Consider the following 57,671-nt stretch of genomic DNA (forward strand, 5'->3'; position numbering starts at 1 on the left):
TATAGTCCCATTTTAGCTTGCTCCCAATATAAAATTGAGACAAGCAGTAAATGTGACAATATTCATTAAGAATTCTCAAAGTCCAATTACAATGCCACTTTACCTATTGCATATATCAACACGCATTTAAAACATATCCTAATTTTAATTTTTTCATTGTTGGTTTTCAGAAAAATTTAAATGTTTTAGAAAATATTAATCACAAAAATAAGTATGAATTAAATAAAATAGGGGCATAATAAAATTAATCCTTATTTATATATAATAAAAATTTAGTCTCTTATAGTTAGTACTATTTACTTGTTAACTTTTTAAAATACTTATAAAAACAAGGGTATAAGAAAATAAAATATACTTTCTTATACCCTGTTTTTCATTATTAGCTCTGTTTTATATAAATGTACTACCAAAACATAACATTTATGTTTTTATTTCTTTCCAAATCTATCAAGTGCATTTTGTAAATTTTCAATTTGTAATTCAAATTGATCTTTTAAATCTGTCACCTCTGTTTTATCAATAATGTCCTCATCTTTTTTATCTTCAATTTTATCTTTAGCTTCATCAACATTATCTTTAAGTTCGTCTAATTTGTCTGTTATTTCATCGAATTTATCCTTTAAGTCTTCACTCTTTCCTTCTAGGTCAGCTTGATTTAATTTATCTGTTAATTCATCAGCTTTATCTGCGAATTCTTTCATAATTCTTTCTTTATCTTCATCAAACTCGTCCATTTTATCTGCTATTTCAGATGGAGTATCTCTTAATTTGTCTTTTAATTCTTGAATGTCATCTGAATCAAATATATCATCAACCTTTTCTGAAGATGGTGTTTCATCTTCTGATTGTTTTACAGTCAAAACATAATCATCCTGTAAATTACACCCTATTAGACTAAATCCCAAAATAAAAATTAAACCCATAGATATTATTAAATTTCTTTTTTTCATTTATTCACCTCAAACAAAAACTTATAATTTTCATATGTATTTTACTTATGTATCATATTTTAATACTTTTGTATCTTTTATTCAATGTTTTTAGACTAATCAGTACTAAAAAAATAAAAACAAGCACCTCAAAATGATTTCATAATCATTTAGAGATACTTTATTTTAACATATATTTATAAAGCTTCTATAATATTTTCATCTATAACTTCGTCTTCATTTTCAAATATTTCTTCATTAAATTCACCTTCTTGTTTTGCTACTATGGTTGTACAAATAGCATCACCTGTAATATTAACAGCAGTTCTAGTCATATCTAATATTCTATCTATGCCCATGATTAAAGCTATACCTTCTACAGGTAAATTTACTGAATTAAATACCATTGATAATGTAATAAGTCCAACACCCGGCACTCCTGCTGTTCCTATAGATGCTAATGTTGCAGTAAGTATTACTGTTATATAGTCATTTATACCAAGATTTATTCCAAATGCTTGTGCTACAAATACAACAGCAACTCCTTGCATTATTGCTGTTCCATCCATATTTATAGTTGCTCCTAACGGTATAGTAAAAGATGAAATTTTCTTAGATACACCAATCTTTTTACTCAGTGTATCTATTGATAAAGGAATAGTCGCATTTGATGTTGCCGTAGAAAATGCGAAACTCATTACTGGTGCAAATTTCTTAAGAAACTTTATAGGGCTAAGATTAGAAAATCCTTTTAGCATTATCATATATGTTCCTAAACATTGTAATGCTAAAGCTAAGAAAACAGCACTCATATACTTTAACATAGGCGTGAATGCATCCCATCCAATAGTTGCAAATGTAGTTGCTATCAAGCAAAAAACTCCTATAGGTGCAACTTCCATAACTATCATTGTCATTTTCATCATTATTTCATTACTTGCCTTAAAGAAATCAGCTACTATTTCTGTTTTTTTCCCTAAAGTAGCTAAAATAATTCCTACCATCATCGCAAAAAATATTATTTGAAGCATATTTCCTTCTGCTAATGCATTTATTGGATTTATTGGAATTATATCTAAAATCACATCAGAAAATGCTTTACTTTCAGCTATAGTTGGTTCAGTTATTTGAATACTAGACATATCAAGACCTATTCCAGGATTTATAAGTTTTCCAACACTAATAGCTATAGTTACAGCAATTGCTGTAGTAGCTATATAAAATGCCATTGTCTTTATACCAACTTTTCCAAGCTTCTTAGTATCACCTATTGCTAAACTACCACATACTAGTGAACAAAACACCAACGGTACTACAAGCATTTGCATTGCCCTTAAGAATCCTTTTCCTAATATCTTAAATACCCCATCAATTAAGATAACATCTCTAATCGTTCCTTTTGGAACAAAGTTATATAAAATTATACCACAGATTGCTCCAAGTATTAACGCAATAAATACCTTTGTAGTCAAACCTAATTTATTTTTCATAAAGTCCCCCCAATCATTTGAAAATGAATTATAAAATTATTTTCTTGCATTTGTTATATTTATATTATATTCTACAGTTCAAAGATTGTCCATATATTTGTGAGTTTATCTACTTATATCATATTAAATTTTTTAATAGTATATAATATTTTTTGTAATTTTATGAATAAACTACAATTCACTTATTCATTTTACATACTTTTGACACAATTGAATTTTATTATATAAAATAATTCACATTAAATCTAAAGTTTATATGCAGGATCTACATGTTCTAAAAGTTTAGATTTTTTTCTTTACATCTTATTTTTCCTCTTTAATTTAAAATTAAAGCTCTCCGAACTTATATTTGCTCAAATTTTATGTAACAAAAAAAGCATATTAGGTGGCAACCTAATATGCCTAAAATAAATTCTATAAATTTTTAATCATTCTTCTTTTTAGAAACATCTTTTAATGTATCTGCAATTGCAGCTATACTTCCAAGTGATGATAAAGTTTCATTTGGTAATATAAGCTTATTTGCTGGGTTTAACGCCATTTCTTTAAGAGCTTCAACTTGCTTTAAGGCAATAACTGTTTCATTAGTCCCAGATTCAATAATCGCAGTATTAACTTTTCTTATCGCTTCTGATTCTGCAATGGCTATTTGTTCAATTGCTTTAGCTTTACCTTCTGCTTCAAGTAATTGAGATTCTTTTAAACCTTCTGCTCTTCTAATATTAGCTTCCTTTTCTGCTTCAGCTTTAAGTATTTGAGATTGCTTTTCTCCTTCAGCTTTTTCTATTTGAGATTGTCTAAGCCCCTCTGCTTGAAGTATCATAGCTCTCTTATCTCTTTCAGCTCTCATTTGCTTTTCCATAGCTTGTTGAATTTCAGCAGGTGGTATAATATTCTTTATTTCAACGCTTAAAATCTTTATACCATATGCATCAGTAACTTCATCTATTATACTTAAAAGGTTTTGGTTTATTGAATCTCTACCACTTAGTATTTCATCCAAACTCATATTACCTAGAATATTTCTTATATTTGTTGTTGCTGAATAAACTATACCTGATTTATAATCCTCTATGTTGTATACTGCATCTTTAGCATTTAACATTTTAAAGAATATTACGTTATCAACTGAAATTTTTACATTGTCTTTAGTAATAACTGATTGTGGTGGTACATCTAAAATTTGTTGTTTTGTTGAAACTTTTCTTCTAACAAAATCAACAAAAGGTATTAAGAAATGCCATCCTGGTTCCAATACTCTACTGAATTGTCCAAATCTTTCTACAATACATAAATACCCTGTATTTACTACTTTTATTGACGAAAATATTGTAAATATTATAAATATTAATATTAGTGGTGTTCCTATAAGTCTAAACATTTTTGTTTTCCTCCTCTAACTTTTTAATTCTAAATTTTGCTCCATCAATGCTTGTAATAATGAACCTTTCGCCTGCCTGAATATTCTGCCCTTCATTAACTACAGTCCAATATATTCCATTGATTTTTAAGGTTGCTTTTTGGTCTATATTTTCTTCTGCTGTTATAACTTTGCCTATATATGTCTCTTCCATAAGCGGTATTCTATGTTCTGAGTTTTTATATTTCTTTCTTATCCATGGATATCCTATTGATATTGATATTATTCCTACTATTAAAAATATTATTACTTGCAACAAAAAAGTAGCTTTCAATCCAGCTGCAAAAATTGCTGTAAGTGCTCCTATGGAAAACCATACAAATAAAAAACTGCTGGTAAAAACATCAATCACAAATGCTGCAACCGCAATCACAATCCAGAAGATTATACTTCCCATCACCTTCACCCCTTTTCTTTTATTTCCTAAATTTCTTAATATTAGTATACCATTAATTAATATGCAACAATTAATTATTTAAGATAACTCTATTATACAGTATTAATTACTTTATTACAACATATTTCTTATCTTTTAAGCAATTATTTACCATCCCTTACTTTTCTTTAAAATACCATATATACTATTATCGAACATATTCCAATTGATTTTATATAATTTTCAGCATATTATGATTATATATACAAATGCTATTTGGTTATACTAAAAGCATATACTAAAAAAATTGGAGTTGATCTAATATGGATTTTATAAAAATTGCATCCGCATGTCCAAAAACTAAAGTTGGAGATATCAATTATAATATATCTAATATTTTGAAATGTATAGATGATGCTAAAAGTAATAATAGTAAATTTATAGTTTTTCCAGAACTTTGTGTAACTTCATATACATGTGGAGATTTATTCTTAAATGATACTTTATTAAACAAATCAATAACTGGAATAAATCAAATATTAAATGCTACAGAAAATTGTGATATGTTAATTGCGCTTGGAGCACCACTACTTATAAATAGTGTGCTTTATAATTGTGCCTATTTGCTTTTCAAAGGTAAAATATTAGGTATAGTTCCTAAATCATATATACCCAACTATAGTGAATTTTATGAAAAAAGATGGTTTACAGAAGGACTTTCTTTAGAAACGCAAGAAATAGATTTACCTATTCAAAAAAATGTACCTTTCGGAACAAATCTCATCTTTTCTTCTCAAATAGCTAATTTCGGAGTTGAAATATGTGAAGACTTATGGGTAACTATACCTCCTAGTTCATACCTCTCTTTATTAGGTGCACATATAATAGGAAATTTATCTGCTTCAAATGAATTAGTAAGCAAAAAAGATTATAGAAAAAGTCTTGTTTCAAATCAAAGTGCTAGATGTCTTTGTAGTTATGTATATTCTTCTGCCGGAGTGCATGAATCCTCTACAGATTTATTATTCAGTGGACATTTAATGATAAGTGAAAATGGTTCTATTTTAAAAGAAAATGAAAGATTCCAAAGAGAAAATGAAGTTATTTACTCTTGTGTAGATATTTTTAAACTTAAATCTGAAAGACTAAAAAACCTTAGCTTTAGAGATGCTACTAAATTCACAGGAAAAAAACCTCATATAATAAACTTTAAATTTGGCTGTACTAATATTAGTCACTTTGACAGATTTATAGATAAACATCCATTTGTACCATCATCTAAAATAGAGCGTGAAGAAAGATGTAAGGAAATATTTAATATCCAAAGTGCTGCTTTAGCTAAAAGATTTGAACATACAAGTTCTAAAAAAGCTGTAATTGGAATATCTGGAGGATTAGACTCTACCCTTGCACTTCTTGTTATAGTTAAAACATTCGAACTACTTAACTTAGATAAAAGTAATATAGTTACTATAACAATGCCTGGTTTTGGAACAACAGATAGAACTTATAACAATGCATTAACTTTATGCAAAGAATTAAATTGTGATTTAAGGGAAATAAATATAGTAGATGCTTCTCTTCAACATTTTAAAGACATAGGACATGATAAAAATATTCATGACGTTACTTATGAAAATGTTCAAGCAAGAGAAAGAACTCAAATTTTAATGGATTTAGCTAATAAAGAACAAGGTCTTTTAATAGGAACTGGTGATTTATCCGAGCTAGCCCTTGGATGGTGTACTTATAACGGTGATCACATGTCAATGTATTCAGTAAATCCATCTATACCAAAAACATTAGTTAGATATTTGGTTAGATATGTTGCTGAAAAGGAATCTAACGCAGAAGTTAGTAAAACACTTATTGATATCTTAGATACTCCTGTAAGTCCAGAATTACTTCCTAAAGATGCAAATGGAGAAATTTCGCAAAAGACTGAAGATATAGTAGGACCTTACGAACTTCATGATTTCTTCCTATATAACTTTATAAAGCATGGATCATCAAAAGATAGAATTTTATTTTTGGCTAAAGAAGCATTTAAAGATGATTATAGTGATGAAGAAATTGAAAAATGGCTTAATAAATTTATGTGGAGATTTTTCACTCAACAATTTAAAAGAAGCGCTTTACCAGATGGTCCAAAGGTGGGAAGTATCTCTTTAAGTCCTAGAGGAGATTGGAGAATGCCTTCAGATGCAGAACCTTGGAAATAATTATAAATTAATCAATATTTTTATAATTATGTTATTAATCTAGTAATAAATAGAGACTTTTTATGCTTAACTATAGAAATTTTGTTTTAGTAGTGTTAGAATAAAATGTATTAAATAAAGGCAATAAGCCTATAGATATGGAGGAATGTACAATGGGGAAAAAAGTTGATATGGATTGGGGTAAACTAGGATTTAGTTACATAAAAACAGATTATCGTTATATTTCAACTTGGAAAGATGGTAAATGGGATGATGGTAAGCTTGTAGAAGATAATATGCTTAAAATGAGTGAAGCTTCTACTGTTCTTCATTATGGTCAAAGTTCTTTTGAAGGATTAAAAGCTTATACAACAAAAGAAGGGAAAATACAATTATTCAGACCTAATAGAAATGCTGCTCGTATGAATGAAAGTTGTGATAAACTTCTTATGCCAAATATTCCTGAAGAAAAATTTATAGACGCATGTATGCAAGTTGTTAAAGCTAACGAACATTTTGTTCCACCATACGGTACTGGTGCAACTTTATATATTAGACCTGTTATAATGGGAGTTGGAGATAATATCGGCGTAAAGCCAGCATCTGAATATATTTTTACAGTATTTTGTATGCCAGTAGGACCTTACTTCTCTGGTGGATTAAAACCTTGTAACTTTATCGTTCAAGATGAATTTGATAGAGCCGCTCCACACGGTACTGGAAAACAAAAAGTTGGTGGTAATTATGCAGCCTCTCTTGAAGCTCATAAAAAAGCTACCGATGCTGGATATGCAGATTGTATTTATTTAGATCCTACTACCCACACAAAAATCGATGAAGTTGGGGCTGCAAACTTTATAGGAATAACTAAAAATAATGAATTTGTAACACCTAAATCTTCATCAATATTACCTAGTATAACAAAATATTCTTTACTTTATATAGCTGAACATTATTTAAATATGCCAGTATATGAAAGAGAAGTTTTTGTTGATCAATTAGATGAATTTGCAGAAGCTGGTGCTTGTGGTACTGCTGCTGTAATAACTCCAATTGGGGCTATAGATTATAACAGAAAGAGATTTGTGTTCCATAGCGAAACTGAAGTTGGACCTACAATAAAGAAATTATATGAAATACTTTCTGGAATCCAAACAGGTGATGTAGAAGCTCCTGAAGGATGGATATACGAAGTTAAATAGATTTTTAATTTATACTATATTTTAAACAAGTTTTAATATTATAGCATAAAACTTTTAAAGTAAAGAAGCTTACTTTAAAAAAAGTAAAATTAAAATAAAAAGCAAGGTATCCTAAAAAAATATTAATTAAAATATTTTTATCTACCTTGCTTTTTATACTATTTAATTTATACTTTCCAGTATTTATCATTTTAGTATTCCTAAGTTCAATTACTTAGTCCACTTTACTTATGCATATATCAATGCACTTTTAAAACACAGCCCATTATTTAAATATATCCACCATCAGCTCTTATAATTTGACCTGTTATATAAGAAGAATCATCACTACATAAAAATGAAACTATTTTTCCAATTTCATTTGCATTTCCAAATCTCATCATTGGAATTTCTTCCTCTAATGCTTTTTTATCATCACCTTGTAAAAAAGCATTCATTTGTGTATCTATAACTCCTGGTGCAACACAATTTACCCTTATATTAGATGCTGCTACTTCTTTTGCTAAGGATTTCGTAAATAGATTTATTCCACCTTTTGTAGTAGAATAAACCACTTCACACGAAGCTCCCACTTCCCCCCACATAGATGAAATATTTACGATTGATCCATATTGTCTTGATATCATATCTTTAATAACATGTTTCGTTAAATACATAGCTCCTATTAAATTTGTATTTAATAAATTATCAATATCTTCCTTAGTTAAATCCATAAATAATCCTATATTACTTTTTCCTGCATTATTAATTAATATATCTACTTTCCCAAACTTCTCTATAGTATGTTGTACTAACTTTTCACTTTCTTCATAAGAAGATATATCACACTTATATACTGCACCATATCCACTAACATCTTTTATTTCTTGCAGTGTTTCATTTGCACCATCATCATCTTTAGAATAATTTATAATAACGCTTGCGCCTTCTTTTGCCAATTCTACAGCAATTCCCCTTCCAATCCCTCTTGAAGAACCAGTCACGATTGCTATTTTCCCAACTAATTTTCCCACGTTTTTTCTCCTCATCTTATCTATTTTAATACTCAGTATATTATTTTTAAAATTATCAATTTATTCAATCGTATTTTAATTATAGCCCTATATTTTTAATATGTGTAATATAATCAGTAAGTAAAATAGTTTTGCAATTTTAATATTCTTAGATTTAATTACTATAATCTACTCAATTTTACTTATACATCTATTCACACCTTCCCAAAACATCTTCTAATATAAAGTCTATTTTAACACCTCATTAAAAACTCTTTTAACATTTTTGTAGAAGATTTTTTCTACATCATTTTCTGTAAATCCATTTTTCTTAAGCACATCATATAGCTTATAAAACTCTGAGCAATTTTGTATTTCAACCTCATTATCTATTCCATCAAAATCACTACCAAGAGCTATAACATCGATTCCTCCAATATTTCTTATATGCTTTATATGCGTTAGCATTTCTTCTATAGAAGATATTTCTTCATTGCCTAAAAAACTAGAGCAAAAATTTATTCCCATTACTCCACCTTTATCTGACAATAATTTTATCATTTCATCAGTAAGATTTCTAGGATGATTAGTTATTGCACGTGAATTAGAGTGTGATGCTATAAAAGGTTTCTTACATAATTTAACCAAATCATAAAATCCACCATCAGATAAATGCGATACATCTGGTATAATACCTAAAATCTCCATCTCTTGTAATATATCTTTACCTAAAGATGTTAATCCATTTTCTTTAAAAATATAGTTTGCATTTGGGTATCCAAGCTTATTTTCATAATTCCAAGTGATTGTAATTATTCTAATTCCCATTCTATAAACTTCTCTTAACTTTTCAACATCACCTTCTATTACTTCCCCTTCTTCTATAGATAAAAATGCTCCTATTTTATTTTTTCTATTACATTCATCTAACTCTTTTATATTAGTTACAATTTCTATTTTATTTGAATTGTTATCTAATTCAAGTTTAAAGTTATTATAAAGCTTTAAAAACTCTTCAAAAGGAGTTTTAGTAATGTCTTGATCTATAAAAAAAGCAAATACTTGTGCTAAAGCCTCTCCTTTTTTTAATTTATCTAAAGTAACCTTACAAACATCATTTTTTATGTTTAATTTATCATAGTATATTTTACTTGCAGTATCACAATGTAAATCAATAAAATTCATTTATTTTTCCTCCAAAATTTATTTCATTTTATAATCTTTTTGCATAATCTAAATATTTTTCAATTTTCTCTGGTCCCCCTATTATGCTTCTCTTTATATATAAACTATTTTTTTCATCAACTTCTACACTCCATTTTATCAAATATATTTGACCATCTACTATTTCAATTGTAGTTATTGTTGACGGAAATACACAACATCCATCATTAAAATAAAGACCCTTTCCCGCTTCTGGAAAAACATCATGATGGGTATGTCCACAAATAAGCATTCTTTTTTCTTTTCTTGCTGTTCTCTCTAAAATTTCATCAATTTTACTTCCTTTTCCATAGTTGTTAGCCGGACTCACTGGAGCCTTAAAGCCTGCAAAGCCTTCTAATATTCTCCAAACATATCTAACTAAAAATCTACTTATTTTCCATAACTCACAATTCATAAAATCTACTTGATGACCATGAAAAACTAATATATCTTTGTTCGTTGGAGTATATCTCAAAACAAGGCCTTCATGAAATTGTATATTATTATAAAGTTTAACTAACTCTTTACCAAAATTATATCCTATTTGAGCAAGTAATTTTTCTTGCTTAGGTATAAAATTAGGTTTAGCTTTTACCATATCATGATTACCATAAAGTAAATATAATCTTTTTTTAGCATTAAATTTATTTAATATTTTAAATATATCATCATAATTATAAGCTATATCTATGCAATTCTTATTTTTCCATAATTCATCCCCATCACCTATTTCAATTAAGTTAAAGTCATCCTTCAAATAATATCCAAGAGCTGCTTTGTATATATTTTTATTAGGCCTTAATGAATCCGCATTTCCACCATCACCTCTATGCATATCGCTTATAAAAACTATTTTAGAATTTTTATCAAATTCTAATACTGGACTATCTTTTGATATTCTCTTAATAAATTTACCATTCATTATAAAACCCTATTTAAAATTAATTCTATCTATTATATGCATTTATTAAATGTGTGGTTAATTATATAAGGTTCTGTTTTAAATATGTGTTGATATATATAATAGGTAAAGTGGCATTGTAATTGGACTATACTCATCTTAGCATTCCTAAGTTCAATTACTCAGTCCATTTTGCTTATGTATATATCAACACTCTACTAAAACACAGCCTTACATGAAAAAAAGCTGTTCAAAACAGAAATTATATTTCTATTTTGAGACAGCTTATCTTAAATAATTAAATTCAATTATTATTTATATAGAGGATACTTTTCACATAAAGCTTTTACTCTTTGCTTATATTGTTCTAAGTCTTTATCTCTATTAATGATTGTTTCGTTGATTATATCTGCTATTTCTTCCATGTCTTTTCTTTCAAATCCTCTAGTTGTAATAGCAGCTGTACCTATTCTAACTCCTGAAGTTACAAAAGGACTTCTAGTTTCATTTGGTACTGTATTTTTGTTAAGAGTAATTCCTACTTCATCTAATAATTTTTCAGCATCTTTTCCTGTAATATCTTTGTTATTTAAATCTACAAGAATTAAATGATTATCTGTTCCATTAGATACTAGCTTAAATCCTCTTTTTACTAGTTGTTCACCTAGCTCTTTACAGTTTTCTACAACGCTTGCCATATATTCTTTAAAACTTGGATCTAAAGCTTCCTTAAAGCATACTGCTTTCGCTGCTATAATATGCATTAATGGACCACCTTGCATTCCTGGGAATATATTTTTATCTAAGTCCTTAGCATATTTTTCCTTACAAAGTATTAATCCACCTCTTGGACCTCTTAAAGTTTTGTGTGTTGTAGATGTAACAAAATCTGCATATGGTACTGGTGATGGATGTAATCCTGCTGCTACAAGCCCAGCAATATGAGCCATATCAACCATTAAGTATGCTCCAATTTCATCACAAATTTCTCTAAACTTCTTAAAATCTATTATTCTTGAATATGCACTTGCACCTGCAACTATTAACTTAGGTTTGTGCTTTATAGCCAATTCTCTTACTACATCATAATTTATTTCTTCAGTATCCTTATCTACTCCATATGATACAAAGTTAAATAATTTTCCTGAAAAATTAACTGGTGAACCATGAGTTAAATGACCTCCATGGCTTAAATCCATACCTAATACAGTATCCCCATGTTCTAAAATTGTAAAATAAACAGCCATATTAGCTTGTGAACCAGAATGTGGTTGAACATTTGCATGTTCTGCTCCAAATAACTCCTTAGCTCTTTCACGTGCTATTTCTTCAACGCCATCTACTACATAACATCCACCATAGTATCTCTTACCTGGATATCCTTCAGCATATTTATTTGTTAAATAGGAACCCATAGCCTCCATTACAGCTTCACTTGCGACATTTTCTGAAGCTATTAACTCAATTCCATTTTGTTGTCTTTCTAATTCCTTTTCAATTAAAGCATAAATTTCATTATCTTCTCTGCTTATGTGTTCAAAATTCATTTTATCACCCCAATATTTTTTTACAAAGTTTTCTTATAATTTAGCATATTTTAGTATATTAAATTATTATTATATTAAATTATAAGTTCTCCGACCAAATTTATCAACTATTTTTTTCTTTTAATTATAAATTACTTCAAATTCTTCACAAACTACCAACATATCTTCTGCAAATTCCTTATTAAAATCTTTTAATTCCCTATTAAAAAAATCAATATGTCCATTTCTCGAATTAAGTTCAAATATTCTTTCCACATTTTATTTATACTAGTATGTTCATTACTCATAATTCTTCCCCCAAACAATACTTATTATTTAAATACTACTATATAATTATATTTAATATAAAATTAAAAATCATATTTTTATATCTGGAGCATATCATAGCATTTGATGTAATCTACTACCCTAAGAGACCTCATTAACTTTCAAGTCATAATATGACATTATTCTTCTTTGACATCATATATTAATAAAGGTATACTAAGTACATAAGTTAGCTAAGGCGACTTACAAAATATAATATCGCGGGATGGAGCAGCTGGTAGCTCGTTGGGCTCATAACCCAAAGGTCGTAGGTTCAAGTCCTGCTCCCGCAACCATAAAAAAACAAACTCTTATAGTTATTATAAGAGTTTGTTTTTTACATACAATTTCTTTATTTTATAGTCTCATATTCATTATTTAGTAATATTTTTTACATAATCTATCCTTATTCCTTTCTATTATTGGAATATATTTAAAATAAAAAAAATAAGGAGCTATTATAATAAAAAAAGAGCTAGTTTTAATACTAACTCTTTTTAATAATTATGCTATTTAGAATTCTCAACATTTATATTCCATGGATAGTTAGTTTTTATGATTCTTTAAAATTCTTATATAATGATTAGCTTCTCTTAGTACATGATCAGCAAGAAGTGGTAATATTATAGATTTTATTTTACATTCAATTATCCCTTCCGTACCTGCTTTCTTAAAATCTCTTAATCTAATTGTTTCTAATAATGTATCATTTATGCATGTGCTCATTGACATATCAGTTATATTTCCTGATTTTTCAATTAAATCACTATATTCTTTTGCAAACTTACTTGAAGTGTTTATTAATTCATCCTCACTAGGATCAAGTAATCCTCTAATAAACAAAGCATGTTCCATCATAATCTGATCCCAAAACAATTGAACTTCTCCAATATCCCCTTTACCAATATCCTCTTCATTCTCAAGCGCACATATATATGAATGATATAACTTAGCTTCATGTATTATATGTTGAATAAGTAAAGGATAATTTAATGTAAATAATTCACAATTCAACATTTTTTCTAATACTTTCATTTTAAAGTCTATAAGACCATTAAGTAACTTTATAGCCCTATTATTAAGTTTTTTCACACAATTTACTGTTCTACTATCAATATGTTTTTTATTTTCACACTTCAATTCTTTCTCCATTTCGGTTATCTTAGAATTTATATTTATTCCTGTATAATACTGTGTCTTTTTTTCTGTACTTAAAGTATAATCAGTAAAAATTTCTCCAGAATCTATTACAAATTCTCTAACTCTTCCATCGCTTAGCTTAACTGTATCTAATAAAAGCTTTTCAAACTCCATTTTATAATTTTCAGCTTCCTTAGAAAATTTAGTGTTTTTAGGTGTAAATCCCGCCTCTAAAAACAAAGAATGTTCCTTCATAATTCGTCCAAAAAAAAGATGTAATTCTAATGATAAAGTGACATACTTTTGACTACTTAGCATAGTTTTCCTCCAAAAAAATTTTATTATATTATACTCTTAAGGAAACCTTTTTGTTCATCTTATCCTAATTAGTTCTCCATAGAATAGTTTTATTTTATATACTCAATCCATCTATTTTCTAAATCTTTTTCCGTAATTCCAAAAATATTTTCATAATCACTAGATGACTTTAAATCTTTAAGATAATTCCCTAAATTATAAGCACAACTTTTCACTTAAAATATGTTATAATTCATAATACAAACTAATACTTTATTGGTACTAACTCAAGGAGATAAACTATGCGAATAATATCAGAAAATAACTTATGTGAAAACAGACCTTATATTAATTTAAAAAAGCTATCAGTAAAAACCTCACTAAGAGTAGCTTCAGCTGATGGACTTGGCTTTAAAGGCACTTATATAATAAACCAACATACTCAATCTTTATCTAAAAATAATAATTACACTTCAGAATATAATAAAGGCATTGAAAAAATAACATTTTATACAGAAAATTTACACGAAATGTTATTAGTTGAAGTTAATTACTCATTTAGAAGTGATGCTTCTTCTGCTAAATTTAAAGTTTATGTTATTTTAAATAATATTAAATATGCCTTACCATTTAATTATTTTGAAGATGTTTATGTAAATTGTATGGATATATTAAATAAAGAATTAAGTGATAATGAAAATTTAATTTACATAAAAGAAGGCTTTAATAATTTAAAAAAGGAAGAGATATTAGTAGATCTTAAATTAAATTTAGAAAGATTATTGGAATTTAAAGATAAAGTTAATTACAAAAGAAATGTTAATTATTTTGTAATTAATAATATAACTTCATCTATTTCAAAATATGATATAAATAATAAAAATAATAAAATAGAAATAAATGATAGAGTGAAAGTTCTTAGACATGACTATAAAACTAGGCTTTATAACTTTGTAAATCCTAGTGATAATAGTAATACAGTGATTTTGAATGAAACTGATATAATTTGTGATTTAGGTGATGAAAATAACTTCCCAACTGTTAGTATATATACTAAATATGGTCTTGGGAAATTATTAGACATTAAGAATAATGTTATTCCAACAAATAATACATTATCATTATTTGCTAATCTATTAGATTTAGGATTAAATGTTCTTAATTAGTTTTAAATAATATAAGACTAAAAAACACTTGCTCTCCCTAAGAAGAGTGCAAGTGAAATACTTATTCTAATCTTTGTTGATGTTCAATTTCTCATATCCTACTTTATTAAAGATTTTTTCATTGAAACTACTAATTATATTACTAATAATACCTCCTATTATTGCAGGTATAATCCAATTGAATCCTAAACTAGCAAAAGGAAGGCTATGTATAAAACTTATTTTAACCCCTAAACCATCAATAACAGTAATAATACTTATAACTAAAGTTGCATATGCTGCACCCTTATAAGTAGAATTCTTAATAAATCTATTTTTAAAAGATGCCATTAAAACTAATACAAGAGTTACTGGATAAAGTACAGTTAATATAGGCGCAGCTATAGATATTATTCTATTAACACCTAAATTAGAAATAATAGCACTAAACACGCAAATAAATACCACTATATTTTCATATTTAATTTTTTTATTAGTAACATCTTCAAAATATTTAGCAGTGACAGATGTTAAGCCTATTGACGTAGTAAGACAAGCAAAAGCAACAACTAAACTTAATATAATTGCACCTTTGTCTCCTAATAATTGTTTTGTTATACTAATTAATAATGTAGTTTGAGATATATTCGCATCATACACATTAGATACAGTAGCTCCTAAGTATGTTAAACCACCATACACTATTATAAGTCCACTCCCTGCAACTACAGAGGCTTTTGCAGTAAGCTTTACAATTTCATTTTTGTCTTTATATCCTTTTGATAAAAATGTTGCCATAATAAATGCAGCAATTCCTCCTGCCCCAAGCGCATCCATAGTTTGATATCCTTGAGCAAGTCCATTTGAAAATAACACTTCTAAGTCAATAGCATTACTTAGTTTACCTAAAGGTGAAACTACTCCTTTTACTATTAATATGGCTAAAGCAATTAAAAGCATAGGCGTTAAAAATTTTCCTATAACATCTACAACCTTAGTTGGCTTTACGGTTAAAATAAGTGTCAAGCCAAAAAATAAAATTGAAAATATAATAGGATTAACAGAATTAAATACTGGATTAATACTCATTTCTAAAGTTGTTGCACCAGTTCTCGGAATAATAAGAATTGGACCTAGACAAAGCATTATAATAAATTCTAACCAAAACCCAAATTTCTTGCCTGCTCTCCCTAAAATTGCTTGATAAGAACCCGCCTTTGCAATTGCATTAATTGATAATAATATCATACCAACATCTGAAATGATAAATCCTAAGAAACTTATCACCCATCCATTCCCCGAGGCCATTCCTATATATGGTGGAAATATTAAATTTCCTGCTCCAAAAAACATTGAAAATATTGCAAAACCAATAATAATAATATCTGTATTTTTTCTCATAAACATCCCTCTTCCACTTTTATATAGAACAAAATCGCCAAGGCGACTTTAGAGCCGTCGATTTTTTTAGCCATACACCCTTTCCAAACACAGTGCAGGAATAATGGTGTGGCATATGATTATTTTTTATTCTTTAGGGGTACTCATCATACTTTTACAATACAGCCTCCTTAAAGTTATCCACAAATTCTTTAGTAATATAAATTCCTAAAGAATAAAAAAACCACATAGCATCAATCTATGTGGCTTATAACGAATTAATTTACATAACAAGTTAAGCTTATATTAGTCATCATAAAAAGCTTCTTAATAATTCACATTTATATTATATCATCTTGTATTATATATAGCTAATAAGGCTTTGTCAACTATAGGTATTAATTCTTTAAATTGTCAAATTATTATACTATTTTAGTAGTCCAATCCTCACAATTCCAAACTTCAGTAATAACATCTCTATAGAATTCTGGTTCATGGGATACTAATAATATTGAACCTTTATATTCTTTTAATGCTCTTTTTAATTCTTCTTTAGCTTCCACATCTAAGTGATTTGTAGGTTCGTCTAAAATTAATATATTTGTTTCATTATTTAATATTTTGCATAATCTAACCTTTGCAGCTTCTCCACCTGATAAAACTCTTATTTGAGATTCTAATTGTTTTGTTGTAAGTCCACATTTAGCAAGTGCTGCTCTTATTTGATATTGAGTAAATCCAGGGAATTCTTGCCAAACTTCGTCTATACATGTATTTCTATTATCAGTTCTATCTTCTTGTTCAAAGTACCCTATGTATTGGTAATCACCTAAATTAGCTTCTCCACTTAATGGTTTTACAATTCCAAGTAAACTTTTTAAAAGTGTTGATTTACCAAGTCCATTAGCTCCAACTAGTGCAATCTTTTGTCCTCTTTCCATATATAAGTTTAATGGTTTTGTAAGAGGTGAATCATATCCTATAACTAAATCTTTAGTTTCAAAAATAACTTTACCTGAAGCTCTAGCAGCTTTAAAGTTAAATTCTGGCTTTGGTTTTTCTTTTGATAATTCAATTACATCCATTTTATCTAATTTCTTTTGTCTAGATTTAGCCATATTGGCAGTAGCAACATTAGCTTTATTTCTAGCAACGAAATCTTCTAATCTCGCTATTTCTTTTTGTTGTTTTTCATATGCAGCTTCTAACTTTCTCTTATTTTCTTCATAAAGTCTTTGGAATTCATCATAATCTCCAACGTATCTAGTTAATTTTCTATCCTCCACATGATAAATTAAATTAACTACAGAATTTAAGAATGGAATATCATGTGAAATTAATATAAAAGCATTTTCATAGTTTAACAGATATCTCTTAAGCCATTCTATATGTTCCTCATCAAGGTAGTTAGTAGGCTCATCTAAAAGTAATATGTCTGGTGTTTCTAATAATAATTTTCCTAAAAGTATCTTAGTTCTTTGTCCTCCTGATAAATCATCTACATCTCTATCAAGTCCTAAATCTAAAAGACCAAGACCTTTTGCAACTTCCTCTACTTTTGGATCAATAACATAGAATCCATTATGATCAAGCATATCTTGAATTACAGCAGTTCTTTCAAGCATTTTATTTAATTCATCTTCAGTACAATCACCCATTTTTTCATATAATGAGTTCATTTCAGTTTCTAAATCAAAAAGATATTTAAATGCATCTCTTAATGCATCTCTTATAGTTTGCCCTTTAGTTAATGCTGCATGTTGATCCATATATCCAACTCTAACATTATTTGACCAACTTACTTTACCTTCATCTGGTTGAAGTTTTCCTGTTACTATATTCATGAAAGTTGATTTACCTTCACCATTAGCACCAATAAGTCCAACGTGTTCTCCTTTTAATAATCTAAATGATACATCTTCAAATATAGCTCTATCTCCAAAGCCATGATTCATTTCTTTTACAATAAGTACGCTCATTTATCTTTAATTACTGAAAATTTATAAAAGCTTTTGCCTATGTTTTAAATATGTATTGGTATGTAAAATATGTAGAGTTAAATTAAAACATAACCTTTATTTTAATTTGTTCTTTTATAATGTTACCTGATTTTCAGTAACTTTCTCCTTCCTTATTTATTAAGTATTCAATTTATACTTAACGCTGTAACTTGCGTTTTATTTTAGTTATCCAAATTAACATCTTTAAATAGTTTAAGTGATACAAACCCTCTATGTCAAAGGAAATTATATTTATTATATAAATATAACTTTTTATATAACTAAAAACAGTGTGTATTTAAACAAAATTTTTATGTATTTAAAATCTATAAAAAAATAAAATGTTGATATATCAATGATGCATGTATTACAATATAACTATTTATATGAAGAGAAAGGAACAAAAGAATGAATTATATTATATTGTTAATTGGCTTTGTCTTATTAATAAAAGGCGCCGATATTTTTGTAGATGGTGCTTCAGTAATAGCTAAAAAATTAGGAATACCAGCAGTTATAGTAGGACTTACTATTGTATCTATAGGGACAAGCGCTCCAGAGCTTGCTGTAAGCTTAATTTCAAGTCTTAATGGCAGTAATGAAATTGCAATTGGAAATGTTATTGGATCTAACATTTTTAATACGCTTATGGTACTAGGGACTACTGCTATAGTTTTACCCCTTATAATTAAGAAAGCAACAGTAAAAAATGACTTTTTAGTAAACACTTTAGTGACTATATTACTATTTTTATTTACATTTGATAGTTTGTTTATGTCTGACACTAATATAATATCTAGATTAGATGGATTTATCTTAATTTTAATATGCATATTTTATGTTGTAGTTTTAATAAAGAAATCAAAAAAAATGCCTAATGAATTGAAAAACTCTTTAGTAGATTTCAATGTTAATGTTAATATTTTACATAAAGTAATATTTATGATAATAGGTGTTGCTGGTATAGTTATCGGAGGAAATCTAGTTGTAGATTCAGCTACCAATATAGCGTATTCGCTTGGAATGAGTGAAAAGTTAGTTGGATTAACTATAGTAGCTGCTGGTACATCACTTCCTGAACTTGTAACATCTATTGTAGCAGCATTAAAAGGTGAAAATGATATAGCACTGGGTAATGTCTTAGGTTCAAATATATTTAATATATTGCTTATACTAGGTTTATCATCATTAATAAGCCCTATTCATGTTTCACAAGTTTTAATAACGGATTTTATTTACTTAATAGTTATTAACTTATTACTGGTAGGATTAGTTTTCTTTAACAAAGCAAAAGAAAAAAAATTAACAAGAATTGAAGGATTTTTATTAGTAGGATTATACATAAGTTATATGGCTTACATAATAATAAGAAATTAAAATAAAAAGTTCATGTTTTCTAAATGTTATGTTAGAATCATGGACTTTATTTTTTATCAACTATGTTTCAAATATTTGTTGATATATGCAATAGGTACAGTGGCATTGTAATTAGACTTTGAGAATAGTTAAGTGAGAATCAGAATTTTATATTCTGTCCATCGAACTTACTCAGCGAACATATAGGAGTCGAGCTTCCTCTTTTAATTCACATTTACTGCTTGTCTCAATTTTATATTGGGAGCAAGCTAAAATGGGACTATACTCATTTTTAGTATTCCTAAGTTTAATTACTCAGTCCACTTTACTTATGCATATATCAACACAATATTAAAACCTAAATATTTTTATAAAACTTTCTTTTCTATAAATGGATTAACATGAACCATACAGTGTTTTACATCTTTATTTTCTTCAATTATGTTATGAACATTCATAGCAATCTTATGTCCTTCCTCAACTGAAATATCTGATTCTACAGAAATTTCAACATCTACATAAATTTTACTAGCATGAAGTCTAGTTTTTAAATTATCTATATTTTTAACTCCATCAATTGAATGTATTGCTGCATTCATTTTTTTTATTGCATCATCACCAACAGATGTATCCATTAACTGATTTATACTTTGTTTTAAAATATCATAACTTACTTTTATTATTATAATACTTATTACTAGTGCTATTGCAGGGTCTAACATAGGAAATCCCATTCTAGCACCAATTATTCCTATCAAAGCTCCAATTGAAGAAAATGAATCACTTCTATGGTGCCAAGCATCTGCTTTTAATGATGTACTATTTATCTTTTTTGCATATTTTAATGTATACCAGTACATTGCTTCTTTTGATATAATAGATATTACTGCAGCAAATATAGCTAAACTTCCCGGAATTAAATAATTACCATATACTAAATTTTTTATTCCTGAAAATCCAATTCCTAATGAAACTAACAAAAGCATAATTCCTAAAAAAACAGAAGTTAAGCTTTCAAATTTTTCATGACCATAAGGATGTTCTTTGTCAGCTTTTTTACTTGACAATTTTAAACCTATTATAACGCCTATAGTACTAAATACATCAGACAAAGAATGAACACCATCAGCAATCATTGCCTTACTAGAAGCAATAATTCCAATTCCTATCTTTATAATAGATAATAAAACATTTCCTATTATAGTCACTATGCTTACCCTGTATCCAATCTTTAAACGTTCATTACTATTTAATTCTTTCATTTAAATATCCTCCACTTATTTTCAATTGAAAATAAAATAAATGTCTTATTTATTCGAATTAATATATAGTACGCTAAAGTTTAGGTAAATGTTAACTATTTAAACAAATAATTTTAGAAAATATTTATCAATTGATAATCAATGCCATGATGATAGTTACTTGAAAATTTGTTTAAAACGCTTATGAAACACTTTTTACAAATAAAATTTATAAACTAAAATGCGCTAAATGTAATATAGAAATTAAAGAGACAAAAAAACAGCAATAATTAATAGTATTATATATAATAATATCATTAATTATTGCTGCATTTTATTCTCAAGTACGCTTATTTTCTAAACGCATTTTTTTTATTCTTCTAAAATTAGTGATTTGGCGAGTTATAGTTGACACAAAAATCACACCTAATGCTAACATTCCTGCACTAGCTAAAGTACTCATCCCCACTTCTAGTGACCCCATAATATTGCCAGTTATTGTTTCGTACATTGTATAATACATTCCTGCACCTGGAACCAATGGGATTAACGCACAAATAACTATTGTTGTAACTGGTGTTTTTAATATTCTCGCACAAATTTCAGAATAAATACTAAAAACAACTGATGAGATAAACAATGATAAAACATTACTTACATTTAATTTTAAAAATAAAGAATAAACAAACCAACTTAAACCGCCACCAATTGCGGCAAAAACTAATTTCTTACCTTTTATATTAAACATAATCCCAAAGCCAAATGAAGCTACAAATGAAACTAAGGTTTCTTTAATCATTTACATTCCTCCCAATGCATTTATAAAGATACTTAAAATACCTCCTGTACCAACAGCTATTGAAACAGCTACTAAAAATGCTTCAAGAGCTTTTGTCATACCAGATACTAAATCTCCTGCAATTGTATCTCTAATAGCATTAGTGATAGTTAAACCTGGTACAAGTAACATTATAGCACCAATAATTATTTTATCTAAATTAGATCCTATATTAAGTTTAATAAATATTATCGCTAAAAATGCACATATTGCACCACATAATGAATTTATAAAAAATTCATTAATATTTAACTTTTGACAAGTATTAATTACTATTTTTATTATTAATCCAACTAAAGTGGCTACTATGAAATCTTTACTATTTCCTCCAAAAAGCACAGCAAATGAGCCTGCAGAAATAGCTGACCAAAAAAAAGTATAAAGATTAGAATACCTATCTCCTTTGGATATTTCTATAAGTTGTTTATTAAAATCATCAATGCTTAAAGATTCAATTTGTGTTTTTCTTGCAAGATCATTGATTTTATCTATCTTATTTAAATCTACCCCTCTAGATGTAACTCTTTTAAGTAATGAGGCAACTTCATTTTCATGTGAAATAGATACCATAATTCCTGTCGGTATAACAAAGCTATCTGCTTGCTCTGCCCCAAAAGAAGTGCAAATCTTACAAACAGTTTCTTCAACTCTATAAGTTTCTGCTCCACTTTCTAGCATTATTTTTCCTGCAAATGTAGATACTTGAAGTAATTTATTTAAATCCATTTTTATACCCTCATGTAAAAATTATTATACATTTTATTATGCCCATTTTAATCTAATAAATGATATATATTTTTAGTACAAACTAACTGATGAGAGTATTATATCACAAAGCATTTTCTTATTATATAAGTAATTATTTAAATTATAATAGTTTTATTTATACACATCTAAAATTATCCAAATTTAAATATATATCGTTTTTATTATTAGTATATTAAAAATGCATGCATTTTTTTCTTACTTGACATTAATTTTTCAAGTGTTATTATAAAAATATCAAATTCCATATTTTATTAAAAATACATTAAAAAGGGGGTTATATGAAATATGATGACATTAGAGAAATTTGAACAAGCATATGAGACAGTACAAAAAGTAATATTACAAACAAAACTAGTTTATAGTGATTATTATTCTGATCGTACTGGAAATAAAGTATACTTGAAACCTGAAAATTTACAAAAAACTGGGGCATATAAAATTAGAGGTGCTTATTATAAAATTAGCACTCTTACCGATGAAGAAAGAAATAAAGGCTTAATAACAGCATCTGCTGGTAATCACGCTCAGGGGGTTGCATATGCTGCTCAATTATATAATGTAAAATCTATAATTGTTATGCCTACTACTACCCCACTTATAAAAGTAAATCGTACAAAAGCATATGGTGCTGAAGTAATATTATATGGTGATGTTTATGATGAAGCTTGTAATTATGCTTTAGAACTTGCAAAAGAAAAAAGCTATACATTTATTCATCCTTTTGACGATTTAGATGTTGCAACTGGTCAAGGTTCTATCGCTATGGAAATATTTAAAGAATTACCTACTGTTGATATAATTTTAGTTCCAATTGGCGGTGGCGGACTCGCAACTGGTGTTTCTACATTAGCTAAACTTCTTAATCCTAATATTAAGGTTATAGGAGTTGAACCTTATGGGGCTAATTGCATGGAAACTTCACTAAAAGCTGGACATGTTGTAACCCTTCCAAAAGTTGATACTATCGCAGATGGTACTGCTGTAAAAACTCCCGGATCTGATATTTTCCCATATATACAAGAAAATATTGATCAAATTATTACTATTAAAGATCCGGAATTAATAGTTGCATTCTTAGACATGTTAGAAAATCATAAAATGCTAGCAGAAAATTCTGGTTTATTAACTGTTGCTGCCTTAAAACACTTAAATATAAAAGGTAAAAAGATTGTATCAATTATAAGTGGTGGAAACATGGATGTAATAACTTTTGCCTCATTAGTGCAACATGGTTTAATAGAAAGAGAACGTATATGTACTTTATCTGTTTTGCTTCCTGATAAACCTGGTGAATTAACAAATGTATCTAAAGTAATTGCTGAAGCTCAAGGAAATATAATAAGACTTGATCATAATCAATTTGTTAGTATTAATAGAAATAGTGCTGTTGAGCTTGAAATAACTATGGAAACTTTTGGTCCTGAACATAAAGATTCAATAATAAAAGCATTAAAAGATAAAGGATATGATCCTAATGTTTTAAAGCCTAAGAATATTTATCAATAAATATTTTTTAATTTAAGTTAATACTTTTATTAAATATCAATTAAATTAAGGCATAAGTTAATTTTTATTATAAAATACTTACTTGTGCCTTAAATTTTAAAAAGCTTATTCAATTATATGTACTTTTTCTATAGTAGAATATAGTACTGGGACTAATTAAAAATATAATAAATCAAGTTAGAAAATCTAATTCCTTTTTATATAATCTTTAAGTTTATCCTCTGCTAAAAAACTTATTTCTTGATGACAATGATTCAATTCATTTAACTCTCCTGTTTTTATAAAAAGTATCTCTTCTGCAATTTCAGAACACTTGCATAAAAAATCATCATAATTATTAGAACCTAAATTTTCTAATTTATCATTTATTGGCTTTGGAATATGTAATTCACTTGTGTCTTCAAATCCATATAGCTCATAAGCTTCTAATTTATCAACTAAATCCATAACAATTGCTATTATTTCACTTATTTCAAATATATCTATTTTCATAATATTCTCCTAATTAATTTTAATATAATAAGACATCTAAATTATACCTTGAGTTTTAAATCTCTAATATATAATTCCTTTTAAATATAGCATTAACATTATTTATTACTAGTATGTTCAAACATTATTTTAACATATTTTTATATTCATAAAGTAATTCTTTGATTTAAAGTAGAAATTTCTTTAAACCCAATGGTAACAAAATTATTATAATTTACTATTTTTCAAATAATTACATTCATTTTTATATATTTTGTAAAAATTTATAGTGAACTTGTTGAAGTGAACAATGAACAATGGTAATCTTATATTGTTCATAAATTGAACGTAATGAGAATTTAATAATTATTTATAAATGAGAGGATGAAATCAAATGGAAGATATGAGTTATTGGAAAGAAGTTTGGGAAAGAAAAGGAAGAGATACTACAAGAAAATTAGAAGTATTAGATGGCTATGAAAGTACTACTGCAAATGTAGCAAAAATAGCAAAAAATATTATTAAAGAATTAGATATTAAAGAAACTGACACTGTTTTAGAAGTTGCATGTGGTGCTGGTGGCCTAGCACAATATATTAATTGTAAATCATATGTTGGAGTTGATTATTCAACTTCCCTTGTAAAAAAACATATTGAATTACTTAATAATTCTGTATTGCATGGGGAAGCAAGTAACCTAATTTTTAAAAATAATACATTTGATAAAGTTTTTTGCTTTGGTGCATTTCATTACTTTCCAAATCAAGACTATGCACAAAAAGCAATTGATGAAATGAAAAGAATTGCTAAAAAAGCTATATTTATAGGGGACTTGCCTATAACTTCGCATAGAGAACAACACTTACTATACAATAAAGATAATTTTAAAGATTGGAAAATCACTGATGGATATTATAATCCTTGCAGATTTAATGTTTCATTAAAATTAGACTAACTTAAACAAAATAAAGTTAGATTATCTTAAAATTCAGCTTTGCTTTAGCAAAATTTTATATAATCTAGCTTTATAGTTAATTAATCATTTATTTTATATATGTTGAAATGTATCTAGCATTTTTGTCTGTTATAATATCTCCCATTCTTGTATATATTCCTGAAAACTTATCATTTGTTATATAAGCTCCTAAAATAGGAAATTGGTATTTATTTTCCTTAGTAATAACAGAATGTAAATCTATCTTAACTGGTTTTATATTCACTCTATCTTGAAATATCACATCATCATTTTGATTATATGTACACTCATAATCTAAGTTTATTCCATCCCCTTCTCGTGACAAATATGGTTTAATTAAATAATCACATGAAAGCTTTTTATCTTTTTCTAAAGACGTATATGGAATATATTTTACTATAAAATCTTCTTCCTCTTTTGATATAATTCCTTTATTAATAATTTCATGTAAAACTGCAAAAAATGCTTTTGATTGAACTATAAGAGTATGACCTGAATTAATTAAATAAACTTCATCACTTAAGGGTTCTATTAATTTTTTCATTTCTTCATCATAATAAAACCAATCTAATGGATAATATCTATATATAGCATGAATTTCTGCTCCATAAAGATATATCTTATGATTTTTAACATCTAAATCATATATGTTTCCAAATATAATATTATAGTTATCTAATTCTTTTAAAATTTCACATATTATATTTGTTGTATATATATCTTCATAATACCACGAAGTTACAACTGCAATATTTTTAACTTCTTTTAGTTGTTTTATTTCCTCTATAATATAAATTAATGTATTTTTTACATCACTCCTTAAATTCTCATTTGGATTAATATATTTCAAATTAAATCTTCTTTGCATTATTGAATTTATGCCTATAGATTCTACAATTCCTGCTGGTGTTTCTGAATTAAATTCTAATATCTTTAAATCCCCATAGTTATCTAATGCAAAATCAATTCTACCTAATGCACAAAGAGTAGATGTATAAGATTGAGATACCATTTTATACAGCTCTTCAGGTATACCCAAAATCGGTCCAAAAAGTTTAATATTTTTTTGAATATATGGATATATTTTTTTTAATATTTCACAAAAATTACTACTTGTTATTTTTATTTCATCATATAACTCATTTTTCAATATCATTATATCTAAAGAAACATACTCATTAATATTAGAATATGCTCCAGTAAAATTATACTTAAATGAAAGTTTCTCATTTAGTTCTTCATATATTTTAGCTCTACTTTTTTCACTAGTAAAACTATTTTTTTCTATTTTTAGTGGATAATCGTTTGTTCCCAAAGGTGACATCCATGTATAATTATCATCTGTTAAGAATTCTTTACTCCATCTAACAAGAAATCCTTCAACCTTTTTATCCATTATATAAACACCAAAATTTCCATATGCTAATATGGGTATATTCGTATTTTTAAAATCTGGAGCATACGTATATTCTTGTCTTATATTAATTAACTTTTGGACTATATGAATCTTATCTTTTTTTAAAATATTATTTATTTCTTCTGTCCATGCATTATCTTCATAAGACTTGCCGATATAAACTTCTTGACTATACCTTCCAAGAGAAGACTTTACTACATAACTATCTTTATTATCTATAGTGTTTATTAAATTTTTAGATTTCAGTATTTCTGTATATGGTATACTTTTTCTTATTATATTTTTGTCATCTTCACAAATAAGATTAGAATTATTTTTAATTAAATCCCATAAGTAAGCAAAAAATCCTTTTGCCTGAATTGCAATTATTCTAGGATCATTTATTATCAAAACTTTACCTTCATTAAATGAATCTAATATATCTTCTATATTATTGATTTCACAAAAAAATTCTGTTGGAAACAATCTTAAAATAATTTGTAATTTTATTTTAGAGTATCCATATACATATCCGTCTTTAACACTCAAATTATTATTTCCAACTTGTACTATATTTATATTTGTATTCTTTAAAATCTCCTTAAAATAATAACTATGATGCAATTCTTCATAATGACAAGGATCAATTAAAAATCCTATATTAACTTTTTCATTTCCATCACAATATACATCACTTATTTTAAGTAATGTATTAACTAACTTTTTAATAAACCCTTCATTTAAGTTTCCATTAAAATTACATCTCTCCGCTAAATGAATCTCTTTTTGTCCACAAGGCTTATCATAATTAAATTCTGCAAAATAAACATGGTTATTAATATCTATAAATGTGTCATATCTACTCCAATACATGGGAGATATAGGACACTTTAAATTAAATATCTTATCCCTTAAAGGAAAATCATCAAAATACTCTAAAAGTTTTTTATGCTTTCCATTTATATTTTCTAATATATCTAATGCCATATGATTAATTTTCTCACTGTAAAAAATCATATCTTCACATATATTCTTATCAATAAAAAATGGTATTTGTGAATGAACATATTCCTCTCCTAAAGAACTAACCATATAATTATTAAATAAAATATCCTCAGTATACTTTAATTGATTTTTCATATTTTTTACCATCCTATTTTTTAGCTTGAAGAACTTCCACCTTTTACACCAGAATATCCTGAAGATTTAGATGTAGATGACTTAGTCACACTACTTTTTTTACTGTTAGATGATTCTCCACTACGAAAAGAATGCCAAGCATGTGAATTATGAGTTGATGTAGTTGTTCCATTTTCCTCTTCATCATCTTCATCCTTTTGATTTACATTATTACATCCTAATAGTATATTAGGGGCTGTAACCATAAATGTAGAAGCTATTGCTATTGATAAAGCTCGTTTTTTATTTTTCTTAAAACTGTCCATTATTTTTCCATCCTTACTATCTTTACATTGATTTCATTCTTAAAATAGTCTATGTAATTCATTAAATCCTCTTTTATATTGTCTTTTGTAAAAACTACTATCCTATTATATCCTAATCTTTTTAAAATGTTAGAGTTTGGAAGATCTTCCTCACCAACTGCATATTGATTATTTAACTTATCATATATTTTTTTCACATCTAACTCTTCATTATATCTATCATATGGAATAAGCATAATATATTTTTTACTTTTTACCTCGTTTAATTTTATACCAGTATTTATAAGCTTACTTATATTGTTTCTACTTCCTACAATTCCAAATGGATGAAATAACAAATTAATATTTAATATAGGCTTTATTAAATAATTATTATTTAATTCTAAAGATAAATCTAAAATTTCATCCAAAGGTAAATCAATAATAATAAAGCATTCTTCGTTATATTCATCTAGTATTTTTCTTACTACTTCTTTTTTAGTCTCACTTTTATAATCGTCCAAAACAAAATCTTCATAAGTTTGTAGAGAAACAAATGGCGTACTTCTAAAAAAACACCTGAATTCTCCTAAATTACTTCTCCAAATTCTATAGATATTTCTTAAATCAACTTCTTTTAAATTCATATTTTTACCTTTCATAAGTTACTGAATATATCCCATCAAGAGATATATAATGCTTATGTCCATCTTCATTTATAAATACGAAATTATTTGCTCCGCACTCATCTTCACATACTTGTCCATTAAAACTAATATCAGGTCTTGACCTTTTCCACGAATCAACATCAAAATAAAAATTTATTTCTACAGCACATGCTAAAAATCCATAGTCCAACTTATAAAGTATTGCAAAATTATTTTTAGTAGAAAATAGTTGCCTATAATTTTTATTTTCTATTATTGTATCAACCGCTATAAGTTCATTATATAAATTAGTTACTTCTCCTTCTAGAACTTCTATTGGTTTATCTTTATACCATTCATTAAGTGTTTTATATATATAAATCTCCACATTTTCCTCCAAAATATAATATTATATGCAATATTATACCTTATCTGTTAAAAAAAAATATAGAATACATTAAATATATCCTATATTTTTAAATTATATATATTTTTTACATCATATATTCCTCTAATATCTTAGCAAACTTATTCATGTCTTCTGGATATACCTCACCAATATTAGCTACTCTAAATGTATTTTTTGATGCTATTTTTCCTGGATAAATTGTAAAACCCCTTTCATATAAATAATCATGAAGTTCTTTAAAATCGTATTTCTCTATCCGAGGTTCAATAATTGATGTTAATAGCATAGAGGAATTTTCATCATCTATTAAACGTTTTAAATTTAGTTTATCTAGGCAATCCCAAAGTATTTTACAACACTCTTTATATCGTAAATTTCTCTTTTCGATGCTTTCTTCTTTTATTTCTATTATAGCTTGCTTCAATGCATAAAGTACTTGTACAGGTGGTGTAAATCTCATTTGAAAATTATCTTTAAAGTTCTCATATTGCTTATATAAATTTAGATATAAGTTTCGTATTTTTTTATTTTTAATACTATCCAATGATTTTAGATTAGCAATTACAAAACTTATTCCGGCCATCCCCTGTATACATTTATTAGAACTAGATGCTAAATACTTTATATTCATTTCTTTCATATTAATAGGTATTCCTGCAAATGAACTCATTGCATCAACTATCATTTCTATGTTATATTTTTTACAAATTGATCCTATTTCTTTTATATCATTTAATAATCCAGTAGTAGTTTCATGATGCACTACTGCTAAATGAGTTATTTTCTTTTTGCTATATTTAATTACCTCTTCTAGCCTAATAAAGTCTATAGTATTTATAGGCGAACTACAAAATCCTATATAATTTAAATTATATACTTGTGCAATTTCACACATTCTTTTTCCATAAGCACCATTGTTAATTATTAAAATAATGTCTTCATCACTCATAACAGAACTTATTATAGATTCAACTGCTGCTGTACCTGATCCTCCAAATAATATTGTAGAATATTCAGAATTAGATCCAACTATGTTAGTTAATTCATTTGATATATATTCCATAACACTTCCGAATTCTTTTTCCCGTGGACATATATCTGGTACAACTTGCGCTAATTTAACAGTATCAGTTGTTGTAGCTGGACCTGGATTAAGCAATATATTTCTTTTAATTGTCATCTTACTAATTCACCTCTAAATTCTTCATAAAACCTTCTTTATTTTCAATTGGTATTTGGGTTGGTCTACCAAGATTTTTTCTCGCACCCTTTTTTACCTTAATTTCTAATAATGTAGGACCCTTACTATTTTTTAATTTTTCTAAGCATATTATTAAATCTTCTTTTTTACTACAACTATATGCTTCACTATATCTTGCACCCTTTGCTAAAGCTAATATATCTATATCTAGCGCTACTGTTTCTTGACCTCCTACAGAGTCATGTGCACCATTGTTCATTACTATATGTTTGAAATTTTCTACATTTTCATGACCTATTGTTGTTATTCCACCTAGATGCATTAATAAAGCTCCATCTCCGTCTAAGCAATAAACATTTAAATTTTTCTTATTTAATGCTATTCCTAATGCTATTTGAGAAGCATGTCCCATGGAACCAACTGTTAAAAAATCTCTATCATGTTTTTCCTTTCTTTTTTCTCTTAATTCAAAAAGTTCTCTTGATAACATTCCCGTTGTAGATACTATTATGGACTTTTCATTAATATGTGATAGAATAACTTCCAATGCTTCTTCCCTAGTCATTTCAAAGTCATACAATTTATTATTTTTAAGTTTATATTCATTAAAAGTTCCTTTTTTTATCACTAGTGCATAAGGTTCTTTTTCTTTTTTCATATAATCATTAACATCTCTTAAAAAACTCTTCATTTCATCTTTACTTGTATCATCACTTAAAATTTTATATTTTATATTTAAAGTTTCTAATAATTTAGTAGTTATTAATCCTTGTTTTTTATGTTGTGGTTCATCCTTCTTACCAGGTTCCCCTCTCCATCCTATTACTAATAACATAGGAATACTATAAACTAATTTATCACTTAAAGATGTAATTGGATTAATTGTATTACCAAGTCCTGAATTTTGCATGTAAACAAGTCCTATTTTTCCTGTTGCTAAATGGTAGCCTGAAACTAATCCAACTGCATTCCCTTCATTAGCTGCTATAATATTGTTTTTACTGATTGTATTATCATTAACATATGCACAAAAAGATTTTAATAATGAATCTGGCACCCCTGTAAAAAATTTTATATCATTATCTATTAACTCTTTATAAAATTCTGACACATCTAACATCCTTATTTCCCTCCAGGTATTAAAGTTAGTATTTCTTTTATTGCCATACAATTTTCTGAAGCTTCTTTAGAACGTTCATTTTCTAAAATACTTTTTGCTGTACTCATCATAGCTGGATAAGCACTTCTTATTAAATGATTTGCATATATAACAACATTAACTCCTAAATGTGATAATTCTTCTTCTGTAATAAAATTATATGAAGTTGGAACTACTATAAGTGGAACCTTATTTTCAAAATCACTATACTGTTTACAAAATTCTATTATTTCTTTTCCATCACTTTCTTTACTATGAATCATTATTCCATCAGCACCGGATTGTATATAAGCTTTTGCTCTAAATAAAGCATCACCAAGTCCAGCTTTAGTAATTAAACTTTCAATTCTAGCTATAATCATAAAATCATTTGTTACTCTTGCATTTCTTCCTGCTCTAATTTTGCTGCAAAAATTTTCTACAGTATCTTGCTTTTGCTCTACGTCCGTTCCAAACAAAGAATTTTTTTTAAGTCCAATTTTATCTTCTATTATAATGGCTGATACCCCTAATCTTTCTAATGTTTTAACTGTATAAACAAAATGCTCTACTTTTCCACCAGTATCTCCATCAAGTATTATAGGTTTTGTAGTTACTTCTAAAATATCATTAATTGTATTTAGTCTTGATGTCAAATCAACAACTTCTATATCAGGTTTTCCCTTTGATGTTGAATCACAAAGTGAACTTACCCACATACCATCAAATTCTTTTATCTTTCCTTCCTTTTCTACTTTTGTTTTCTCAACTATTAAACCAGTAAGTCCATTATGTGCTTCAAGTATTCTAACTATCTTTTTTGAATACATTAACTCTTTGAGTTTTTTCATTCTCATTTGAGGGGTTGTCCCTATTCCACTTAACTTTTCTTCTAATTTAGTAATTGATATTCCCTCAGTGTACTTTATTTCTACTAACTTTCCATCCCATTCCTTAATGACATCTATAATTCTTTTTCTAAATTTATTTTGAAATCCACTTTTCCAATCGTCACCATGCAAAATATAATCGGGTTTTAATATCTTAATATTTGCTACTTGATCTAATGTGTCTTGAGGAATTACCTTTGAAACACCTTTTATATTTTCAATCACCATTTTTCTTTCTTCATAACTCATTATTGGTTTTCTCCAATATCCTGCAATAACATCATCAGTATGAAGTCCTATTATTACTTTTCCTAAATTTCTTCCTTCATTAATTATATTTAAATGACCATGATGTATTATATCTCCACTCATTGCTATATAAACTGTTTTCATAAACTCATCCCTTCTATTCTTCACCATTAACATACAATCTAGGAATTATATATTCCTTAACTCTTTTTAAATGTTCTTTATTATCAATTTCTGACCATATTAAATTTTCAATTTTTAAATACCCAATCTTTCTCATCTTTGCAACATCAAATAATATATATTCATAGTCACATTTCTGCATTTTGGATTTATTAAATTGCTTTATCATTTCCCTATATAAATTTAATGATATTTTAGATATCCCAACTAATTCTCCATATATATTTTTTATTTCTTCTTTAATTTTAGAAATTTTATATAAGTTATTATTTTTAATCTCAATGTAGCATTCATCGCCACTATTAGTTAAATTGCTAATAATTACACAATCATCAGAAGCATATTCAATTGCATCTTTTAATGCTTTAATTTCATAAATAAGATCACCCTCTAATAATAAAAAATCATCAACAATTAAATTTTTTAATGTAGCCAATGAAGCCATACTACCAGTAGTTATATATTTATCATTTCTTTTGACATATAAATCTACCTCTTTTTCACATAACTTATCATAAAAATTTCCTAAATGTCCTGTAACTAAATATATTTTCTTTATTCCTGCTTGCCTTAATTTAGATATTGATCTTTCAATTAATGTTTTTTCATTTATGCATATAAAGCCTTTGGGTATTTCATCATTTGTTATTTCATATAATCTTTTTCCCATTCCTGCAACTAAAATAACCGCAGTATTTATTTTTCCCATAACACTCCCCCTTTTGTTCATTTATTGAACAAAATTATATTATCATTATTCACTGTTCAATACAATATGTTCATGTAAATTTTTTACTTTTATACAAAATAAAAAGTCATATAGAGTTTAAAAATATATTTCATATCTTTAAACTCTATATGACTTAAAGTTTTATATTTTTAAAGTCACATATAATCTTTTGTATTTATTTTTAAACCTTTTTTCTTTAAATTTGCTTCTACTATTTCTTTTATAATAGAATATACTACTGCAAATAAAGGTACACCTATAATCATTCCTATTAATCCCAAGAATTTTCCTGCAAATAATATTGAGAATAATATCCAAAAAGCAGATATTCCTATTGAATCTCCCAATATTTTAGGTCCAATAATATTTCCGTCAATTTGTTGAATTATTAATATTATTACTAAGAACCATAATGCTTTTACTGGAGATACAAATAAAATTATTATAAATGATGGAACAGCTCCTATAAATGGTCCAAAGAATGGAATAATATTAGTTATACCCACTATTACTGATATTAATATAGCATATGGCATACTAAATATAGTTAATATTATAAAAGTTAATACTCCTATAATAAAAGAATCTAATATTTTTCCCATTAAAAACTTTCCAAATGTATCATTACTTCTGTGAGTTATTTCTATAATTTTTTCTGCAGCCTTTCTGTAAAAAACAGCATATGTTACTTTTTTACTCATTGCACAGAATTTTTCTTTATCAATTAGTAAATATATTGATATTATTACGCCTAGAACAATATTCCAAATACTAGATGCTATTTTAGTAACAAAGCTTCCTAAAACAGGTAATAAATTAGTTGCAATCTTTATTATGTAATTAATAAATTCATTAAAATTATTATTTATTAAAGGAAGATATTCTTCTGAAATATTTAAATCTAGCATTAATTCATTAATAAATTTTGTTGATTCATTAATAAATTTAGGAACATCATTCACTAATCCTATTATACTTTGTATCAATTGTGGCAATACAAAGTGTATAAAAAGAGCAATCAATAACATAGCTGTTATATATGTAATAAATAAACTTAATCCTCTCTTTCCTTTAAAACTAAGAGATTTTAATTTATTATATTCACTTATTTTTCTTTCATAAAATTTTAATATAAAATTTAATATATACGCCATTGAAAATCCTATTATAAATGGTTGTAATATAACTATTATTCCACTTATTTTTCCTAATAATGATCCAAATTCAGATATAGATAAGTAAAATATAATAATTGCACTTACAACTATAAAAGAATATATTGATATTGTGTTATATTTTTCATTCCAATTAATTTTCATTTTTCCCTCTCTTTTGTAGTAGTTATTTAAATAATACTACTATGTAATCATTATAGATTTTTTACATATAGCTTTCAACAAAATTCTCATTAACTTAATTATAATTATGAACTATATACAAAATATAATACAAAATTCAAGATATAAATTAATAACTTAAATTGATCTATACAATTATCTTTAGTAATTCATCTAAATCTTTAACTATATAAGTTGCACCTGCTTCTTTTAATTCATCATAATTTCCATATCCATATAGTACCCCAATACTATCAATGTTAAATTCTTTTGCTCCAATAATATCGTGTTCTCTATCCCCTATCATAACAACATTCGATAAATCAGTGATATTATTTTCTGATAAAACGTATTCTATGACTTCACTCTTTTTAGAACGAGTTTCATCCATATTACTACCACCAATAAAAGTAAAGTATTTTGATAAACCAAAATGGTCAAGTATTTTTTCTGCAAAAAACTTAGGTTTTGATGTTGCAACCATAAGAGTTTTTCCTCTGTCTTTTAATGATTTTAGAAATTTCTCCATTCCTTCATATACATCATTTTCAAAAAGACCCACACTTGCAAATCTTTCTCTAAACTTCTCTATAGCCTCTACTGTTTTTTCTTCATTAAATCCATAATACAAATTAAAAGTATCTTTTAATGGTGGACCTATAAATTTAGTTAGTGTATTTATATCTTCAACATTAATTCCAAAATGTTTTAATGAATATTGTATTGATTTTGTTATTCCAATCATAGGGTCAGTTATTGTTCCATCTAAGTCCATAAAAATATAATCATATTCTTTATTCAAAGTCATCCCTCCAAATTAATATTCTTTCTAGAATATTATATTAAAATTTTAATAATAGTACAAAATAAAACTAGAATTATTTATATTTTTTTTGTTATTATAATATATAGACAATTTTTTACTATATAAAGATAGGAGAGGTTTTTTATGATTGATCTATGCACTTTAGGGACAATAGGTGGAATGCCTATGGTTGATAAATTTTTATCTTCTACTTTGATAAACATAAATGGTAGAAAAATTTTAATTGATTGTGGTGAAGGTACACAAGTTGCCATGAGAAAAATAGGTTGGGGGTTTAAATCTTTAGATTTAATTTGTATAACTCACTCTCACGGCGATCATACAATAGGATTACCTGGATTACTTTCTACAATAGGTAATTGTGGTAGAAGTGAAAAAATTACAATAGTTGGACCAAAAGGAATTAAAGAAATTGTTAATGGTTTAAATGTTATAAACCCATATCTTCCTTACGAACTAGAAATTATTGAATTAGAAAATAATGAGTTAAAATTTTTAATAAATACAAATGGTACTTCTTTATGTGAAAATGATGATAAGTGTAATCTTATATTATCTTCATTAGAAGTTGAACATTCTGCTAAATGCCTAAGTTATAATTTTTATATCAAAAGATTCCCTAGATTTTCTGTAGATAAAGCTATTAAAAATAATGTACCTAAAACTTTATGGAACAAACTACAAAGTCAAGAAACTATAAATTATAATAATAGGATATATACCCCTGATTTAGTTCTTGATAATGAGCGTAAAGGCATTAAAATATCATATGTAACTGATACAAGACCAACTAATGCTATTCCTGATTTTATCAAATATAGTGACTTGTTTATTTGTGAAGGTACTTATGGTAGCGATGAAGATATAGAAAAAGCTATAAAAAATAAACATATGACATTTAGAGAAAGTGCAACCTTAGCTCAAAATGGAGAATGTAAAGAATTAATTTTAACTCATTTTAGTCCTGCATTATCTAATCCTGAAAGTTATATCTATAATGCAAAAGAGGTTTTTGAAAATTCCAATGTTGCTCATGATGGTTTAATTAAAAACCTAAAGTTTATAGATTGAAAAATACTTTACAATTTTTAGTTTTACTTTTCCTTTATTAAAAGTTATAATATGTAAATATAAAAACTTAATTACTTTTTTTATTTCGAAGGAGAGATATGTGTGAATGGTATAAATATGCTTATTGAATTAATTGGGGGCTTGGGGCTATTTCTCTTTGGTATGAAGCTCATGGGAGACGGGCTTGAAAACGTTGCAGGTGAAAGATTAAAAGGTATTTTAGAAAAAGTAACAAATAATAAATACATGGGAGTTTTTATTGGAGCTCTCGTAACTGCTATAATTCAAAGTTCTAGTGCTACAACAGTAATGGTTGTTAGCTTCGTAAATGCTGGTCTTATAAATCTTATGCAAGCTACTGGCATTATCATGGGCGCAAATGTCGGAACAACTATAACAGCACAATTAATTTCTTGTAAATTAGATAATATTGCACCTTTATTTGTAGGTATCGGTTCAATATCACTCTTAGTTACAAGTAAGAAAAAGCATAGAGATATATCTTCCATAATATTAGGATTTGGTATACTATTCCTTGGAATGAATTTTATGTCTAATGCTATGAAACCGTTAGCTGAATCATCAATTTTTTCGCAAATTTTAGTTCTCGTTGGCAATAATAAACTCTTAGGAGTTTTATGTGGACTTTTAATGACTGCAATAGTTCAAAGTTCTTCTGCCACAACTGGTATCTTAATAGCCCTTGCTACAACTGGAGCTATTGATATGAATATTGCATTGCCTATTATATTTGGATGCAATATTGGAACTTGTGTTACAGCACTTTTAGCCTCTGCTGGTGGAAGCAAAACTGCTAGAAAGGCTGGCTTAATACATCTCTTTTTTAATATTATAGGTGTATTAATATTTACTCCATTTATAAATCCACTAATTTCATTTATAAAATATATTAACCCTACAGATGTTTCTAGACAAGTTGCAAATGCTCATACTATTTTTAATATTACAAGTACAATAGTTTTACTGCCTTTGTCAAAATATCTTGTTTTATTAGCAAATAAAATCTTACCTGGTAAAGATTCTTTAGAAACAGATGGATCAATTTATTTGGATAAAAATTTATTAGATACTCCTATTGTAGCAACTGGACAAGTTGTTAATGAAACAATTAGAATGGGTAAAATTGCACAAAAAAATATAGAATTAGCCATGAAAGCTTTTTTGATTGAAAATGAAGAATACATAAAACAAGTATATAGTAATGAGAAAATAATAAATACTTTAGAAAAAGAGATAACAGATTATTTAGTTCTATTATCAAATTATGAATTACCAGATACTGATAGTAAAATTTTAAGTACAAGCTTTCATATAATTAATGACATAGAAAGAATTGGTGATCATGCAAAAAATATAGTAGAATTGGCTACTGAAAAAATTGATGATCATATTAGAATTCCACAAGATGCTATTGAAGAACTTATGAGTATGTATGAGCAGACTCTTAATGCCTTAACTTTAGCTTTAAAGTGTTATGAAAACAGTGATTATACTAACGCTAAGCATGTAAAAGAAATTGAATTGAAAATAGATACTTGTGAAAAAACACTTAGAGAAAGCAATATAAAAAGATTAAATCAAAAAAAATGTTCAGCTAACTCTAGTACAATATTTTTAGATTTGATTAGTAATCTTGAAAGGATTGGTGATCACTCTACTAATATTGCCGAAAGAGTACTTTAATATTTTTATAATTTCCTAAAGAAGAAAAAAGCGACTGTAAATCAGTCGTTTTTTTCATATTTGCCTTTCTGAAAATATATAAACTTTCAAATTGTTCTATACTCTTTAAAATATACTTTTAAAGAGTATATTCTTTCTAAACATAATTACTGATATTTAAAATTAAAACACATGTTTTTATGTACTTTTAGTTTTTACATTAATATGATATACTATTTAAGTATTTTTACTATTAAATAATAGGGGGAGTTATTTAACTATGATACACATTTTAATAACAATATTATTTTTAACTTTAATTGGTGGACTTATAGGTTGGATTACTAATATTTTAGCTATAAAGTTATTATTTAGACCAATAAAACCTATAAAAATACCTATATTTAATATAGAAATTATAGGCCTTATACCAAAAAGACAAAAAGAAATTGCTAAAAATATTGGGCAAGTTATTGCAAATGAATTATTATCAGTAGATGATTTATTTAATGAAATAATAAAAGAAGAAGATAAAGAAAACTTTAATGAATATATAAAAAATAAAATAGTAAATGTAATATCAGAAAAAATCAATTTCATTCCTGCTCCATTTAATGTAATGATTAAAAGCTATATTGATGAAATTATTAATACTGAATTAAATCCTATTATCAACGATATACATAATACAATTATGTCAAAAGCTAAAGAAAAAATAGATATTGAAAAAATTGTTGAAGAAAAAATCAATCTTCTTGATTTGAATAAATTGGAAAGCATAATAATATCTGTTGCTAAAAAAGAACTTAAACACATTGAAATACTAGGCTTTATTTTAGGTGGTTTTATTGGAATAATTCAATCTTTAATAATACTTTTTATAAAATAAAATATAAAGTATTAGGCTTTGTTATAAATAATTAAAGATCAGATATTAAATAATAAAACTTTAACATCTGATCTTTACTCTATGTATTGCAAATTATCTATTAATATTTTTTAAATAAAGCTACGTATTCTTTCTAGTAACATACTAAGCGCAACTGTATTACATCCACCTTCTGGAATTATAATATCAGCTCTTTTTTTACTAGGGTCCACAAATTCTTCATGCATAGGTTTTACAGTAGTAAGATATTGATTAATAACAGAATCAAGATCTCTTCCTCTTTCTTGTACATCTCTTAATAGTCTTCTAATGATTCTAACATCAGCATCTGTATCTACAAATACTTTAATATCCATCAAGTCACATAATTCTTGATTTTCAAAAATTAATATTCCCTCAACTATTATTACTTTTGCAGGCTTGATCATAATTGTCTCACTTGTTCTAGTATGTTCAACAAATGAATATACTGGATGATTAATAGTTTCTCCATTTCTTAACATCTTAAGATGTTTTATCAGAAGATCAGTTTCAAAAGAATTAGGATGATCGTAATTTAATTTCTTACGTTCATCTAATGATATATTATCATTTGATCTATAATAATAATCATGAGAAAGTATAACTACATCATCACCAAATTCTTCTTTAATATTCAATGATAAAGTAGTTTTTCCTGACCCTGTTCCTCCGGCTATCCCTATTATCATTATATCTTGCATAATATAATTTCCTCCATATCGATTATGTTTAATTTATATTTAATATAAAATATTCTTATAAATTTATATATTTTTTTCCTATATAATAATAGCATAGCTATTATTATTTATCTATATTAAATTGTTTGTTTTAAAAAATAAGGAATAAAATAGCTATGCTGATATAATTTTTATTAGTAATTTTGAACAAGTATTTTAAAATACAGAAGATTTTTTATAGAAATATACAGTTAATTTATTATCATCCTTAGATACTACTGCTTTTTCTCTACCCTTTTCATTTGTATTTTCATCATCTTCAAAAAATTCTATTGCTCTATTAATTGATTTTATATCTAAACTATTTTCTACTTCTTTTCTATACAAAACCGCTAATTTATTGCTAAAATTATTATCAAATGATGATACATAATTTATTGTTCTATTGTTGCTACTACTTGTATTAAATTTATTTTTTAAATTATCATTGTTATTTTTATTGTATTTATTTTTTTTGAGTTCCTCTTTTCTTAAATTAATATTCTTTAAGTAATATGATACATCCTCTATCTCTAAATTGCTCAAGTCATTAGCTAATTTTATACCACATTCTTTAAAACAATTAACTGCATTTTTTAGTTGAATACATACTTCAACTTCACTACCATAGCGCTTACTAAATTCTCCTAATAGTTCATTTACTTTTTCTTCATTATATAAATTCATAAATGATATATCTTTACTTATATTATTTGCTATCAAGTATGCCTTTTTATATTTTATATTATTAAAGGCTTGTATACTGCAATAAATTGATATTATAATACCTGAAATTAGAACTATTAAATTTCTTCTTAAAATAAACGTCAAAATTAGAAAACACCAAAAAAATAATCTTGAAGTCTTATATTTTCTTATGCCTTTAATTAAATTCTCATCCTCATTAATTATTTCATTAACTATTATTCTCTTATTTTTTAACTTATTTTTTCGTTCTTGTATTCCCTTAATAAAAGATTTTAAGTTTAATTTTTTCTTTTTAAATATCCATAATTGCTTCTGTCTTTTTATATCTCCATTTTGTCCATAAACTATTAGTCTATTTTTATTTAATGATATATTGTTATCCTTATATTTAGTTATAATAGTTATATTTCCATTTGTAGATATTTTTACTTTTATATTTTCACCTAATCTAAAGTTTTTTTTATATTTAACTCTCATTCCAATAGCCACCTTTTCTTTATAATATTTCAGGCTTTAATCTCAATGACTTAAATGTAAATTTTTGTAATTATTTACCTTAATTTTACACTAGCTTTCAAAAATAATCAAGGGGCTATCTTTTATTTATTAATCAATTGTTTTTAATGACAGATTTATCTTTATTAACTAATATATATAGAATAAATATTAATATATTACAAAATATAAAATTAAGTAATTATCTTTATATTTACTTTGTAATTCAATACAAACGATATATTTTCAAAAATGGATTAAATTTTATAAAATGTGTTATAATGTAAATAAGCACATAAATAAAAGGAGGTGTTTTTTTGTTTAACGTTGGTGATAAAGTTGTTTATCCCATGCAAGGAATAGGAATAGTTCAAAGAATTGAAGAAAAACTTTTCTGTGGTAAGAAAAAAAAATATTGTATAATACAAATGTTAAAAAATAGTTTAGAAATAATGATACCTATTGATAGAATACCTAATTCTAAATTACGTATGATTAATGATATTAATACACTAGAAGATATACTAGATCATATTCAAGACACATCTAATCCGGAAGAAATAGATCTTCCTTCTAAACAAAGATATGAGATAAATTTAAATAAAATAAAATCTGGTTTATTGGAAGATAGCGTAGATGTATTTTATAATTTAACTCTTATCAATAAGATGAAAGCTCTCAACTCAACAGAAAAACAAATATTAAACACAGCACGCAAATTCCTAATAGATGAAATAAGAGTCATTAAAAATATAAGCGAAAATGAAGCTACAAAAATATTAAAATCTAGTATTAATTAAATTAATGCTTCAAATTTATTTTTTAAATTTATTAGAATAACTGATAATTTTCTTAAAATTAAGTTATTACTCATGATTTTTTAATTTAATATTTTAAATTACATAAAAGAAATATTTTACACCTTAGTTGTAATAAAGAAAGCTATATTGCTTATCTTAGCAATATAGCTTAATTTTTTACAAATATAAATTACTCTTGAGTATTTTCTACTTCTTTATTTGTTTCAGTATTACTTAATGATACATTTTCAAAATAATTAGTTATTAAATACCTACTATTTCCAACATTAATATATTTTATAGAAACTGAATCACCTACATTTGTTAAAGCAATTTCTCTAGATGTTTCAGTTGAAATTGAAAATATATTATTTATTCCTTTTAATTTAACATCATATATACTTGTTCCTTCTTTAACAACAACACCAATTCTTTCAACTTCACCTAAAATAGTTTCTTCTTTATTTCCACCCTCTAAAGAAATATTAGTGTTAGTTAATCCCTCTAAATATTTATTAAGAGTTGATTGAAGTGTATCTCCAACACCAACTGTATTATAATTTTTCACATTAACCATAGCATATTGTTTTACGAGTCCACTTGAATCTTTTAGTGTCATAAAATATGTAGGTTCATTTTGAATATTTATTAAGTAAGGGAATGTAGCAGTATATCCATATTGTTGCACTTTACCCTCAGCAGATTTCATACTTGCATATTCTGTCGCTCCTGCTGTCTTATATAATTTAGTTTGACCATTTCTTGTATTTGTTAAAGTAAATCCTACTAAACTTTCATCACTTCCTACTGAAGTTATGCCTGTATAATAATAGCATGTATCATTATTATAAATAACATTCATACCAGAAGTTGATTTTAATTTATCTTTATCACTAAAGTTAAGAATTCCATGAACTAATTCTCCCCACTTATCTATATATCTTTTTATATATGTTGATGGTTGAATTCTATCTACCCAATTAGGTAAATTATCAATACCATACTTTTCCGATTCACCTGTTTGTGCATCTATTATTAATGCTCCGATTGCTTTTGTTTCTGCTATTCCAATAGCATTATCATATCTAGTTACAACCCAATAAGGCTTTCCACTATCATCTAATTCAAATGTATAATCTGTATGTCCAGCTTTCATGTCTCTAAAAAATGCAGCTCTTTTTAAATTGCTAAATAAATAAGACGAATCTAAATATTTTATTCTTAAATCTTTTCCATCTAATTGTGTTACTAATTGAACATCATTTTGATTTGTTGCACTTACCTTTATGTATCCAGCTGTACCCTCTCTATTAGTAAACCACTTAAACAATGAAGAATGTTCTAATGGTGCTACATAATATAATTCACCATCAATACTTTGTAAATCTAAAGTTCCAACATATACTTGGCTACCAAGACTTGCAATTTCACCCAATTTTTTATCTGCTAATTTTTCCGCTAATTCTTTGTCTATAGTTGGTAATTGATTTAAATCTATATATTGTATCTCATTTGAAAAATCCACATCTTGAATACTTCCTATTAAATTTCTGTGAGCACTATAACTAATTATAGGACTACATATCACTGCTAATATAATATATAGGACTGCTACTGTTCCACCTGCCATAATAATTTTTTTATTTCTGTGAAGCACACCATATACTACTGAACATAATACAAATATTCCTATAATCAATACTGAATTTAAACTTAAATCAAAAATTAAATTATTAGTTAATAAAAGTACTATTCCTATACACATATATGCGCCTAATAATAATTTTAAAAAACTAAATGATTTTTTATTGTCCATTTTATCTCTCCACCTCATCTTTTATTATGGTTAATATTATATCATAATAAGTTTTTAAATACCACTTTTAAATTAAATAAGAAGAGATAAAAAATCTAGAAATTAGACTCTTTATCTCTACTTAAAAATATTAATGTAGAATTTCTATTAAAAATTTTATAAAAATAATTACTATAATCCTAATAATTATTTTTATCCTTATCTACCTCTTCATATTCAACATCAATTATATCGCCAACTAAATCATCATTTGAATCATATGTAAATTCTTTATTATTTTCATATACATTTTTATTTTTTCTTACATCTTCATTTAATTTATCTTTTCTTCCTTTAATAAATGATATTAACTTTATTAAAAGATAAGCTATTACTCCAACTAATAATATATATGGCAATATACTAAAAAATAATGATATTATTAAAATTATTATACATGTACTACCAATAAAGTACAGTATGTTTCTAAAATTGCCTCTCATAATATACTCCTTTGCAAGCTTTAATTTAATTTATATTATATAATATATTAAATTTATGTGCAATGCAATAAAAGATATTTTATATTCTATTAAGGGTTTTATATAAACTTATTATATATTTTTATTTATTTTTCCTACTTCTTGCCATACTAGGTAATATCAATCCTAGCCCTAATAATATGAACGGTGTAACTATATTAAGTACAAGTGTAAAAATCCACTCTGGAGAATAAGCCTCTACTCCATGTGGAAACATTCCCATTATACATGCAAATGCTGTAAATATAAAACACCATACACCTATTATTAAAGCAAATTTATCATTCTTAACAAATTTATAGCTAGAATTATATTTTTCACTAGCCTTCTTAATACCAATAAAAGCTAAAAATACCCATAAATATCTCATTGGCATTACAACCGCATTTAATCTTAAAAGCCAGTTAAATAAATCAGTCATATTGCCGATTCCCAAAGCTGGAACAATTATCAATATTCCTACTAATACAGCGGTCATTATGTAGCCATTTACAGGCACACCTTTATCATTTATCTTACTTAAAGATTTTGGAACAAAATTATCATCTGCATCTCCTAATAATACTTTTAAAGGTGCATCAATAGATACAACTAAAGCTGATATCTGAGCTATCATATTAGCTAATGCATATAAAATTAATAATGAATTGCCTAATCCATAATACTCTCCTAGTTTTTTAAATGCATAATATTGTCCATTCATCATAAGATCTTTCGGTATATTATTTGCATCAAACATTATTGCCATAGCTATAGAACCTAATATAGCTGATATTGTTACCATAATAGCTAAAACTATCATTCCTCTAGGAAATTCCTTTTTAGAATTTTTAGTATTATTAACATATGGAGATATTTTTTCTGCTCCACCTACTGCAAATACTAGCATTGATAATGTTGTAAAATATGAAAAATTAAAATTAGGCATTAATGCTTTAACTGATAAATCTGTTGTCGCAATTTTAACTCCTCTTAATGCAGGCGCTGTAATAACTAACAAAATGTATAACAATGACATTATAAAAATCGCAGTTCCTGCTATTGTTCCTATTCTATTTAATGACTTAATTCCTTTTGATGCCACCCATAAGAAAAGGAAAAATATCAATAGAGTTATACTTTGAGCTACTAAAGGAACCATATCTTTTAATAAAGTTCCATCACCTTTAATTACCCATCCTAATGCTATTAAAACAGCTTGTGGCTTTTGAGCCAAATATGGAATATGCACTACCCAATAAGTCCATCCTGCTAAATACGCTAATTTAACTCCATAAGTTGATCTTATCCATGAACTTACACCACCTTTTTCCTCTTTAAAAATTGTTCCTAATTCACCAACCATTAAAGCGTATGGTATAAAATATAATCCTATAATTAATATCCAAGAAACTATAACTTGTAATCCTTGATTTGCAAAGTTATTAACAACATTTCCAAATCCCCAAACAGATACAAAAGATATTAGGGCCAGATTATACCACCTGAGTTGTTTATGTTCATTTTCCATCTTTCATCCTCCTGTTAGTTTTTCTTTTAAGCTTAAGATAATGAAATTTGATATGAAGAGTATAATTTTTATAATACTATAAATTCAAATAATATTAAAACACCTCTATAGTATTCTTTTATTATTTGATAATATTTATGTAAGTTTTTGTTGAAAATTAAGAAAAAAAGTAGTATTAGTTTTAATAAATTAAACTAATACTACTTGAAATTTTATTATATTAAATTATTTTCTTAAGAATTCATTTACTTTTAATCCACTATTTATGCCTTCACTAATAGCTGTAACAACTAATGATTGACCTATTCTAGCATCTCCAGTTGCAAATACTTTAGGAATATTAGTTTTAAAATCTATTGAATTTGCATTTATATTGTTTCTTGAATCAAATTCTATTTTAAATTCTTCTTTTATATAATCTTCTGATCCTGTAAATCCCATAGCAAGTAAAATTAAATCAGCTTCATAAGTTTTTTCTGTCCCTCTAACTGTAATTGGAAACATTCTTCCTTCATCATCTTTTTTCCATTCTACTTTTACAGTATCAACGCTTATAATATTACCCTCATTATCTACATTAATTCCTGTAATTGTAGTTAAATATTCTCTTGGGTCTTTTCCATATAAATCAATAAATTCTTCTTGGCCATAATCAACTTTTAATATTTTAGGCCATTCTGGCCAAGGATTATTTTTATTTCTTTCATTTGATGGTTTAGACATTATTTCAAGTTGAACTAATGATTTACATCCATGTCTAAGGCAAGTTCCAACACAGTCAGTTCCTGTATCTCCTCCACCTATTACAATTACATTCTTATCTTTTGCACATATATAATTATTATCTTCATGATTAGAATCTAAAAAGCTTTTAGTATTTGCTTTTAAAAAGTCTACTGCAAAATGAATGCCTTTAGCTTTATCTCTTCCGTCAACATTTAAATCTCTTGCATTAGATGCTCCTGTAGCTAAAATAATTGCATCATACTCTTCAATTAAATCATTAGCATTATAATTTTCTCCAACATTTGCATTAGTTATAAATTTTATACCCTCTTCTGCCATAATTCTAATTCTTCTTAAAATTACTTCTTTATCAAGTTTCATATTAGGAATTCCGTACATTAATAATCCACCTGGTCTATCATTTCTTTCATAAACTGTAACTTTGTGACCACACTTATTTAATGTATTGGCTGCTGCAAGTCCTGCTGGACCTGAACCTATTATAGCTACTTTTTTCCCTGTTCTTTTTATTGGTGCATTAGCTACAACTTTGCCATTATTAAATGCAGTGTCAATAATAGCTCTCTCATTTTCTTTTATAGTAACTGCTGGACCATTTAATCCTACTGTGCAACCTGCTTCGCAAGGAGCTGGACAAACTCTACCTGTAAATTCAGGAAAAGGATTTGTTTTGCTTAATCTTTCATATGCCAAATCCCATTTCCCCTTATATACTAGGTCATTCCATTCAGGAATTAAGTTGTGAAGAGGACAACCTGAAACCATTCCTGAAAATAATGTACCTGATTGACAAAATGGTACACCGCAATCCATGCATCTAGCACCTTGAATAGATTGCTTTTCTAAAGAAAGACTTTTATGAAATTCATCATAATCCTTTAACCTTTCCTTTGGTTCTCTATTTAAACCTACTTCTCTGTCATATTCTAAAAAACCAGTTGGTTTACCCACATTTAAGCCCCCTATCTTCCTTTTATTTCTTGGAATGTTTTTATTAAAGCTTCCTCTTCTTTAAATCCAAGATTCTTATACTTTTCTACTGCTTTCAATACCTTTTTATAATCTTTAGGTATTACCTTTATGAAATTAGATTTGTCATTTTCAAAGTTAGATAATATTTTATTACCCTTAGAAGATCCTGTAACTTCAACATGTTCTTCTAATAAATCTTTTAAATCTTCTTCATCTTCTAAACTTAATTCTTCTAAAAGAATCATTTCTTCATTTATATTAATCTTGAAATTGTCATCTTCTTTATAAAGATAAGCAACTCCTCCACTCATTCCTGCCGCAAAATTGATTCCTGTCTTTCCTAATACAACAACCTTTCCTCCAGTCATGTATTCACACCCATGTGCTCCAACGCCTTCAACAACAGCTGTTGCGCCTGAATTTCTTACACAAAATCTTTCACCTGCAATACCATTTATAAACACCTTACCTGATGTTGCACCATATAAGGCAACATTTCCAATAAGTATATTTTCTTCTGCTATAAAAGTAGCTTTCTTGGGTGGATATACTATAAGCTTACCGCCTGATAATCCTTTTCCAAAATAATCATTAGCGTCACCTTCAACTTCAAACGTTAATCCCTTTGGAATAAATGAACCAAAGCTTTGACCTGCTCCACCATTACATTTGATAACTATACCATCTTCTGGTAATCCCTTATTTCCATTTACTTTTGTTATTTCAGATCCAAGTATTGTTCCAAGAGTTCTGTCAGTATTTGTTATATCTACTTCAAATCTTATATTTCCATTACCATTTATAGCATCTTTACACTTTTTAACAAACATTGTTTTATCTATTACTTCATTTAATTTATGATCAGATTTGTTTGCTTCATCAAATTTAATAACTTTACCTTTAAATTTATCTGGAGTATAAAGTATAGAACTCAAGTCAATATTTTTAGCTTTCCAGCCATGTATATTTTCTTTTTGTTTTAATCTATCTACTCTACCTATCATTTCATCAATTTTTCTAAATCCAAGTTTTGCCATGATTTCTCTTAATTCCTGTGCTATAAAGTACATAAAATTAACTACATATTCTGGCTTTCCTTTAAATCTTTTTCTAAGTTCTTCATTTTGTGTTGCTATTCCTACAGGGCAAGTATCTAAATTACAAACTCTCATCATAACACATCCAAGTGATACTAAAGGTGCTGTTGCAAATCCAAATTCCTCTGCTCCAAGAAGCGCTGCAATTGCAACATCTCTGCCTGTCATAAGCTTTCCATCAACCTCTACTGTTACTCTGTCTCTTAGTTCATTAAGTAATAATGTTTGATGTGCTTCTGCAAGTCCAAGCTCCCATGGAAGTCCTGCATTTTTTATTGAATTCTTAGGTGATGCTCCTGTTCCTCCATCATATCCTGAAATCAATATTACATCAGCTCCACCTTTAGCAACTCCAGCTGCAACTGTTCCTACTCCACATTCTGAAACTAGTTTAACAGATATTCTTGCATCCATATTGGCATTTTTTAAATCATAAATTAATTGTGCTAAATCTTCTATTGAATATATATCATGGTGTGGTGGTGGTGATATAAGTCCTACACCAGTAGTTGAGTGTCTAGTCTTAGCAACCCATGGATAAACTTTAGTAGCTGGTAATTGACCACCTTCACCTGGTTTTGCTCCTTGCGCAAGTTTTATTTGAAGTTCATCAGCATTTACTAAATATTCAGATGTAACACCAAATCTACCAGAAGCAATTTGTTTTATTGAAGACCTTCTTGAATCTCCATTTTTATCTACAATCCATCTTTCACTATCTTCTCCACCTTCACCAGTATTAGATTTTCCGCCAACTCTATTCATTGCAATAGCTAATGCTTCATGAGCTTCTTTGGAAATTGATCCATAAGACATAGCTCCTGTTTTAAATCTTTTAACTATTTCAGAAACAGATTCTACTTCATCTAATGGAATTTCTGATGAATTATAATTAAACTCTAATAATCCTCTTAATGTTATTTCTGCTTCTTCATCATTAATTAAGGATGCATATTCTTTAAATAATTCATAATCTCCAGTTTTAGTAGCTTTTTGTAACTTATGTATGGTATTAGGATTATATAAATGTTCTTCTTTTTCTTCTCCTGATCTTAATTTTTCATAACCAGGTGAATCTAATTGAAAATCTGCTGCATAAGTTTTATCTTTAAAACCTTTTTCATGATTTATTTCAGCTTCTCTTTGAATTTCTTCTAATCCTATTCCGCCAATTCTACTTACTGTATTAGTAAAATATCTATCTATAACTTTTTTGCCAATACCAACTGCTTCAAAAATTTGAGCACCTTGATAAGATTGAATTGTTGATATTCCCATTTTAGAAAGTATCTTAATTATTCCTTTAACTACTGCTTTATTATAATTATAAACAGCCTTATCATACTCAATTTCAAGTAACCCTTCCTCAATAAGTTCTCTTAAAGATTCATATGCCATATATGGATTTACAGCTGATGCTCCAAAACCAATTAATGTTGCAAAATGATGAATTTCTCTTGGTTCTCCACTTTCAAGTATTAACCCTACCGATGTTCTAGTACCCTTTTTAACTAAATATTGATGAAGTGCTGAAACTGCAAGTAATGATGGTATTGGTACTTTAGTTGAGCATACATTTCTATCAGATAATACAAGTAAAGTATATCCTTTTTCATAGGCTTCTTGTGCTTTATCAAACATTTCATCTATGGCATCTTCTAAAGAACTTCCCTTATCAAATACTATATCTATAACCTTTGTTTTTATCTCTCCCTTATTAAGTGCTTTTATTTTTGATAATTCTTCATTGTTTATTATTGGAGACTCAAGCTTAAGTAGTTCACAATTTGAAGATTTATCTTCTAAAATATTTCCTTCTGGTCCTAAATAAATATTAGACGCTGTAACTATCTCTTCTCTTATTGCATCTATAGGTGGATTAGTTACTTGTGCAAATAATTGTTTAAAATAATTAAACAAAGGTTGTGCTTCTTTAGATAATGGAGCAATTGGAACGTCTATCCCCATTGCAGCAAGTGGTTCTGCACCATTTTCAGCCATATGAAGAATAGTTGTTTTTACTTCTTCATAAGTATATCCAAAAGTTTTTTCTAATCTTTTTCTTGTATCCTTGTCATACTCTATTTTCAAAGTCTTTCTATCATTAATTTTATCTAAAGTAACTAATTTCTCTTCAAGCCATTCCCCGTAAGGATGTTCTGTAGCATAAGTATGCTTTAGTTCTTCATCATCAATAACTTCTTTTTTAATTGTATCAACAATAAGCATTCTGCCTGGTCTTAATCTATCTTTTTTCTCAATTATCTCTGATGGAATATCTAGTGCACCTACTTCTGAAGATAAAATTAATCTTCTATCTTTAGTTATATAATATCTTGATGGTCTTAAACCATTTCTATCTAACACTGCACCTACTTTTTCACCATCAGTAAATACTATTGCAGCAGGACCATCCCATGGTTCCATCAATGTAGCATTATATTCGTAAAAGGCTTTTTTCTCTTTGCTCATAGTTTTACTTTTTTGCCATGGTTCTGGAATTGCCATCATTACAGCTCTAGTTAAATCCATTCCATTCATATATAAAAATTCCAAATTATTATCTAAAATTGCTGAATCTGATCCTTCTTTATTTATAATAGGAAGCACCCTAATTAAATCTTTTCCAAGTGCTCTTGATTTTACATTAGTTTCTCTAGAGTAAACCTTGTTTACATTCCCTCTTAATGTGTTTATCTCACCATTATGAATCATGAATCTATTAGGATGTGCTCTTTCCCAACTTGGAAATGTATTAGTACTATATCTAGAATGTACTAATGCAAGTGATGTTTCTACTCTCTCGTCTTCTAAATCTTTATAAAATTCTCTTAATTGAGTAGATAATAACATTCCTTTATATACTATTGTCTTTGATGAAAAAGAAGCCATATAAAAAATTTCATTTAAGAATTTACTTATCCAAGTAGCTCTTTTTTCTATATTTCTTCTAACAATATATAATTTTCTTTCAAATGCAATTCCTTTTTTAGTTCCAACTCTTTTTACGAAAATTTGTTTTATTACGGGCATAGCTTCTAAGGATGCTTTACCTAAAATTGAAGGATTACTTGGAACATCTCTCCATCCTATTACTTCTAATCCTTCTTCTTTACATATATCTTCAATAAGGCTTTCTGCTTCTTTTCTTGCTTTCTCTTCTTGAGGTAAAAAAATCATACCAACAGCATAATCACCTTCATTACCTAAAACAATGCCTTTTGATTTTAGCTCTTCAGTAAAAAATTTATGGGGTATATTTAATAGAACACCTGCACCATCACCTGTATTTTCATCAGCACCAGTTCCACCTCTATGTTTTAATTTTTCTAATATAGTTAAACAATCTGATAAAATATCATGGGATTTTTCGCCATCAATATTTACAATTGTACCAATGCCACAAGCATCATGTTCAAAACATGGATTATATAACCCTTGCTTTTTAGGAATAAATTTTTCCATTTGCGTTCCTCCTTACAATAATATATTTATGAGTAGCAAAATAACGAGTAAAAATACCTTTTTTCGATATTATTACTCGTATATTTTACTACAATAAGTGATTTTGTACAGCTTAATTAAAAAAAATTATAAATTATTCTCTAATATTAGAGAAGCAACGTCACTCATTTTTTTTCCTAAATTCATACTTAATTTTTGAATATATCTAAAAGCTTCATTTTCACTCATATTTTTATCTTCCATGATATTTCCCTTAGCTTTCTCAATTAACTTTCTATCTTCTAATGTATTTTCTAAATTTTGCACTTGTTGTTGCAATTTTAATATTCTTTTCTTTCCTTGAAATATAATATCAATAGAATTCTTTAAAAGTACATTGGAAATTTTGGTTCCTATACAATATATATCAGTATCTTCTTCTATAAAAGAACGATAGGGTTCATTAACTAATGCTAAAAAACTTGTAAAATCATATATTGCTTCATATACATCTAGTAAACTCATATCCTTAAACTTATAGCCTACTAAAACCAAATCTGGTGAATATTGCATAACTATTCTAATTAATTCATTTCCTGATGTACATAAGGCTAAAACATCATACTCTTCTTGCATCAATAAACATTTTAGCTTCTTATTAGTTTCCATATTACTTAATGCTATAATTATTTTGCCTCGAGATTCCATCATCGCAACCCCACCTTAAACTTTACTAATATTTATTAAGATAATTTTCTATTTCCCAATCATGAACTTTAGTTCTATAATCATCCCATTCAGCAGCTTTAGCTGAAACATAAGTCTTATATATATGTTCTCCTAAAGCTTCTTTTGCAAGATTACTTTCTTTCATAAAATTAACTGCCTCATATAAATTATTTGGTAAATTATCTATTCCTTCAGCTTTTCTTTCCTCATCGTTCATAGCAAAAATATTTGCCTCTATTCCTGCTGGTGGTTGTAAATTATTTTTAATTCCATCTAATCCTGCTTGTAAAAGACATGCTAATACTAAGTATGGATTTGAACTTGGATCTGGACATCTTAATTCTACTCTAGTTCCTGCTCCCCTAGCTGCTGGAACCCTAATTAATGCTGTTCTATTTTTACATGACCAAGCTAAATAAACAGGTGCTTCATATCCTGGTACTAATCTCTTGTATGAATTAACTAATGGATTTGTTACTGCTGTAAGACCTTTTATGTTTTTTAATAAACCTGCTATAAAATTATATGCTATTTTACTTAATCCATTTGGATCATTTTCATCAACAAATACATTGTTACCATCTTTAAATAATGACATATTAACATGCATTCCTGAACCATTAATTCCAAAAACAGGTTTAGGCATAAAAGACGCATACAATCCATGTTTTTGTGCTATTGCCTTAACTACTAATTTAAATGTCATTATATTATCTGCAGTACTTAATGCATCTGCATATTTAAAATCTATTTCATTTTGTCCTTCTGCAACTTCATGGTGAGAAGCTTCTATTTCAAATCCCATATCTTCTAACACTAAAGTCATATCTCTTCTAGCATTTTCTCCTAAATCCGTAGGTGCTAAATCAAAATATCCAGCACTATCTTGTGTTTTGGTTGTTGGTTTGCCATATTCATCAGTTTCAAATAAAAAGAATTCACATTCTGGACCAACATTCATCTCATATCCAAGTTTAGCTGCTTCTGAAATAGCCTTCTTTAATATATATCTTGGATCTCCTTCAAATGGTGTGCCATCTGGTTTATATACATCACATATTAATCTTGCAACTTTACCTTGTTGAGGTCTCCATGGAAATATTACAAAACTATCTAGATTTGGTCTCAAGTTCATATCAGATTCTTCAATTCTAACAAATCCATCAATAGATGATCCATCAAACATACATTCATTATTTAGTGCTTTTTCTAATTGCCTATCTGTTATTGCTACATTCTTTAATGCTCCAAACATATCAGTGAACTGTAATCTTATAAATCTAACCCCATTTTCCTTTACTAAGTTCATGATATCTTCTTTACTGTATTTTGCCATTTCTAATTCCCCCTTTAAGTAAAAAAGGCGAACAATGGATATATCAATATATCCATTGAACGCCTTTGTTCAATAATTTTATTGATATCATTATATATGATATTCTTATATAACTCAAGATTTTTTTTAGATTTTTTTATTTTTTCCTAAAATATATACTAAATAGTTAATTTTATTAATATTTTTATACTTAAATGTCAATTCTATTAAGTGAGAACTTATTTATAATATTATATATAATCTTTTTTATTATTCAATAATTAGATATATTTATATACAAAATTGTTGAATATTGAATAATAAATTGTTACAATTTATTATGTATAAAATTATATAAATAAACATAAATTTGATACTCTTATATAAGTAATATAAGTAAGTTATCAAAATATATACTTTATTTTTTGGGGGGCTATAAAAAATGAATACTATTATAACAAAATTTGGCGGAAGTTCATTAGCTGATGCTGTACAATTTAGAAAAGTGAAAAGCATAATCACATCTAATAAAGCTAGAAAATATATTGTACCATCTGCACCTGGAAAAAGAACTTCTAAAGATTCTAAAATCACTGATTTACTATACCTTTGTCATGCACACATCAATGCTGGCATATCTTTAGACGATGTTTTTAATCATATTAAAAACAGATATATTGGAATAGTAACAGATTTAGAATTAGATCTTAATATCAGATCTCACTTAGACATTATAAAAAAGGATTTAGAAGAGGGGGCTTCTAGTGATTATGCAGCTAGCAGAGGGGAATATTTAAATGCTCTAATTCTTAGCAATTATTTAGGATTTGAATTTGTTGATGCTAAAGATGTAATTAAATTTAATACTGACGGGTGTTTAAATTATGATGAAACATTAAGATTATTAAAAGAAAAACTTTCATCAATTGACAAAGCTGTTATTCCAGGATTTTATGGTTCTGATAGCAATGGAAATATAGTAACTTTTTCAAGAGGTGGATCAGATGTTACTGGCGCTTTAGTTACTGCAAGTTTAAATGCTGATCTTTATGAAAATTGGACGGATGTTTCTGGATTTCTAATGGCTGATCCTAGAATAATATCTAATCCAAAACCTATAAGCACAATAACTTATACTGAGCTTAGAGAGCTTTCTTATATGGGTGCTTCTGTTTTACATGAAGAAGCTATTTTCCCTGTAAGAAAAGCAGGTATTCCAATTAATATAAAAAATACTAACAAACCAGAAGATAACGGAACATTTATAGTAGAGGACTCTTTAAGTGAAGATTTACAAACTATAACTGGTATAGCTGGTAAAAAAAATTTTACTGTAATTTCAATTGCAAAAGCTCTTATGAATTCTGAATTAGGTTTTTGTAGAAAATTACTATCAATACTTGAACAGCATAATGTTTCATTTGAAAACATGCCTTCTGGTATAGATACTGTTTGTTTAGTAATTTCAGATTCTCAATTAAAAAATAAAACTTCTTTAATTGTTGAAGAAATTAAAAAAACTTGTAATCCTGACACAATAGAAGTTCATCCTAACCTGGCCTTAATAGCTACTGTTGGTAAAGGTATGGCTAAACAAAAAGGTGTAGCATCAAAAGTATTTACTGCGTTATCAGAAGCTAATGTAAATATAAGAATGATTGACCAAGGATCTAGTGAAATCAACATATTAGTTGGTATAGAAAATGATAGTTTTGAAAAAGCCATAACTGCTATTTATAATGCTTTTAATTAATATCCAACGCAATTTTAAAACAATATTTAATATTATAGTATAAATAGATTGATAGTTATCAGGATAATGATCCTTTTGTAAAAAATCACTTTAAGAGATATAACAATAAAACTAATATAAAAAAATGGATTCGTAATTTATACGAGTCCATTTTTTATACTATAAAACATAATTTTAAAATATGATATGCCTAGTATATCATATATTAACATTTTTAAACATATACCTGAAAATAAAAAATAAAATAGTGCACCAAATTTTGGTGCACTATTTGTGTTAATATTAGATTGCTTTCATATTTCTAGCAGCTACAATATCAACGCCTGTTCCTAATACATCTTTAACTATAACATCTCCAATTTTAACTGGTGCTTGTAATTCTACTCCAGATAAAACTTCCATGCATTTGAAGTTAAGACCCTTTGGAATTGCTCCATTAGTTTTTACTGGTATAACTGGAAGTTGTCCTCCCTTTACTTTAACAGTTGAAGTTATTACTCTAACTGGGTGAGTAACTTCGTTTATACCGTATTCTGCACCTCTTTTACAAGTGTTACCTGTTACAGTATTATTTTCTGCGTCTACTTTTAAATGACAACCCATTGGGCAGCTTATACAAATTAATTCTTTTATCATCTTATTCACCATCCTCTAATGATATTGTAATATCACCTTTAACTTTTTCTAATAAAGGCTTACTTAAAATAACCTTTTCCATTTCTGATGGTGCTAAGTGAGCTCTCTTAAACTTAGCAATTTCTTCACCATTACATCTTACAACTAAAGCCTTATTATGATAAATGTTATTAACTCTCATGAATATAGTTAATTTATCGTCTACTGCTTCTACATCAAGTTTTTGAGGTACTGTATAATTAACATTTTGTCCATTAATTATATTTACATAACTACCTTTTTTAAGTTCTTTCTTAATGTATTTAGCAGCTGCTTGTCCAGCATGTTTTGATTCTTGAGTAACAAAGTCAACTAAGTCATGAACGTGTACTACATTACCACAAGCAAATACTCCATCCATTGAAGTTTCCATGTTTTCTGTTACTATTAAACCATTAGTTCTGTTATCTTTTTGAATACCAGCATTTGTTGATAATTCATTTTCTGGGATAAGACCTACTGATAATAATAATGTATCAACAGTAAATTCTTTTTCAGTTCCTTTAATTGGTTTTCTGTCTGGACCAACTTCAGCAATTACAACTTTTTCTACTCTTGTATCTCCTACTATATCAATTATAGTGTGTG

General features: G+C 27.0%; 49 protein-coding genes and 1 tRNA gene (1 of these 50 running past the window's edge). 12 read left to right on the forward strand and 38 right to left on the reverse strand.

Features of this window, described 5'->3' with window-relative positions:
* Positions 1 to 428: 428 nt before the first annotated feature.
* The 4 genes from NG901_RS03855 to NG901_RS03870 form a co-directional block, all read right to left on the reverse strand.
* Positions 429 to 950, reverse strand: coding sequence for a hypothetical protein (locus tag NG901_RS03855; RefSeq protein ID WP_252212432.1), 522 nt, complete (start codon positions 948 to 950; stop codon positions 429 to 431).
* A gap of 176 nt (positions 951 to 1,126) precedes the next feature.
* Positions 1,127 to 2,419 (reverse strand): dicarboxylate/amino acid:cation symporter, encoded by a 1,293-nt coding sequence (locus tag NG901_RS03860; RefSeq protein ID WP_252212433.1) that lies wholly within the window; start codon positions 2,417 to 2,419, stop codon positions 1,127 to 1,129.
* A gap of 424 nt (positions 2,420 to 2,843) precedes the next feature.
* A complete protein-coding gene (locus NG901_RS03865) occupies positions 2,844 to 3,800 on the reverse strand; it encodes an SPFH domain-containing protein (protein WP_252212434.1) in 957 nt (318 codons plus the stop codon).
* Complete coding sequence (locus NG901_RS03870) at positions 3,793 to 4,236, reverse strand: NfeD family protein (RefSeq protein WP_252212435.1); 444 nt, start codon at positions 4,234 to 4,236, stop codon at positions 3,793 to 3,795. Before NG901_RS03870 ends, NG901_RS03865 begins: the two co-directional genes overlap by 8 nt.
* 302 nt (positions 4,237 to 4,538) lie before the next feature.
* On the opposite strand from NG901_RS03870, the gene NG901_RS03875 reads away from it, so the two are divergent.
* Together NG901_RS03875 and NG901_RS03880 are read left to right on the forward strand one after the other, a co-directional pair.
* Positions 4,539 to 6,437, forward strand: coding sequence for an NAD(+) synthase (locus NG901_RS03875; protein ID WP_252212436.1), 1,899 nt, complete (start codon positions 4,539 to 4,541; stop codon positions 6,435 to 6,437).
* Between the two features lie 152 nt (positions 6,438 to 6,589).
* A complete protein-coding gene (locus NG901_RS03880) occupies positions 6,590 to 7,618 on the forward strand; it encodes a branched-chain amino acid aminotransferase (RefSeq protein ID WP_252212437.1) in 1,029 nt (342 codons plus the stop codon).
* Positions 7,619 to 7,887: 269 nt separating this feature from the next.
* On the opposite strand, the gene ymfI is transcribed toward NG901_RS03880, so the two are convergent.
* The 5 genes from ymfI to NG901_RS17105 all read right to left on the reverse strand — a co-directional run bounded on the left by ymfI (position 7,888) and on the right by NG901_RS17105 (position 12,519).
* Positions 7,888 to 8,646 carry an elongation factor P 5-aminopentanone reductase gene (ymfI, locus tag NG901_RS03885; RefSeq protein ID WP_286674013.1) on the reverse strand — a complete coding sequence of 253 codons (759 nt, stop codon included), beginning with the start codon at positions 8,644 to 8,646 and terminating at the stop codon, positions 7,888 to 7,890.
* Positions 8,647 to 8,859: 213 nt separating this feature from the next.
* Positions 8,860 to 9,795, reverse strand: coding sequence for a dipeptidase (locus NG901_RS03890; RefSeq protein WP_252212439.1), 936 nt, complete (start codon positions 9,793 to 9,795; stop codon positions 8,860 to 8,862).
* Positions 9,796 to 9,823: 28 nt separating this feature from the next.
* The gene (locus NG901_RS03895) at positions 9,824 to 10,738 is read right to left on the reverse strand and encodes a metallophosphoesterase (protein ID WP_252212440.1); all 915 of its coding nucleotides are present in this window, start codon (positions 10,736 to 10,738) and stop codon (positions 9,824 to 9,826) included.
* A gap of 290 nt (positions 10,739 to 11,028) precedes the next feature.
* Positions 11,029 to 12,264, reverse strand: coding sequence for a serine hydroxymethyltransferase (gene glyA / locus NG901_RS03900; RefSeq protein ID WP_252212441.1), 1,236 nt, complete (start codon positions 12,262 to 12,264; stop codon positions 11,029 to 11,031).
* A 120-nt stretch (positions 12,265 to 12,384) separates the two neighbouring features.
* Positions 12,385 to 12,519: an ASCH domain-containing protein gene (locus NG901_RS17105; RefSeq protein ID WP_286675174.1), complete on the reverse strand. Its 135-nt coding sequence runs from the start codon at positions 12,517 to 12,519 to the stop codon at positions 12,385 to 12,387.
* A gap of 271 nt (positions 12,520 to 12,790) precedes the next feature.
* Between NG901_RS17105 and NG901_RS03905 the strand changes: the two genes are divergently transcribed.
* Positions 12,791 to 12,866 (forward strand) — tRNA-Met (locus NG901_RS03905).
* A 250-nt stretch (positions 12,867 to 13,116) separates the two neighbouring features.
* Here NG901_RS03905 and NG901_RS03910 read toward each other — a convergent pair.
* Both NG901_RS03910 and NG901_RS17110 read right to left on the reverse strand, forming a co-directional pair.
* Complete coding sequence (locus tag NG901_RS03910; RefSeq protein WP_252212442.1) at positions 13,117 to 14,028, reverse strand: DUF2935 domain-containing protein; 912 nt, start codon at positions 14,026 to 14,028, stop codon at positions 13,117 to 13,119.
* 89 nt (positions 14,029 to 14,117) lie between these two features.
* Positions 14,118 to 14,243 (reverse strand): hypothetical protein, encoded by a 126-nt coding sequence (locus NG901_RS17110; RefSeq protein WP_286675175.1) that lies wholly within the window; start codon positions 14,241 to 14,243, stop codon positions 14,118 to 14,120.
* Between the two features lie 66 nt (positions 14,244 to 14,309).
* On the opposite strand from NG901_RS17110, the gene NG901_RS03915 reads away from it, so the two are divergent.
* The gene (locus tag NG901_RS03915) at positions 14,310 to 15,173 is read left to right on the forward strand and encodes a hypothetical protein (protein WP_252212443.1); all 864 of its coding nucleotides are present in this window, start codon (positions 14,310 to 14,312) and stop codon (positions 15,171 to 15,173) included.
* A 66-nt stretch (positions 15,174 to 15,239) separates the two neighbouring features.
* On the opposite strand, the gene brnQ is transcribed toward NG901_RS03915, so the two are convergent.
* Positions 15,240 to 16,553: a branched-chain amino acid transport system II carrier protein gene (gene brnQ, locus NG901_RS03920; RefSeq protein ID WP_252212444.1), complete on the reverse strand. Its 1,314-nt coding sequence runs from the start codon at positions 16,551 to 16,553 to the stop codon at positions 15,240 to 15,242.
* A gap of 401 nt (positions 16,554 to 16,954) precedes the next feature.
* Positions 16,955 to 18,511: an ABC-F family ATP-binding cassette domain-containing protein gene (locus tag NG901_RS03925; protein WP_252212445.1), complete on the reverse strand. Its 1,557-nt coding sequence runs from the start codon at positions 18,509 to 18,511 to the stop codon at positions 16,955 to 16,957.
* Positions 18,512 to 18,940: 429 nt separating this feature from the next.
* Between NG901_RS03925 and NG901_RS03930 the strand changes: the two genes are divergently transcribed.
* Entirely contained in the window at positions 18,941 to 19,909 is a 969-nt protein-coding gene (locus NG901_RS03930; RefSeq protein ID WP_252212446.1) for a calcium/sodium antiporter, read from the forward strand.
* Between the two features lie 347 nt (positions 19,910 to 20,256).
* Here NG901_RS03930 and NG901_RS03935 read toward each other — a convergent pair whose 3' ends face one another.
* The 3 genes from NG901_RS03935 to NG901_RS03945 form a co-directional block, all read right to left on the reverse strand.
* Positions 20,257 to 21,150, reverse strand: coding sequence for a cation diffusion facilitator family transporter (locus NG901_RS03935; protein WP_252212447.1), 894 nt, complete (start codon positions 21,148 to 21,150; stop codon positions 20,257 to 20,259).
* Positions 21,151 to 21,469: 319 nt separating this feature from the next.
* Entirely contained in the window at positions 21,470 to 21,928 is a 459-nt protein-coding gene (locus NG901_RS03940) for a threonine/serine exporter family protein (protein WP_252212448.1), read from the reverse strand.
* A complete protein-coding gene (locus NG901_RS03945; RefSeq protein WP_252212449.1) occupies positions 21,929 to 22,693 on the reverse strand; it encodes a threonine/serine exporter family protein in 765 nt (254 codons plus the stop codon).
* Positions 22,694 to 23,020: 327 nt separating this feature from the next.
* Between NG901_RS03945 and ilvA the strand changes: the two genes are divergently transcribed.
* Positions 23,021 to 24,241 carry a threonine ammonia-lyase gene (gene ilvA, locus NG901_RS03950; RefSeq protein WP_252212450.1) on the forward strand — a complete coding sequence of 407 codons (1,221 nt, stop codon included), beginning with the start codon at positions 23,021 to 23,023 and terminating at the stop codon, positions 24,239 to 24,241.
* A 186-nt stretch (positions 24,242 to 24,427) separates the two neighbouring features.
* Here ilvA and NG901_RS03955 read toward each other — a convergent pair whose 3' ends face one another.
* Positions 24,428 to 24,733, reverse strand: a complete 306-nt coding sequence (locus NG901_RS03955; protein ID WP_252212451.1) for a hypothetical protein — start codon at positions 24,731 to 24,733, stop codon at positions 24,428 to 24,430.
* Between the two features lie 373 nt (positions 24,734 to 25,106).
* Between NG901_RS03955 and NG901_RS03960 the strand changes: the two genes are divergently transcribed.
* Entirely contained in the window at positions 25,107 to 25,667 is a 561-nt protein-coding gene (locus NG901_RS03960) for a class I SAM-dependent methyltransferase (protein ID WP_252212452.1), read from the forward strand.
* 88 nt (positions 25,668 to 25,755) lie between these two features.
* Here NG901_RS03960 and NG901_RS03965 read toward each other — a convergent pair whose 3' ends face one another.
* From NG901_RS03965 to NG901_RS04010, 10 genes are all read right to left on the reverse strand, one after another.
* Positions 25,756 to 28,224, reverse strand: a complete 2,469-nt coding sequence (locus NG901_RS03965) for a glutathionylspermidine synthase family protein (RefSeq protein ID WP_252212453.1) — start codon at positions 28,222 to 28,224, stop codon at positions 25,756 to 25,758.
* Between the two features lie 20 nt (positions 28,225 to 28,244).
* A complete protein-coding gene (locus NG901_RS03970; protein WP_252212454.1) occupies positions 28,245 to 28,529 on the reverse strand; it encodes a hypothetical protein in 285 nt (94 codons plus the stop codon).
* A complete protein-coding gene (locus tag NG901_RS03975) occupies positions 28,529 to 29,170 on the reverse strand; it encodes a normocyte-binding protein (protein ID WP_252212455.1) in 642 nt (213 codons plus the stop codon). The genes NG901_RS03970 and NG901_RS03975 overlap by 1 nt, the downstream gene beginning before the upstream one ends.
* Positions 29,160 to 29,543, reverse strand: coding sequence for a hypothetical protein (locus tag NG901_RS03980; RefSeq protein ID WP_252212456.1), 384 nt, complete (start codon positions 29,541 to 29,543; stop codon positions 29,160 to 29,162). Before NG901_RS03980 ends, NG901_RS03975 begins: the two co-directional genes overlap by 11 nt.
* A gap of 106 nt (positions 29,544 to 29,649) precedes the next feature.
* Positions 29,650 to 30,744, reverse strand: coding sequence for a 2-aminoethylphosphonate aminotransferase (locus tag NG901_RS03985; protein WP_252212457.1), 1,095 nt, complete (start codon positions 30,742 to 30,744; stop codon positions 29,650 to 29,652).
* A 4-nt stretch (positions 30,745 to 30,748) separates the two neighbouring features.
* The gene (gene aepY, locus NG901_RS03990; protein ID WP_252212458.1) at positions 30,749 to 31,885 is read right to left on the reverse strand and encodes a phosphonopyruvate decarboxylase; all 1,137 of its coding nucleotides are present in this window, start codon (positions 31,883 to 31,885) and stop codon (positions 30,749 to 30,751) included.
* A 2-nt stretch (positions 31,886 to 31,887) separates the two neighbouring features.
* The gene (aepX, locus tag NG901_RS03995) at positions 31,888 to 33,186 is read right to left on the reverse strand and encodes a phosphoenolpyruvate mutase (RefSeq protein ID WP_252212459.1); all 1,299 of its coding nucleotides are present in this window, start codon (positions 33,184 to 33,186) and stop codon (positions 31,888 to 31,890) included.
* A 13-nt stretch (positions 33,187 to 33,199) separates the two neighbouring features.
* Entirely contained in the window at positions 33,200 to 33,934 is a 735-nt protein-coding gene (locus tag NG901_RS04000; RefSeq protein ID WP_252212460.1) for a phosphocholine cytidylyltransferase family protein, read from the reverse strand.
* A gap of 176 nt (positions 33,935 to 34,110) precedes the next feature.
* A complete protein-coding gene (locus NG901_RS04005) occupies positions 34,111 to 35,274 on the reverse strand; it encodes an AI-2E family transporter (protein ID WP_252212461.1) in 1,164 nt (387 codons plus the stop codon).
* Positions 35,275 to 35,440: 166 nt separating this feature from the next.
* Positions 35,441 to 36,094 carry an HAD family hydrolase gene (locus NG901_RS04010; protein WP_252212462.1) on the reverse strand — a complete coding sequence of 218 codons (654 nt, stop codon included), beginning with the start codon at positions 36,092 to 36,094 and terminating at the stop codon, positions 35,441 to 35,443.
* Positions 36,095 to 36,241: 147 nt separating this feature from the next.
* Here NG901_RS04010 and NG901_RS04015 point away from each other — a divergent pair, with 147 nt between their 5' ends.
* The 3 genes from NG901_RS04015 to NG901_RS04025 all read left to right on the forward strand — a co-directional run bounded on the left by NG901_RS04015 (position 36,242) and on the right by NG901_RS04025 (position 39,761).
* Positions 36,242 to 37,189 carry a ribonuclease Z gene (locus NG901_RS04015; RefSeq protein ID WP_252212463.1) on the forward strand — a complete coding sequence of 316 codons (948 nt, stop codon included), beginning with the start codon at positions 36,242 to 36,244 and terminating at the stop codon, positions 37,187 to 37,189.
* Between the two features lie 102 nt (positions 37,190 to 37,291).
* Positions 37,292 to 38,893 (forward strand): Na/Pi cotransporter family protein, encoded by a 1,602-nt coding sequence (locus NG901_RS04020; protein ID WP_252212464.1) that lies wholly within the window; start codon positions 37,292 to 37,294, stop codon positions 38,891 to 38,893.
* Positions 38,894 to 39,152: 259 nt separating this feature from the next.
* Positions 39,153 to 39,761, forward strand: a complete 609-nt coding sequence (locus NG901_RS04025; protein ID WP_252212465.1) for a DUF445 domain-containing protein — start codon at positions 39,153 to 39,155, stop codon at positions 39,759 to 39,761.
* Between the two features lie 110 nt (positions 39,762 to 39,871).
* Here the strand turns inward: NG901_RS04025 and udk are convergent, their stop codons facing one another.
* Together udk and NG901_RS04035 are read right to left on the reverse strand one after the other, a co-directional pair.
* Positions 39,872 to 40,483, reverse strand: a complete 612-nt coding sequence (gene udk, locus NG901_RS04030; protein WP_252212466.1) for a uridine kinase — start codon at positions 40,481 to 40,483, stop codon at positions 39,872 to 39,874.
* Positions 40,484 to 40,678: 195 nt separating this feature from the next.
* Positions 40,679 to 41,686 carry a hypothetical protein gene (locus tag NG901_RS04035; RefSeq protein ID WP_252212467.1) on the reverse strand — a complete coding sequence of 336 codons (1,008 nt, stop codon included), beginning with the start codon at positions 41,684 to 41,686 and terminating at the stop codon, positions 40,679 to 40,681.
* A 335-nt stretch (positions 41,687 to 42,021) separates the two neighbouring features.
* On the opposite strand from NG901_RS04035, the gene NG901_RS04040 reads away from it, so the two are divergent.
* Entirely contained in the window at positions 42,022 to 42,504 is a 483-nt protein-coding gene (locus tag NG901_RS04040; RefSeq protein WP_252212468.1) for a CarD family transcriptional regulator, read from the forward strand.
* A 190-nt stretch (positions 42,505 to 42,694) separates the two neighbouring features.
* On the opposite strand, the gene NG901_RS04045 is transcribed toward NG901_RS04040, so the two are convergent.
* From NG901_RS04045 to glnA, 7 genes are all read right to left on the reverse strand, one after another.
* The gene (locus NG901_RS04045; RefSeq protein WP_252212469.1) at positions 42,695 to 44,320 is read right to left on the reverse strand and encodes a cell shape-determining protein; all 1,626 of its coding nucleotides are present in this window, start codon (positions 44,318 to 44,320) and stop codon (positions 42,695 to 42,697) included.
* 179 nt (positions 44,321 to 44,499) lie between these two features.
* The gene (locus NG901_RS04050; protein ID WP_252212470.1) at positions 44,500 to 44,802 is read right to left on the reverse strand and encodes a hypothetical protein; all 303 of its coding nucleotides are present in this window, start codon (positions 44,800 to 44,802) and stop codon (positions 44,500 to 44,502) included.
* A 121-nt stretch (positions 44,803 to 44,923) separates the two neighbouring features.
* Positions 44,924 to 46,351 (reverse strand): amino acid permease, encoded by a 1,428-nt coding sequence (locus NG901_RS04055; RefSeq protein WP_252212471.1) that lies wholly within the window; start codon positions 46,349 to 46,351, stop codon positions 44,924 to 44,926.
* Positions 46,352 to 46,576: 225 nt separating this feature from the next.
* Positions 46,577 to 48,049, reverse strand: a complete 1,473-nt coding sequence (locus tag NG901_RS04060; protein ID WP_252212472.1) for a glutamate synthase subunit beta — start codon at positions 48,047 to 48,049, stop codon at positions 46,577 to 46,579.
* Positions 48,050 to 48,060: 11 nt separating this feature from the next.
* Positions 48,061 to 52,632 (reverse strand): glutamate synthase large subunit, encoded by a 4,572-nt coding sequence (gene gltB, locus NG901_RS04065; RefSeq protein WP_252212473.1) that lies wholly within the window; start codon positions 52,630 to 52,632, stop codon positions 48,061 to 48,063.
* Positions 52,633 to 52,758: 126 nt separating this feature from the next.
* Positions 52,759 to 53,319, reverse strand: a complete 561-nt coding sequence (locus NG901_RS04070; RefSeq protein ID WP_252212734.1) for an ANTAR domain-containing response regulator — start codon at positions 53,317 to 53,319, stop codon at positions 52,759 to 52,761.
* A 25-nt stretch (positions 53,320 to 53,344) separates the two neighbouring features.
* On the reverse strand, positions 53,345 to 54,676 hold the full coding sequence (gene glnA, locus NG901_RS04075) for a type I glutamate--ammonia ligase (protein ID WP_252212474.1): 1,332 nt from the start codon (positions 54,674 to 54,676) through the stop codon (positions 53,345 to 53,347).
* Positions 54,677 to 55,097: 421 nt separating this feature from the next.
* On the opposite strand from glnA, the gene NG901_RS04080 reads away from it, so the two are divergent.
* Positions 55,098 to 56,408 carry an aspartate kinase gene (locus tag NG901_RS04080; RefSeq protein ID WP_252212475.1) on the forward strand — a complete coding sequence of 437 codons (1,311 nt, stop codon included), beginning with the start codon at positions 55,098 to 55,100 and terminating at the stop codon, positions 56,406 to 56,408.
* Positions 56,409 to 56,690: 282 nt separating this feature from the next.
* Here NG901_RS04080 and NG901_RS04085 read toward each other — a convergent pair whose 3' ends face one another.
* The gene (locus tag NG901_RS04085; protein WP_205449259.1) at positions 56,691 to 57,044 is read right to left on the reverse strand and encodes a DUF1667 domain-containing protein; all 354 of its coding nucleotides are present in this window, start codon (positions 57,042 to 57,044) and stop codon (positions 56,691 to 56,693) included.
* Position 57,045: 1 nt separating this feature from the next.
* Positions 57,046 to 57,671, reverse strand: the end of a protein-coding gene (locus tag NG901_RS04090) for an NAD(P)/FAD-dependent oxidoreductase (RefSeq protein ID WP_205449258.1). The gene runs 628 nt beyond the window's last position; only the last 626 of its 1,254 coding nucleotides appear in the window; its start codon lies beyond the right edge, outside the window; it ends in the stop codon at positions 57,046 to 57,048.

The sequence above is a fragment of the Clostridium sp. CMCC3677 genome, assembly GCF_023845585.1.
Lineage (GTDB): Bacteria > Bacillota > Clostridia > Clostridiales > Clostridiaceae > Clostridium > Clostridium aquiflavi.

Bases quoted from the DNA above. Each gene is read 5' to 3' on its own strand.
- NG901_RS03875 (WP_252212436.1), top strand. From the start codon at position 4,539: ATGGATTTTATAAAAATTGCATCCGCATGTCCAAAAACTAAAGTTGGA.
- NG901_RS03895 (WP_252212440.1), bottom strand. From the start codon at position 10,738: ATGAATGGTAAATTTATTAAGAGAATATCAAAAGATAGTCCAGTATTA.
- NG901_RS03930 (WP_252212446.1), top strand. From the start codon at position 18,941: ATGAATTATATTATATTGTTAATTGGCTTTGTCTTATTAATAAAAGGC.
- aepY (WP_252212458.1), bottom strand. From the start codon at position 31,885: ATGTTAGATGTGTCAGAATTTTATAAAGAGTTAATAGATAATGATATA.
- aepX (WP_252212459.1), bottom strand. From the start codon at position 33,186: ATGAAAACAGTTTATATAGCAATGAGTGGAGATATAATACATCATGGT.
- NG901_RS03890 (WP_252212439.1), bottom strand. From the start codon at position 9,795: ATGAATTTTATTGATTTACATTGTGATACTGCAAGTAAAATATACTAT.
- NG901_RS04050 (WP_252212470.1), bottom strand. From the start codon at position 44,802: ATGAGAGGCAATTTTAGAAACATACTGTACTTTATTGGTAGTACATGT.
- glyA (WP_252212441.1), bottom strand. From the start codon at position 12,264: ATGAATTTTGAACACATAAGCAGAGAAGATAATGAAATTTATGCTTTA.
- NG901_RS03880 (WP_252212437.1), top strand. From the start codon at position 6,590: ATGGGGAAAAAAGTTGATATGGATTGGGGTAAACTAGGATTTAGTTAC.
- NG901_RS04015 (WP_252212463.1), top strand. From the start codon at position 36,242: ATGATTGATCTATGCACTTTAGGGACAATAGGTGGAATGCCTATGGTT.
- gltB (WP_252212473.1), bottom strand. From the start codon at position 52,632: ATGGAAAAATTTATTCCTAAAAAGCAAGGGTTATATAATCCATGTTTT.
- NG901_RS03945 (WP_252212449.1), bottom strand. From the start codon at position 22,693: ATGGATTTAAATAAATTACTTCAAGTATCTACATTTGCAGGAAAAATA.
- NG901_RS03955 (WP_252212451.1), bottom strand. From the start codon at position 24,733: ATGAAAATAGATATATTTGAAATAAGTGAAATAATAGCAATTGTTATG.
- NG901_RS04025 (WP_252212465.1), top strand. From the start codon at position 39,153: ATGATACACATTTTAATAACAATATTATTTTTAACTTTAATTGGTGGA.
- udk (WP_252212466.1), bottom strand. From the start codon at position 40,483: ATGCAAGATATAATGATAATAGGGATAGCCGGAGGAACAGGGTCAGGA.
- NG901_RS04055 (WP_252212471.1), bottom strand. From the start codon at position 46,351: ATGGAAAATGAACATAAACAACTCAGGTGGTATAATCTGGCCCTAATA.
- NG901_RS03965 (WP_252212453.1), bottom strand. From the start codon at position 28,224: ATGAAAAATCAATTAAAGTATACTGAGGATATTTTATTTAATAATTAT.
- NG901_RS03975 (WP_252212455.1), bottom strand. From the start codon at position 29,170: ATGAAAGGTAAAAATATGAATTTAAAAGAAGTTGATTTAAGAAATATC.
- NG901_RS04085 (WP_205449259.1), bottom strand. From the start codon at position 57,044: ATGATAAAAGAATTAATTTGTATAAGCTGCCCAATGGGTTGTCATTTA.
- NG901_RS03865 (WP_252212434.1), bottom strand. From the start codon at position 3,800: ATGTTTAGACTTATAGGAACACCACTAATATTAATATTTATAATATTT.
- ilvA (WP_252212450.1), top strand. From the start codon at position 23,021: ATGATGACATTAGAGAAATTTGAACAAGCATATGAGACAGTACAAAAA.
- NG901_RS03915 (WP_252212443.1), top strand. From the start codon at position 14,310: ATGCGAATAATATCAGAAAATAACTTATGTGAAAACAGACCTTATATT.
- NG901_RS03960 (WP_252212452.1), top strand. From the start codon at position 25,107: ATGGAAGATATGAGTTATTGGAAAGAAGTTTGGGAAAGAAAAGGAAGA.
- NG901_RS03925 (WP_252212445.1), bottom strand. From the start codon at position 18,511: ATGAGCGTACTTATTGTAAAAGAAATGAATCATGGCTTTGGAGATAGA.
- NG901_RS04080 (WP_252212475.1), top strand. From the start codon at position 55,098: ATGAATACTATTATAACAAAATTTGGCGGAAGTTCATTAGCTGATGCT.
- NG901_RS03860 (WP_252212433.1), bottom strand. From the start codon at position 2,419: ATGAAAAATAAATTAGGTTTGACTACAAAGGTATTTATTGCGTTAATA.
- NG901_RS03910 (WP_252212442.1), bottom strand. From the start codon at position 14,028: ATGCTAAGTAGTCAAAAGTATGTCACTTTATCATTAGAATTACATCTT.
- NG901_RS04070 (WP_252212734.1), bottom strand. From the start codon at position 53,319: ATGGAATCTCGAGGCAAAATAATTATAGCATTAAGTAATATGGAAACT.
- NG901_RS03985 (WP_252212457.1), bottom strand. From the start codon at position 30,744: ATGACAATTAAAAGAAATATATTGCTTAATCCAGGTCCAGCTACAACA.
- NG901_RS03940 (WP_252212448.1), bottom strand. From the start codon at position 21,928: ATGATTAAAGAAACCTTAGTTTCATTTGTAGCTTCATTTGGCTTTGGG.
- NG901_RS03870 (WP_252212435.1), bottom strand. From the start codon at position 4,236: ATGGGAAGTATAATCTTCTGGATTGTGATTGCGGTTGCAGCATTTGTG.
- NG901_RS03855 (WP_252212432.1), bottom strand. From the start codon at position 950: ATGAAAAAAAGAAATTTAATAATATCTATGGGTTTAATTTTTATTTTG.
- NG901_RS04035 (WP_252212467.1), bottom strand. From the start codon at position 41,686: ATGAGAGTTAAATATAAAAAAAACTTTAGATTAGGTGAAAATATAAAA.
- NG901_RS04005 (WP_252212461.1), bottom strand. From the start codon at position 35,274: ATGAAAATTAATTGGAATGAAAAATATAACACAATATCAATATATTCT.
- NG901_RS03970 (WP_252212454.1), bottom strand. From the start codon at position 28,529: ATGGACAGTTTTAAGAAAAATAAAAAACGAGCTTTATCAATAGCAATA.
- glnA (WP_252212474.1), bottom strand. From the start codon at position 54,676: ATGGCAAAATACAGTAAAGAAGATATCATGAACTTAGTAAAGGAAAAT.
- NG901_RS04045 (WP_252212469.1), bottom strand. From the start codon at position 44,320: ATGGACAATAAAAAATCATTTAGTTTTTTAAAATTATTATTAGGCGCA.
- ymfI (WP_286674013.1), bottom strand. From the start codon at position 8,646: ATGAGGAGAAAAAACGTGGGAAAATTAGTTGGGAAAATAGCAATCGTG.
- NG901_RS03935 (WP_252212447.1), bottom strand. From the start codon at position 21,150: ATGAAAGAATTAAATAGTAATGAACGTTTAAAGATTGGATACAGGGTA.
- brnQ (WP_252212444.1), bottom strand. From the start codon at position 16,553: ATGAGAAAAAATACAGATATTATTATTATTGGTTTTGCAATATTTTCA.
- NG901_RS04000 (WP_252212460.1), bottom strand. From the start codon at position 33,934: ATGGGAAAAATAAATACTGCGGTTATTTTAGTTGCAGGAATGGGAAAA.